Raw genomic sequence first — 57,671 nt, 5'->3', positions numbered from 1 at the left:
CCGACTGTTAAGCCTAAAAAGCGGAAAACTTCTCCCATTTCTTTAGAGTCACGAGTTGCTAAATAATCGTTAACAGTAACAACATGAACCCCTTTACCTGACAAAGCGTTTAAATAAACAGGCATTGTCTCTGTCAAAGTTTTACCTTCGCCGGTTTTCATTTCAGCAATATCACCCTTATGAATGACAAAGCCGCCTTGAATTTGGACACGATAGGCCAATAAGCCTAATACTCGATAAGCAGCTTCTCTTACAACAGCAAATGCCTCTACCTGAATATCATCTAAACTTTTTCCACTAGCTAATTTATCTTTTAAAATAGTAGTTTGGGCACGCAGTTCTTCATCAGTCATCGTGCGGTAATCTTCTTCTAAGTCGATTACCTGGTCAGCTAATTTTCCGGTTCTTCTCAATTCAGCATTATCATTTTCAATTAAATTTTTTAAAAAGTTGGCCATTAATATGCTCCTTTAATTCCCATAATCCTCATTTACCCATTCCATGAATAAATTTTCTCACTGTAACATTGTATCATTAAAAACTCGACTTTCAAACATTTTTATCTGCTAGTGTATTGTAAAAGTTTAATTCCTTCTGCTTTTTAACAATAAAAATGAAGAGCATTGATAAGCTCTTCATTTAACATTTGATATTCACTATATTCTAAGGATACAACTTAATCTTAATCCATTCTCGCTGTTTCAATTAATCCATATCGACCATCTTTACGGCGGTAAACGATATTAATTTCGTTTGTTTCTCCTTCTTTATATACGAAGAAGTCATGGCCTAGCATATTCATTTGTAAGACTGCTTCTTCTGAATCCATCGGTTTTAAAGCAATTCGCTTTGAACGAACTATTTGTAAATCGGGTTCGCTTTCATCTTCATGATTATTTACATTTGAAGCTTGTACCAAATCTGATGTAGTTATTCCTTCGAAGCCTTTTTCACGTGATTTGCGATTAATTTTAGTCTTATATTTCCGTACTTGTCGCTCTAATTTATCAACTACAAAATCAATACTCGCATATAAATCAGGTGTTGTCTCTTCAGCTCTGAGCACTAAGAAAGATAAAGGAATAGTTACTTCTGCCTTTGCTGTTTTATCAGGATAAACCCTCAAATTTACATAGGCAGTTGCATTCGGTACATCATTGAAAAAACGCTCAAGTTTTGAAACTTTCTTTTCGGCGTATTCTCGAATAGCTTGAGTAACCTCGATATTTTCTCCACGAACATTATAGTTAAACATAAATATCCCTCATTTCCTCTCTATTTGGTCTAAGGCTAATGAGCCATAAACCCAAAAGCTATTACTAGCTTAAAATTATTATAACACATGCCCACATCGATTGAAAGCGCTACACATTCTAAGCAAGTGATTGATTTCTTGCTAAAGTAATACTTTTTAAATCCATTTCTTCTTTAGCAATAGCTTCAAAATGTTGAACTATCTCTAATTTTGCTTGTATCATAGTTGCCCCTGTTGTATAAACATCATCAAAAATCATTAGACCTTTCTTTTCTTTTAATTTTTCTTTTTCTATATTTATCCAAGCAAATGGACGATTGAGTGTTAAACGATCTTTTCGACTTTTTGCTGCTTGTCTAATTTCATTTCCAATGTAATGGAAGGGACAACAATAAGGGATGTGGGCTATTTCTAATAAATATGCGGTCGGATGAAACAATCTCCTTTTCAAGCTTGATTCAGAGCTAGGTAAAATTAACCAAAGGTAGTTTGGATAGTGTTTATATGTTTTCTTTAAGACTTGCTTCATTACATTCGCCATCCGGCAATCTACATCATATTTATAACGAGTGATCCAATTTTTAAAACCAGCATTGTAGTCAAATAAGGCTTGGTTGTTTATTAGCTTTAGAGGATATTTTTGGCGCCAGCGATAACAATCTAGACAGTAATTCTCATCAGTATCTTTGATTCTATAAGTAGTTTGATAGTGGTTGCTACCATCTAATTTTCTTCCACAGGCTCTGCAACTTTCACTCTGATAATGATAAGGAACGAATGATTTTAAACAGTCTGAACACAATGGTTCAAATTCAATAGCTTGCCAGGAAAATAACTGTTGCCAACTTAAATCACGTTGGTAATTTTTCTGGCACATCAAACAGACCCTTTCATCAAGCATTTGCATTTAAAAGTCCTCTCTTGCTCGCTAACTGATTCATTCCCTTAATTTCTATAGCCGCTCTTTTCATTTCTTTTGTAATACCATAATGACCAAAAACAACTTTACCTGATGGATAAGCAGCCTTCCTTCCTACCCTGCCACTCATTTGAACTAAAGCTGATTTAGAAAAAAGAGGGTCCTCAGCACCAAGGATAAACACATGACAGTTTTCAAAAGTTACTCCCCTTTCAAGAATGGATGTAGAGATTAGTATGTCATAATGACCTTTGCGCATTTTTTCTACCTTTTGATGTCTTAGAGGATCTGTTGAATATACATAGGTAAGTCTAAGGCCTTTAAAAAGTTTCTCTAACCACTCAGATAATAGAATTGCCAACTTGATATTGGCTATAAAAATTAGTTTCCGACCTTCAAGCGCAATAAAATGTTTTAGGCTTAAGAGAAGTTTGGAATTCTTTTGTTGATTTACTAAGTTAGTTTTCCAATCTCCCAACCACAAAAATATGGGTTCAACCAAAGGAAAACCATGAAATCGCGCTGGTAAAATGGTCTGGTGAATCAAGCCTTTTTTGACCGCTTCCACAATTTTTTTATCCGGTGTTGCTGTCAGAAAGATTAATTTACCCTTCTTTTTAACTGCTCGATTTACCGCGAAATGTAAACTCTCATTATCAACATAGGGAAAGGCATCTACTTCATCCACTATTACTAGGTCAAAGGCTTGAAAAAACCTTAGCAACTGATGGGTAGTTGCTATTAAAATTTCACAGGGCTCATATTTTGTTTCACTCTTTCCATGAAGCAAAAGAACTTTGACCGAATTAAAAGCAGCTTTAATTCTTGGAAAAAGTTCAATGCACACGTCAACTCTTGGAGAGACTAAAGCTATCTTTCCATCCTTTCTTAATATTTCATCGATTATTGGAAAAAGCATTTCTGTTTTACCAGCTCCCGTTACAGCATGGATTAAATGTGGGTGACTACTATCATCCAATTGTTCCGCAACTTCTTGTGAAGCCTTATTTTGCTGTGGCGAAAGTTTCCCTTGCCAGGTGAGAAAGGATTTTTGATTTCTTATAGTTAAAGGTTGATTGTTTGGTAAATAATAAAGCAAATCGTTACTACAAATTCGTCCCATTTGAAGACACGAACAACAATATATAATCTTCTTTTTATTAAAATAAAACTTATAGTATTGTTGTTGATCTTGACAATTGCACCTGGAACAAAGGATGTGCTTTTGTTTTATTTGTATAGCAGGCATTGCGTGTAGATGATTAAATATCGTCTCTAATTTCCAGCTGGATTGAGAAAGAAATTTATCCCAGATTATTGTTACTTCTCTTTGAGTCATTAATTGACCAATAAAATACTCTTTCCACTCCATCAAAAAAATCTCCTTCCATGTCTTTTTATAAAGTACACAGAAGGAGAATAATTAGTGCTATTATTTACTTGTTTAATTAGGATCGTAATTAGGCATTATGGCCAAGCCAATACAACCTTTTCCGGTATGTGTTCCGATAACAGGGCCGATCGAGTTAATTTCTATATCAGAGATCGTTAACTCTTTTTCAATTAATTCTACAACCACACTACATTCGTCTTTAGCATTGGCATGTGTCATCATAAGCTGAATACCTTGGGGATATGATTCAATTGCTTCTTTAATTAGTTGAATCCATCTAGCATACACCTTTTTATTAGTACGGATTTTTTCAAAGAGAAGAATATTTCCTTCCTCATCAAAATGCAATAAAGGACGAATTTTAAGCAATTGGCCTAGTGTAGCAAAACCTGCATTTAAACGTCCACCTTTAACTAGGTTCTCTAACTCTTCGACCATCAAATAAGTTTGTGTATGATTTGCTTGCCAAGTTAGTTCAGCCACGATATCTTCTAATTCCTTATCCGCTTCGAGTCCTTTTAAGGCTTTCCTTGCCAAACCTTCAATGACTATGCATGAAGACTTAGAATCGATAATATAACTTTGAATACGATCTTGGTATTCAGTTAGTACCGATTGCGCTAAAGCTAAAGTTCCTGATATTTTTGAAGATAGATGGATAGCTATGACTGCTTGAAAACCTTCTTCAACAATCTGATCCATCAATTGGTAGTAGTCACCTGGATGTGGTTGAGAAGATTTAGGTAATCGATCACTTTTTTCCATATACTGATAAAACCGCGTCTGCTCATCAATATCAGATGAATCTTTAAAAACAGTCCCATCATCAAAAATAACACTAAGATCGACTTGAAAAACGTTTGATTGACTGGCTATTTCCTGGTTTAAATATGCTGTAGAATCTACTATAATTGCTGTTTTCATTTTTCACTACCATTCCCTGTCTGACTAATAATCAGTTGTTTTTTAAATATGTTACACTGTTTAAAGAATCTATATGTTATCTATTATCCTAACATAAATGAAAGGAAAGCTATATGTTTAATTATTTAAGTATCCAAAAAGAAATTGTACATGAAATTGAAATAAAAAAATCTCGTTTTATTTGTTTTCTGTTTCCAATCAAAAGTGAAGAAGAATTTAATCAACACTTGCTTAGTATACAAAAAAAGCATTATAAAGCAAATCACCACTGCTATGCTTTTAGTTTAGAGGCTGACTCAAGTATTCAACGCATGAGTGACGATGGCGAACCAAGTGGTACAGCAGGTCTACCAATGCTTGAAGTTCTTAAAAAAGAGGAATTAACTTTTGTCGCAGCCATTGTTGTTCGCTATTTTGGTGGAAACAAGTTAGGTGCAGGTGGTTTAATTCGCGCTTACACCCAAGTAGTTAGTGAAAGCTGCCAATTGGCCAATAAAATTAAAAATGTTAACCAGACCCTTCTTCAAATTGAAATGGATTATGCACAGCTTGATCGCTTTAATCATAATCTTGCTCAAATGCCTGGCTTACCTTCTGTTCTAACCATCGAATATCTCGAAAAAATTCAAATGACAATCGCTATTCATTCTGACTTCCTAAAGGAATTTGATAGCTATTTAGTCAATTTTTTAAGTGGACAAGTTAAAATAGACAGTTTAGGTAATCGAGATATAAATATACCTTTTAAAACTTAAAAAGATTCATTTGTTTGGAGACTCTTTTCCAATATGCACAGTAAAATAAACCATTGCTACAATCAATACCATTGTCATCACCCATATCAGCCACTTTAAATTAGGAAAGGCATGGAGGGCTAGGGTAATCAATGAAAAAACGGCAGATAAAGCCATCATCATTTTATTGATTGAACTTTCATTATAACCCCTTCGCAGTAACCGATGATGGATATGCTCTTTGTCTCCTTCAGTAACCGGGGTTCGTTGGTGTAAACGCCTCATGAAGGCAAAAACAGTATCAAAAAGTGGAACAGCAAATAAAAGTATTGGAAAAATAAAAGAGTAAAGACTGGCGTTTTTTAGATTAGTAACGGTTAAACTAGCGTACATAAATCCAATAAATAAAGCCCCAGTATCTCCCAACATAATTTTAGCAGGTGGCCAATTAAATATTAAAAAACCAGCAATTGCTGCAAATAAAAATAACAACTTTAATACAAAATCCAATTGAATGGTTAAAGAAAAACCTAAAGTTATTATAACCATTGAAAAAAGACTCACCAGGCTAACACTTGAAGCTAGGCCATCAATCCCATCTAATAAATTTAATGCATTAGTTACTAAATAAATCCATACTATGGTTAAGAGATATTTCAAACCATTAAAAAGTAATGGGTCTTCAAAATTAATGAGTTGAGATGAAAAAGAAATGTCACTATAAAAATAGACATAATGACAGGCGATTAAAATACCGATTGATTTTTTTAAAGCAGATAAATTTAACCTATCATCTAAAACGCCCGTTACAAGGATAATTAAGGAGGCTACAAAAAGACTCCCTTGCTTATCCCAAAGAGTAAAAGGATTTAATAAGTAATAGCTTAACCAATATGCCATAAATACAGCAATACCACCGTAAGCAGGTGGTGTTCTTTTGCTATTATTCTCTCTATTCTTAAAATCAAGGGGCTTTGTAAAATTAAGCAACTTTAATAAGGAATAGGAAAATGCTAATGACAATATGAAAGCAAGCACTACCCTCATTATTATTTCCAGTACAATGGACATTATTTCATCTCCTTAAATCAAGATTCCCTCCAAAACTGATCAAAGACAGTGACTGGCAGATGGCGTTTATGTTGGCTACTTAAGTACCATTTTTCAATTATTGCTGCTTCATGGTCTTTTACTTCACGTCCTGTCAAATAACGATCAATGGTTTGATAAGAAACACCCAACGCTTCTTCATCGGATAACATAGGACGGTCTTCTTCTAAATCGGCTGTCGGTATTTTTTGATAAAGGTCTGCCGGACAGTTTAGGGACTGTAGCAACTGCTTACCCTGATCTTTGGTTAAGCGCCACAAAGGCATTACATCCGCTGCCCCATCTCCATATTTAGTAAAGAATCCTGTGACACTCTCTGCTGCATGGTCACTTCCTACTACAACACCTGAAAACTGTCCTGCTACCGCATATTGCATCACCATACGCTGTCTCGCTTTAATATTTCCTTTATTAAAATCGCTAACTTCAATTTGTTCTTTTTTCAAAGCTTGAACAACTCCTAAAGTCGCCTCTTCAATATTTAGATTTAAAATTCGGTCTGGTGCAATAAAATCTAGAGCCTTTAGTGCATCTTCTTCATCATTTTGGACAGCATAAGGAAGTCGTATAGCAATAAATTGATACTGGTTATCGTTTGTTTCAGTTCGGATTTCTTCAATAGCCATTTGCGATAATTTCCCTGCTAAAGTGGAATCTTGTCCTCCACTAATACCTAATACCAATGACTTTAAACCTGCATTTTGATAGAGATAATCTTTCAAAAAGTTAATAGATCGCCGAATTTCAGCTTCTGGTTCAATCCTTGGTGAAACTTTTAAATTCCCTATGATTTCTTTTTGCAATTGTCTCATATTATTCTCCTTATCAGAATTGATCTGTTTGAAACGCCTCAACTCTTAAATCAACTTGGTCGCGAACCTCTTGTATACTATCCATTTTCAAATCGTATAATTTTTGCGATAAATCAACTGGATAAACTTGTGGATTTAAAATGCGCTTATGCTCTTCCCATAAGCAGTTAATCTTATCCTCTGAATAATCTTTAATAGTTAATATATCTGGTAAATCATATACTTGCTGACCCTCTTTGTATATATCTATTAAAAGTGGACGCGCTTCAAAGTCCTTAACAGTTTTATTGATATAGGTATGAACTGGATGGAACATGAAAAGTTCCTCTAAAAGATCGGGCCTTTCATCTATTAAAGCAATATAGTCACCTTCCACCTTGCCATCTTTTTTTCGAGTAATTCGCCAAACTTGTTTCAGACCGGGTGTAGTGATTTTTTCTGTATTGGAAGAAATTTTAATTGTCGGTACAATCTCACCTTTGTCATCTTCGATTCCAACTAATTTATAAACAGCACCTAGAGCAGGCTGGTCATAAGAAGTTATTATTTTAGTTCCAATACCCCAATCGTTGATTTTTGCACCCTGCATTCGTAAGTTTAAAATGGTTTTTTCATCCAAATCATTGGAAGCTATTATGCGCGCTTCGGTGAAACCTGCTTCGTCCAATTGCTCACGAATTTTTTTTGATTGGTAAGCCATATCTCCCGAATCAATTCGAACACCGATAAAATTGATTTTGTCACCCATTTCTTTAGCTACTTTTATAGCGATAGGTATGCCTGAACGTAATGTGTCATAAGTATCTACTAAGAAGACGACATCACGATGCGTTTCAGCATAAGCTCTAAAAGCTTGATACTCATCTCGGTAAGCTTGTACCAAAGAATGAGCGTGAGTACCAGAAACAGGAATACCAAATAATTTCCCAGCCCTAACGTTTGAAGTTGAATCAAAGCCTCCAATAAAGGCTGCACGCGTTCCCCAAATAGCCGCATCCATTTCTTGCGCTCTTCTAGCACCAAATTCAGAAATTTTATCCCCTTCACCCACTACCGAACGAATACGTGATGCCTTTGTGGCAATTAAAGTTTGGAAATTTATTATATTTAAAATAGCTGTTTCAACTAATTGGCACTGACCAAGTGGTCCTTCAACTTGCATCAAAGGTTCGGTTGCATAACAAAGCTCGCCTTCTTGCATAGACCTAACAGATAACTCTAGTTTCATATCTGCCAAGTATTGAATAAATGTTTCGGGGTATATTTCTAAGCTTCTTAGATAATCCAAGTCAGTCGCTGAGAAATGAAATTGATTCAAATAGTGAACAACTCTTTCTAAACCAGCAAAAATAGCGTAGCCATTGTTAAAAGGGTTTTTGCGAAAGTAGACTTCAAAAACAGCCAGTTTTCGATCAATCCCTTTTTCCCAATATGTTTTCAACATATTGATTTGATAAAGATCGGTGTGGGTCATTAAGCTGTCATCAGAATATTTATAGATCATTTTAATCTCCTCAACTGAATAATTTTATTTATTGTATCATACTATTGCCCTCAATGTTGATTCAAAAAGAGTGCATAAGTTATAAGCTCATTATAAAAAAGCCTTTAGTTGAATGCTCAACTAAAGGTTTTTACTAATTACTCTTCTATGGTATTTTCTTCAGAAGTTTGCATGGCCTCCAAAGGAACCTGAATATTAAAGCTTTGACCATACTGGTCAAAGTCAAAATTAGCCGAAATACTTATAAGCTCTGGTAAATTAGACCAGTCTGTTTGACTCACTGAATCGATAAAAACTTTAGGGTCTGTGTCAATCATAAAGGAAAAGTTCTTTATCAGCCCTGTCACACTCTCATATGTAACAGTCATTTGTGGATTCATATTAAAGAAATCTTCAAACATATCAGGATTCAAGAATTCCCCCAGAGATTCTTCATATTCTCGGTCGATGGGTTGTCCCAGATCTTCTGATTGCTCAATCGCTTTGTTAGCTGATTGCTTAACCAACTGTTTTAAATCGATTGCCTTATCTAAATCATTGTAAAAGCTAGCTCCATTAATATCTTTTTTCAACTTAAAAAGATAATCTTGACCTTTTTCTTCAAATTCAAAGTATTTATCAATAAATGTTTTGGCCTCTGAAGTCATTTCGCTTTCTACTAAGCCATTTGATACATTTTTAAAGGATGCTTGAAGACTATCTAAGATATCTTCTTCTGATACCGTCCATTCTGAAGTCTTCCACTCTTTAGATTGAGTGTTGTAAATATAATTAAATCCTTCTTTAGCATAGCTTTCAAAACCTACAGCCTCTGAACCTACAAATGGAGAAATTATTTTTGCTACCATTTGTAAAGCTATCGGTTGAGCATTTACTAATGCGTCAATTTCTAGGTTTCCAAAATCACTGGTCATATTTTGCGAGGAAATTTTCACACCTACTGTACCTTCCATATGAAAGGATTGGAATTCTTGTTGGTTTGCTTTTACCGCCACATCTTGCCAAGCATCTGAAACTGTTTCTTGAGCACTCACATAAGACTGAGGGATTAGCAGCAGATTAACCATTATCATTAAAAAAAGTGTTTTTACCTTATTACGTTTATTCATAATATCCTCCTTATAATTTACTAGCAAAAGCCTAACATAAACAATAAACAACATCTAGAAATAGCTTACTCATAAATATGAATTTTGGATTGAAAATCCTTCCATGAAGGTTGGCAGAGATCTTCTTGGTCTAAACCTCTTGAAGAAACCTTATCAAATAATATTTTTAATGTTTGAAACAACAATTTAAAATCAAAGGCTAATGAGTAATTTTTAATATAGAGCAGATCAAAGTTTAATTTATTATTAAAGTCTGTAGCATATTTTCCATAGACTTGAGCATAGCCAGTGATTCCTGCACGTACATGATGACGCAATTCATAATAAGCATTTTCTTGACTAAATTGATTAACAAAAAAAGGACGTTCAGGTCGCGGTCCAACGAGCGACATATCACCTTTTAACACATTGATTAATTGTGGAAGTTCATCAATCCGAGTAGTGCGAATAAACTTTCCTACCCTCGTCACTCGTGAATCATTAGAACTAGCTAATACGGGTCCAGATTTTTCTTCAGCCGTTTGAGTCATTGAACGAAATTTTAAAATGTTGAAAGGTTTAGATCCTTTTGTAATTCTAACTTGACGATAAAAAATTGGTCCCTTACTGTCTAGTTTTACAGCTATGGCTGTTATTAACATGATAGGCGAAGCTAAAATTAATAAAAGAAGAGAAGAAGCAATATCAATCGTCCTTTTGATAATAGCTTGTTCAAAAGCAATTGAAAAAGTAGATACTTCAATTAAACTTTCATCTTCAAAGCTCATTATATTTGGATTAACCATCATTAAATTTGCAAAGTTAGTCGATAAAAAGAGCTTTTTGTTATTCCGCATCAAATAATCGTATATTTTTAGTCGTTCTGTTTCTTCGATATAACCAGTAAGGTAAACAATATCGACCGCATCCGATAATTTAACCACACGCTGGTAATAATCTGACAAGACTACATGAGTTACCTCATGTCTACGATTGGTCATTCTATCAAAATTAACCACTGCATTTAACGCCTTTTTATTCTCCCCTACGACTAAAACTCGTTTACGGCCAGATAATCGATGATAAAGGATGTAAGCTACAGCATTAAATAAATATACCAATATTGTCCCTACGAAAAGGTTAAGTAAAATAACAGATCGCGGAAAAGTTAGCCAAGACCCAGCATAAGTAACGGCCATCATAAAAAAAGACAAAAATAATTGAGATAGCATGGTAAAGTAGAAAAGGTCCATTAAAGTTTTATTATAAAATATATAGGTACCAAAGAAGAAGTTGATCAAAATAAAACCTATTGCTATCCAGAAATAACTTGATTCAAAAGCTATAAAATTTCTATAGGGAATTTGGCCTGAAAATTTTAAATAAAAGGATAATAGAATTCCTAAAAGACATACCAGTGAACCCATTATAACTACAACAAAGCGTAATAAATTATTCCATTCTTTTCGATGGTTCATAATAAAACCTCTTTCTTTCCGTTGGTTCTTACTCATTATACCGACTTCTTTAAAAAATAACCATCAACATTTAGTCTGATTAATTTTTACGCTCTCATATATTTGTATTGAAATAACTTAAGCTCGTCCCATCTAATTTAAAGATAGAACGAGCTTAAGCTTCAAATAAAAAATTTACAATTAAAGTCTACTCAATGATAGTGAATTTTTCATTGAAAAGAGGTGAAACAGAACGGTTCTCGTGAATACGTTTAATTGCTTCAGCAATTAAGTGTGCAACAGACACAATTTCAATTTTATCAATTTTTTTGTCTTCAGGCAGTAGAATGGTGTCTGTAACAATTACCTTCTTAATAACAGATGTTTGCAATCTTTCTAAAGCTGGCCCAGAAAGAACCGGGTGAGTACAGGTGGCATAAACTTCTTTGGCTCCACGATCAATCAAAGCTTGAGCAGCGATTGTAATTGTTCCTGCCGTATCAATCATGTCATCAATTATCACTGCTGTTTTATCTTTAACATCTCCAACAATACTCATCACTTCTGCAACGTTAGGACGTGGGCGACGTTTATCAACAATAGCAATTGGTGCCTTTAAAAATTCTGCTAGTTTTCGTGCACGAGTTACGCCGCCATGGTCAGGTGATACAACAACAACATCATCGCCAAAAAGTTTGTTATCAATAAAGTAATTTGCCAGTAAAGGAGCACCTAATAAATGATCTACAGGTATATCGAAAAACCCTTGAATTTGGGCAGCGTGTAAATCCAATGCCACTACACGGTCTGCTCCTGCTTGCTCTAACATATTTGCTACCAATTTAGCTGTAATTGGTTCACGAGACTGTGCTTTACGGTCTTGACGTGCATAACCATAGTAAGGAAGCACTACATTGATTGTTTTTGCTGATGCGCGACGCAAAGCATCAATCGTAATTAATAATTCCATTAAATTATCATTAACTGGTGAGGAGGTCGATTGTACGATATATACATGTGCCCCCCTAGTCGATTCATCAATATTTACACGTATCTCTCCATCAGCAAACCTAGATAAAGAAATTTCACCTAATTCTACTCCAACAGCTTTTGCAATTGCTGCCGCTAACTTTTCGTTAGAACTTAATGCAAAGATCTTTAATTTTGGATCCTTATAGTGTTCACTTGCCAACCAAATCCCTCTTTCCTTAAATTTATTTATTGATGTATTTAGTCCAATAACCTAACTTATTAACCTGTTCGCTACGTGAAATAGCTAAGGCTTCCGCTTCAACATCCTTTATAATAGTTGAACCAGCAGCTATAAAGGCACGGTCCCCAATCTCAAGTGGAGAGACGATATTAGAGTTACTTCCAAGAAATACTTGATCGCCGACTTTCGAACGATATTTTCTTTTACCATCATAGTTACAAAAAATAACACCACAGCTTACATTGACATCTTTTCCTAATTCAGCATCACCGATATAGGCTAAGTGACCTGCTTTGGTATCTTTACCTAGTTGAGAATTTTTAACTTCAACAAAATTCCCAATACGGACGCCCTCTGCCAAATAGCTATTCGGTCTTAAATGCGCAAAAGGTCCTATTTTTGCTTTATCTTCAACCTTTGATTTCTCAATAACTGACTGAGTAATTATTACTGAGTCCCCTACTTGGCTATCTACAATCTCACTGTTGGCACCAATTCTTACTGATTTACCAATAAATGTTTCGCCCTTAAGCTGAACTCCCCCCTCAATCACCGTATCTTCACCAATTTTTACATCCGCTTCAACATAAGTCATTTCAGGATTAATAAAGCTCACGCCATTTCGCATATGATTTGTAATGATACGTCGGTTCATTAGCTGCTGAGCTTTAGAAAGCGCTACTCGATCATTCACTCCAATTGATTCTGCAAAATCATCCATATTAAAAGCATGAACTTTTTTTCCTTGTTTTTGAAGAATTTCAATAATATCTGGTAAATAATACTCGCCCTGGGCATTCCGATTGCTCACTGATTTCAAAGCTTTAAACATACTTAAATTATCAAAAATGTAGGTCCCTGTATTAATCTCATCTATAATAAGTTCTTTTGACGAAGCGTCTTTTTGCTCCACAATTTTAAGAACTTGGCCTTCATCATCACGAACAATTCGACCATAACCAGTAGGATCTGAGGTTCTTGCAGTCAAAACGGTTGCTTTTGAACCTGTGCTTTCATGATGCTCAAAGAGTTTAGTTAATGTTTCTCCTGACAATAAGGGTGTATCTCCACATATAACTAAGGTACTTCCTTTTTCATTTGCCAGAAGATTCTCAGCTTGGAGTACTGCATGACCTGTTCCTAATTGCTCGGATTGAAAAGCAAAATCAGTGAGGTTTTTTAATTCTTCTTTCACTAAATCTGCCCCATTACCAACAATAGTTACGATCTGCTCGGCACGACTTTCCAAGACTGATCGAACAACATGTTCTGCCATGGAAATTCCACTAATTTTATGGAGAACTTTAGGTAAGGCTGACTTCATGCGTGTACCTTTGCCAGCTGCTAAAATAACCGCCATTCTTTTCATTCACTCACACTCCTTCTATCTGCGACATTTACCCTTATATTATATCTATTTAAGGACCATATGGCTATGCAGTTTCCTAATTAAAAAAATTTCCTGCTTCAATTTCCAATTGATAATGACCTAACTCATTGTTATAACGTAATTGAGTTTCAAAAAGAGCGTGATAATTTGGAATACTCATTCGATTTTTTACCTTATTCTCTGCAAAAACGCATATTCCAGCTGCTTGCGAATCAAATTCTTCAATTAAATTTAAAAGCCCTGTTAATGTTCCGCCATTACGAAGAAAATCATCCACAATTAATACACGACTTTGCGATTGCAAAGCTGACTTCGAGAGCTCCATTTTCTTAACAGTCTGCGTAGAACCCGAAGTATAATTAATCGAAATAGTTGATCCTTCTCCAGAGGTAGATTCTCGACGTACCACAACATAAGGTTTGTTTAGATATAATGCTACTGCCGCTGCTAATCCTATCCCTTTAGCTTCTATGGTAAGAATGGTATCAATCTCTTTATCTGCATATTTAGCTGCAATAAGTTGAGCAATCGGATTTAAAACACTCGGATCTTGTAGTAGGTCATTCACGAAAATATAGTTTCCTGGGAGAATTCTCTTACCTTGAGAGAGTCGCTCTTTTACTTGACGCTGAATAATTTCAACTTCCTCTCCCGACAGATGTGGACGAAAAATAACACCTCCTGTTTTACCAGTCAATGTTTCAAGTTGCCCTAGTTGCATTTCATCAAAAACTCCTCTGACCATTCCCAAATCTTCACTAATTGATGATTTAGCACATTGAAATTTATGCGCAAAATCTTGTAAGTTTAAGAGTTGGTTGGGATTATTCATTAGTTGTTGGGTAATTGCTATTAAGCGCTGGTTTCGTTTATATTTTTTTATCATTTATAAAAAGCCTCCTTTTCCAAACATTAAGCAAACTTTATCATTATTTGTTCGAATTTTCAACAAAAAATCTCTATCGAAAAAGAGTTCTAACAGCTGTTAGAACTCTTAAAAATTATCAATGCTTATGTTTGCGTAAGTATCTTTGTAGGCTTTGAACAACAGCTACTAAAACGAATATCAAAATAAATATTAAAGTAATAGATGCTCCAGGAGGGGTGTCTAATCTGTAGGAAGCGAATAATCCCAAGTAAATTCCCACGATGTTTATCACAAAACCAATCGCTATTGCTTGTTCAAAGGACCTAGAAAGTCTAATAGCTGTTGAAGAAGGAATCACAATTAATGCTGATACTAATAAAACACCAACAATTGGCATCATAATGGAAATAGCAACCCCTGTTAAAATTGAAAAACAAGTTGAAATAAAACGAACCGGCAGTCCTGCTGTTTTAGCAGTAGCTTCATCAAAAGATATAATATAAAGTGGTTTTCTAAAAATTAGATATAAGCATAAAATCACCAGCGCTAGTCCAATTAATAAATAAACCTCTTGGTCTTGAATTAAGATAATCGATCCAAACAGATATTGGTCTACTTTAAATACACCACTATTGGAATTAAAGCTTAGAAGAAACAAGGCTAAAGCCATACCAGTGGACATCATTAAAGCCACAGATATTTCAGTGAAATGTCTATACACCGTTCTAAGATACTCAATTCCCAGTGAAGCAATCACAACAATCACTATGGTCGAGTATGTAGGTTGGATACCTAGTATAATTCCTAAAGCAACTCCAGCTAAAGAAATATGAGATAAGGTATCTGCCATTAAAGATTGCCTTCTGAGAATGAGGAAGAGACCTAAAATAGGTGTTATAAAGGACATGGCTAATCCTGCTATAAAGGCGCGTTGGATGAAGTCATACTGAAACATCTCCAAGGAGAACCCTCCTCTCTAATTAAGCGAATTTCACGATCATAGAAGCCTTCAATTTCATCATCAGCATGTGTCACCATCATGATGGATTTACCATGATGCTTGGTAAGATGTTGCAAAAGTTGATAGAACTTTCGGCGTGATTGGCTATCCATACCGTTTGTCGGTTCATCTAAAACATATAAATCTGGATCCAATGCAAAAACGCGCGCTAAAATAATCCGCTGTTTTTGGCCGCCTGAAAGTTGCCCGATTAATTTATCTCGCATATTCGCCATACCCACTGCTTCAAGGGCACGATCAACATGTTCATAATCTTCAGCATCTAAAGATTTAAACCATCTATTTTGACTGTAACGACCCGACTCTACAAAGCGCTGAACCGTGCTAGGGAAGCCTGAATTAAAGGCGGAAATGTTTTGTGCAACATAACCCAACGATAGCTTATCTCCTGCTTTATTTTTTTTGGCAATACTTATTTCTCCTGTTGCTGGCTTTAACAGACCGATAATATTTTTAACTAACGTTGACTTAGCCGCTCCATTTTCTCCCGTTAAAATAACAAATTCTCCGGATGCGATATCAAAAGTGATATTATTCAAAACTTTTTCTTCTTCATAATAAAAAGACAAGTTTTTAACGGATAACACCTTCATTTTTGGCCTCCTTACACTAGTTTCTAATTTTGAAGTAGTTGTTCAAGATTTTTACGCATTAATGTAAAATAGTTTTCCCCTGCTGCTGCCTCTTCCTCAGAAACTAATTCCAAAGTTCTTAAGGGCAGTAATTCTGCTTTAGTAGAGCTTGCTACTGTTTGAGCAATCTTAGAATCAATAGCAGGGTCAACATAGATTTTGTTCACTTGTTTTTCTGCTAATAGCTTTTGCATTTCAGCAATTTGTTTGGCTGAAGGTTCTTGATCTGAAGAAAGTCCTCCAATTGAAATTTGCTCTAAACCATAGGCCTGAGCTAAATAGCTAAAAGCTTTATGTTGAACCACGATGGTTTTATTTTCTAAATCTTTTAATTTAGTCTGAAATTCTGTATTTAATGCTTCAAGTTTTTCAACCAAAGCCTTACAGTTCTCTTCATAGACCTTCTGATTATCAGGATCTATTTCTATCATTGCCTCTTTAATGTTTTTGGCTTGTTGACTATAAACCATTGGGTCTAACCAGGTATGAGGGTCAAATTCATGAACGTGTCCTTCGTGACCATACTCTTCACCTTCATGATCGTGCTCTTCACCTTCATGATCGTGCTCTTCACCATCACCGGATAACAAATCAATGCCGTCGGTTGATTCTAAAACTTTGGTAGTATCTAAATCAACTAAAGACATTAAATCCTTTATAAAAAATTCCATTTCATCATCTTGATAAATAAATAGATCACTTTCTTGAACTTTAATTGCAGCTTGTGCACTTGCTTCATAAGCGTGAGCATCTTGATTGGCATCTAGTAGCATAGAAACCTCCATTTTATCTCCTGCTATTTCTGAAGCCAAAAAGTACACTGGATAAAAAGTGGCCATAACTTTTGGCCTATCTTGTGCAGAAACAATTTTAAAAGTTGTATGACCTACCATCGCTAGACTTAAAAAGATAGTAGCTATTATTTTCATTAGTTTATTCATATTATTTTACCCTCCGTTTAAATAGTAATAGTTACATATATCTTTATGTATAGTATCTTCCTACTAGAAGTTTGTCAAGGTAAATTTTAAGATATAATTCACTAAAAAAGCGGTAAGTCCTCTATTAAGAAGGCAAACCGCTAAATTGATATTACTCGTATTGATCTAAACTGTTAGTCATCCATTCTGGTAATGAATCTTTGACCTTGTCGGGAAATCGATGACTGATTGTTTCGAGCTCCAGACCAAATGTCTTGCGCATCAAAGCTGTTATCTCCTTAGGTAATAACTTTTTCCCTTGGTTCTCTGCAATCGTTATCTGCTTTAGTATTTCAATGTATGAATAAGCTAATGCTAGAGTAACAGTTGAGGCAGTAAAACCATTAACCATTCCTCCTGTAACTGATCCCACTCCTGGCACCCATTTAGCAGCTGACGAAGCTAGGTACTTACCCACCATACTCGCTAAACCTGTCCCTCCTACCCCAGCCATCATACTAACAATTTGTTTTTTATCGATAGACAAGCCGAATATACTAGTAATGTGAGCTAGCATTGTAATTTGGATAGGAACTAAAAGAGCTGAGTCAGCAATCGGTAAGGGGGTTAGACCAATTCCAAAAGTTGTTTTCATATACTTGTTTGCCCAACTTCTAGATTGAGCTATTTTTAAAGCCAAGTCTACTCGTTGGGCATTAATAAAAGCCTTCTCTACCTCTTCCGGAACAAACTCATAACTATGTTTAGTCAACTCTTCTAAGCCATAAGCTTTAATTTTTTGGCCACCTGCTAATTCAAAGTCTTTGGCTAAAACAGGAATAACCACTTGGACTTGAGGGACTGCTTTTTTAACAGAATCTTTAAAGCCTTTAATATCCTCACCAATTGCTTGTGTTAAGACCACAATAACCGGCAGTTCTTGAGCCAGCATTGCAATTAGGGTAATTTCTTGCGGTTCAATTCTTGCCATCGTCGCATTGATACAATAGTAAACCAAGTGAATAGGCTCTACCGCATCGCCTTTTTTAGCGTCTTTTACTAAATGAAGTAAGTGTTGGATACTTTCATCTTGCGACTTTGAATGTAACTCTAATCCTTTAGTATCATAGATAACTAGTGGTAAGCCTTTTTTAGTTATTTTCTGGACCTTTTGAGTCACTGGAAGACCTACTCCTGTTGAAGCAATATTTTCTCTAAAAAGAGCGTTCACAAGAGTGGATTTTCCCGATCCCGTTTTACCAGCGAGTAAAATGCGAATGGGCTCCATCTTTTCCACTTCCTGATCTGCTTGCCTTAATAGATCAAGTGCTAAGTTAAGATTTAAAGGACTAGTCTTAAATTTCTTCCATAAATCCATAATTCGCCTCCATCTATGCCTTAATTCCTACGCGAGCGATTAGATAAAATTATTAACCTTAAAATTTGTAAAGCCGTTGAAAAAGTAGCCGCTATATAAGTAAGGGCTGCTGCATTCAAAACTTTACGAGCAGCGGGCAACTCCCCTTGAGTGAAGATATCTAGCTGTTCCAAAGAAATTAAAGCCCGTTTACTTGCATCTAGTTCAACTGGTAAAGTTACTATTTGAAATAATAAAGCCGTTGATAGTGCAATGATACCAATTGTTACCAATCCCATCATTTGGAAAAGAAAACCCAAAATGATAATTGGCATACCAATCATTGAGCCAAATTGTGATACGGGAACTAAAGCTGATCTTAATTTTAGAAATTGGTAGTTCTTAGCATCTTGCACGGCATGACCACACTCGTGAGCTGCAACTGCTACCGCTGCTACAGAGCTGTTGCTATAAGTAGCTTCCGATAATCTTAAGATTTTCTCTTTGGGACTGTAGTGGTCTGTTAAGTTCCCAGCTACTCTTTCAACTCTCACATCTTGAATTTGATTTGCTTGCAGAATTAATTCCGCGGCTTCTTGTCCACTTATATTACGCTCACTCATTAATTCGCTGTATTTAGCAAAGGTTGATTTAACCTTCCATTGAGCATACATTACAATAGCCATACCTATTAGTATTAAAATATATGTTGAATCAAAATAAAAACCGTAGGGGTACATTGAATTCCTCCTTTAAAGTTCAAACACTATAAACAGTATTCTATCAAAACTTCCTTTGGTTTTCTATTTTAGTAACTTTTAGATGAAAATTTCCCAGTCCTGATACTTAAATTAAAAAACATTTAGAAATGTACTGACCCCTTAAACCCGAACAAGGATTTAGGGGGGGTTGTACGGCAAAATATAATTTTGAATTTATATTATAGTTAGTAAGAGAAATCGAAGAAGGATATGAAAGAAAATTTCTTTCAAGAAGGTCTGGAGTCAAAGCTTCAAACGTTTCTAATTGGATAAGACAAGATAAAATGTATGGAGAAAAAGGACTTAGAAAATCTGTGTCTAAAACTAAATACAGCGGAGAATTAAAAAAATCTGTAATAAAATATAGGCAATACAATGAACTATCCTATAGAGAAACAGCAGAGTACTTTAAAATTAATAATCCTTCAATAATTGCTAATTGGAAAAGAAAATATAAACAAGAAGGTTTTGAAAGATTCAATGCTAATGAAGGAAAACCTATAAAGAATGGGGATACGACTATGTCTAAAAACACCGATAAATCAAATGAAATTAAGAAGTTAAAAAAATCAAAGAGAAGAATTAATAGAGCTAGGGCAAAGAAATGAATATCTTGAAGCAGAAATACTCTATCTAAAAAAGTTAGATGACTTAATTCAAAAGAAAAAATCTCAAACAAAAAAAGACAAAAATAGTACTTGAAATAGGCTAGTTAAACCGGATATTAAGTTAAAAATATGGCTTGATATAGCAAAACTACCAAGAACGTCTTTCTACGAATGGAAAGAAAAGCGAGATAGAGTTAACCATAAAAGAGTATTAAGAATCATGAAAGTTAGTAAACTTCTATGTAAAAATTTCCACATAAGAACAATGAAATATAGCTCATATAGAGGAGAAATAGGTAGGATAGCAGATAACAAATTAAATAGAAACTTCAAAGTAGAAAAAGCTAATGAAGTATGGGTGAGTGATATAACAAAACTTAAAGTTAAATCTTCTGAAAACAGGTTATAACTATCACCAATAATGGATTTATTTAACTGTGAAATAATATCATATCATTTAAATATATCACCTACTGTATATTTTACCAATAAGTCCTTAGAAGATGCTGTAAAGAAACTTCCACAAGATCACCATTTAATAGTTCATACAGATCAAGGATTTCATTATCAACCTAAGTCATGGGTAAAAATCCTTGAAGATAACACTATAAAACAAAGTATGTCAAGACGAGCTAATTGTCTAGACAATTCGCCTATGGAAAACTTCTTTGGGCTTCTAAAACAAGAAATATTTTATGCGATTAAGTATGATAGTATAGATGAATTAGCTGAAGAAATAAAAAGATCTATTTATTGGTATAACCATCATAGGCTAAAAGAAAAATTAAACGGCCTTTCACCTATTGAATATAGGTTGCAGGCCGCATAATTAATTTTAATATTATTGTTCGTGTTTATGGGTTCACATCAAAATTCTAAATGCTTAATTATTTTTTATTTTAATTCAGGTAACATAGCATTCAAAGTAATTCCTACCAGTGCACTTAAGGCTGTTCCGGAAACAACAAATGAGCCTCCCAAATCTAAAACAGCTCCCCCCAATCCGATAACCAACATAGCTGAAGCAATAATTAAATTTCTAGATTGTGAAAAGTCAGTGTGATCTTTTATTAATACCTTCAGACCATTACTAGCAATCACACCATACAATAGAATCGACATTCCTCCCAATACTGCGGAAGGTATTGATGCCACTAAAGCATTAAATTTGCCAAAGAAAGATATCAAAATAGCTAGAAAAGCTGCATTTCTAATGACACTAACAGATGCAATTCTTGTTAAAGCAACCACACCAGAGTTTTCACCATAAGTTGTGTTTGCAGGACCACCAATTAAAGCTGAAACGAAAGTAGCTAACCCATCTCCTGCTAAAGTTCGGTGTAATCCTGGCTTTGATAAAAAATTACGATCACAAATTTCACTAAGAACCACATGATCACCTGTATGCTCAGCAATGGTAACCAAAGCAATTGGTAAAATCGCCCAGGCTTCTGGTCCAAAATAAAACTTATATTGTTGCCAATTTGCAACAGGTGTAGCAAATGGAAGGGATAAATCCGGCAAACGAATCCAACTAGCTTCTATTACGGGAGTATAATCAACGATTCCAACCATTAACGAAAGAAGATAGCCGCCAATAATAGCGATTAAGAATGGAATTACTTTAAAGAAGCCTTTACCAAATATCTGCATGTAAACTGAAATGAGTAGCGTTCCTACTGAAACGAAAATGTTTCGCCAATCCCCACCCGATACAAAGCCAGCATTATTTACTGCAGAAGAAGCTAATCCTAAACCGATAACAATAATCATCGGCCCAATAACAATCGGTGGTAATATTTTATTCAACCAATCGGTGCCGGTATACTTGATTACTCCAGCAATCACAACGTAAAATAAACCGACCATCATGATTCCAGTTTGCGCTGCAGAAACATCCCCACCTAGTTGTTCCATTGCTAAAGCCATGGCAGCAATATAAGCAAAAGAGGATCCCAAATAAACAGGCACCTCCCCTTTTGTTATAGTAAGGTAAATCAATGTTCCTATCCCACTTGCTAACAAAGCAGTTGAAACAGATAGCCCTAAAATTAAGGGAACTAAGATCGTTGCTCCAAACATAGCAAAAACATGTTGAAAACTTAATAATAATCCTTTGGTAAACTCCGGCTTTTCGTGAGGTTGCAGCAATAGCGTCATTTTATCTTTTGAATTTTCCATTTTAATCTCCTTATATGAAGGCATAAAAAAGAGCCCTTTATTTGAAAATAAGGACTTAAAATACTCAGTAGACTTTGGCATCCTCGCTGGAATGCATTAAAAGTCCTTACATTTCTAATCGATTTTATCATTGTTTGACCAAGTTGTCACACTCTTTTTAGGATTTAATTTAGTAATTTGTTATCAACTTGTTACCTAATATCCATATTTTTCTGATACACTGATGGAACGAAACAAAAAGGAATGATTTCATGAAAAAAATACTTAGCCTTATGATTGCATCTCTTTTATTATCTGCCTGTCAGATTTTCCAATACTTTCAAGAACCAACCGCTAATGAGAAAAATGAACAATCAGAATTGGCTGCTGTCTCCCAAGACCAAATAACTAGTCAAACAACTGAAAACCTTGAATCAGAAGATAGCCAAAAGGAGCAAACAGAAAAAAATAAACAGAGCAATACAGCCCCTCGCTTTTTAAAAGAGAAATTAAGCGTTTCTTCTGATTTCCCTAATTTGACACTTCCAGATGAAGTGCCTCAAGATATTAATCAAGCCATGGAAAGCTATTATCTAAATAATTTTACAAATCAAGAGCAACAAGTTAATAAAAATAAAGTAGCAAGTAAGGATTTGAATCAAATCCTTACACAAATTAATTCGGAGGAAGATTTAAGCCAACTAGATGTTTCTATTGATCAAAGCCAATTCCAAATCAATGGAGAAACAATCTTTATTCCTCGCATCATCGTACCCTTAACTTACCAAGAAGCCGAAAAGATTGCCAGTGATAACGATACACGTTTAATAAACCACGCTTTAACACAAGTAGGAAACCGATTAGTGCTATTAGCTTATTATCGTCCTCAAACAAAGGAACTTATTCCTATGCATCTAGTCAATTCAACACACTCACTCTTTTTCTATCAGCAATAAGCATAAGGTCCCAGCCATTTGTTAAATGGCTGGGACTTTATGCTTTATCCTTTTGCTTGCTTTTTTAGAATGTTTTGACGATAGCGCTCTACTAAACGATGACTGATAATGATTTTTTTATCTGCCAGTTGATCGATAATTTCTTGATCAGAAACATCTTGGCCATGCTTTGTTATAACATCTTGAATAAAAGCTTGAATATTTAGAGCAGACAACCCACTACGTCCGACTTTTGCTGAAACATTAATAAAATCCGAAAGTGGAGACACATTCTCTCCATAAGCGAGGTTCTTATTGATAATAATGCGACTGACAATAGACTCAGATAAGCGCAGCTGATGAGCAATGTCTTTAATTAATAAAGGCGTTGGGCTTTTGTCTTCTCCTTTGAGATATTGCAGCTGAGATTGAACGATAATCTTAGTCACTGCAATTAACAATTTCTCTCTAGAGCGAATACTTGATAACATTTGCTGGTAGAATTCCTTATGCGGTTGGATATATTCTTGAAGCTCAGTATTATTTTTAGCTTCCATTTCATCATAATAATCTTGATCAAAAATTAGCCGTGGATAATACTGACGGTTAATGTGAATTTGTATTTCTTCTCCCATGAGTTGCAGTTCAACATCTGGAATCAAATTAATTCGCTCAATTCGTTCATATAATGAAGATGGGCGTGTCCGCAATGTATGGTAATAATTAACAATTTGTTGGATTTCAGCTAGCGTTAAGTTTGTACGCTCCATAATCTCTGCATAATCTTCTTCTAATAATTCAGCAAAATAATTTTCTAATAAAAAATAGGCATGATTTGGCGAATGTTGGTCTTGGTCTGTTTGCAACATTAGACATTCTTTCAAATCATAAGCCCCAATCCCAGTCGGCTCTAATTGTTGAAAAAGAGTAATAGCATCTAAGGCAATCATAGGGTCTATTTGTAGTTTTTTTGCAAGTTCTCCATATTTATAAGGTAAATAGCCACGTTCATCTAAAAAGGGAACCATTTGCACCATAGCATCTCTAATCGGTGTTTGCCTATATAACATAATCTGCTCGAAAAGGAAGGTTTCTAATGTTTGAGGAGAGCTTGGACTTTGAATATCAATATCTGGATCAGCTGCAGGCCTTCTTTCTTGTAAAATCTGGGAAACCTTATGCTCAATAGGGTATTCAAACTCTATAAACGGATTATCCAAAAACTTTTCTTCAAAATAATAGGTTAGCTGTTCGCCATTTAAGTCTAAAATTTCTAAAAGTAATGGATTTTGTGTGACTTCTTCTTGTGTAAGCGATCGAAAAATTTTTACTTCTTCTGACATCTAATCACCTTCTTTCTGACTTTTATCATTCTCTCTCTATTATAGCTAATGCTTAGAATTTCGTCTAATCATAATTCTTGTACTAGCACAATTTAATGTGCTTAAATTATTTAAAAAGACTAAAATTTTAAAAATAATTTTGAAAACCTTTGTATCTGCTTTTTTTTAGTTTTATAATCAACTTAGAAGCCATTTGATAGCGTTTGATTTTGTCGACGCTTAAGATGAAAGGAGAAATTAAATTGTTAGAAAATCTACAACCTAATCGAGTCTTCCACTACTTTGAAGAGTTAACCAAAATACCTAGAGAATCTGGTAATGAACAAGCAGTTAGCGACTACCTGTATCATTTAGGAAAAGAATTGGGTTATGAAACTATTCAAGATGAAGCTAATAATATTATTATTAGAAAGCCAGCCCATCCCGACTATATGGATCATGAACCAATCATCATTCAAGGACATATGGATATGGTGGCTGAAAAGGCAGAAGGCATAAAACACGACTTTGCCAAAGACCCTATTCCATTGGCAATAGAAGGAGATTGGGTTAAAACCAAAGGGACAACCTTAGGAGCAGATGATGGAATTGCAGTAGCTATGGGTCTAGCAATCATTGAAGACAAAGAAGCTAAACACCCTGCTCTTGAATTGCTGGTTACTACGGATGAGGAAACCACCATGTCTGGTGCACGAGCTGTAAAAAAAGAAAATATTCGTGGCAAAAAATTAATTAACATTGATGCAGAAGAAGAAGGCATCTTACTGGCCGGTTGTTCTGGTGGCCATAACCTTATTGGTAAGCAAAAACTTAAATATCAAGCTCGCCAGTTAAAAAACACTTTTGAATTAACCATTAATAATATGTTAGGTGGACATTCAGGAATGGAAATCCACCAAAAAAGAGGAAACTCCATTAAATTTGCCTTACAGGCTATGAACTTAATTAAAGAGGTGTCCGACTATGAATTAGTGTCGATTGTCGGCGGATCAAAACATAACGCGATACCCCGCGATGCAAGAGTAGTATTTGCATCAGATGAAGAAGATTATTCCATTGATTTTACAAACTTAATCGCTAAATATCCTCTTGATAAAGACATGCAAGTAACCATTAAAAAAATTGATAATATAGATGAGGTCTTATCGGCACAAAGCCAAGAAAATATTGAGCAATTTATCGCTGAAGTCCCACACGGTGTCTATAGTATGATGGAAGAATATCCTGATATTGTTGAGTGTTCTAACAATCTCGCTATCTTTGATATTCAAGATCGTCAATTAAAAGTCACTATTTCCCTTAGAAGTTCGAATCCTGAATCTTTTGATAAACATACTGAAAATGTGACAAAAATCTATCAAAAAAATGGATTTGATGTGATTGAAGCAGATTATTATCAAGCTTGGGAATTTGCAAAAGAGTCTAGTCTTAGAGAGACTGCCCTAGAAGCATTTAAAGAGACTTTTAATAAAGAAATGAAAGTTGAGGTTGTCCATGCTGCTCTTGAACCGGCTGTTTTTACAGATACTTTCCCTGAAATGGAAATGATTGCAGTAGGCCCTACGATGAAAGACGTGCATAGCCCTAATGAAAGACTTTCGATTTCTTCAACTGAAAGAACCTTTAAATTTATCAACAAATTGCTTGAAAAGCTTTAGAGAAAAGCTTTAGAACAAAAAGAACGCTTTATGAAAATTCATAAAGCGTTCTTTTTTGTTAAATATCACCATTAAAGGTATCTGCTTCTTGGAAATCACCAGCATATTTATAGCCTCTAGCAAACCATTCTTGTCTTTGCTTAGATGTTCCATGAGTAAAGGAATCAGGAACTACATACCCCATCGTTTCTTTTTGTAAAGTATCATCCCCTACTGAAAAGGCTGCTTGAAGTGCTTCTTCAATGTCTCCTTCATCTAAGATACCTTGCTCATCAGCATAGCGTGCCCAAGCTCCTGCATAATAATCTGCTTGCAATTCTAAGCGAACCGTTAATTCATTCTTAACGCCTGGATTTTGTTGAGCCAGTTTCTGATAATCATCCATTGTCCCTAGCTGTTGTTGGACATGATGCCCCACTTCATGAGCCAGAACATAAGCCATCGCAAAGTCTCCTGGAGCGCCATATTTATTAGCTAATTCACGATAAAAACTAACATCTATATAGATAGCTTGGTCACCTGGACAGTAGAAGGGGCCTGCAGAACTTTGGCCAAATCCACATCCACCAGTATTTGTTCCTTCTGTGTAAAGGACTAATTTTGGTCTTTTATAAGTTAAATCGTATTCAGCGAACTTTTCAGTCCAAAAATCTTCGGTATTAGCTAATACTACTGAAAGAAACTCTCCTTCTTCATCAGTTATTTGATTGTTAGAGTCGGACTTTTCACTAGCATCTTCAAAAACGACACCTGAATCACCGTAGTTGCGATTCGTTGGTTGCCCGCCTCCTAACAAAGAAGATCCTCCTGTAAAAAAGGAAATAAGCAAGATTCCTATCAAAATCCATTTAAATTTCCCTTTTGACATCAATAACATCATTAGGAGATTACCACTCATACCACCCGAACGGCCTGAGCCCATTCCTCCGCCAAAAGAACTTCCGCCTTGGCTTCGACGGTCTTCAACATTTTTACTTCGTCTTAAATCTTCCCATCTCATTTTCGGCCTCCTTAATACTAGACGAATGGAGCTAACAATCTCAATAATGCGTCGATAATCCTTCCAGCAATCGAACGTCTTAGGTGCTTCATCCGAATTAATTCAGCCACACTCTGTGCCTGAATAAAGTCATCTTTAATCGCTTTTATTTCTGGATGATAGTATAGCAAGGTAGCCGTTTCAAAATGAAGATATAGTGAACGATAATCTAAATTAAGGGTACCGACTATCGCCACCCGATCATCTGAAACGAATGACTTAGCATGTAGAAAACCGGGAGTATATTCATAAATTTTTACTCCACCTTCTATCAAAGGACGATAGAAAGACCTAGTAATTCGATAAACTAATTTTTTATCAGGAATTCCTGGTGTCATCAAGCGCACGTCCACACCCCTTTTAGCTGCTAAAGTCATAGCCGTTTGTAACTCATAGGAAATAATTAAATAGGGAGTAAAAATATAAACATAACGCTCTGCGGTGTTGAGAATCTCACGATAGACATTTTCACCTATTACTTCACTATCTAAAGGTGTATCACTAAAGGGTTGGACATAGCCGCTGGACTCATTACCTTCGATAATACTTAAACTTTCATCTAAACTGGCTTGGTCAGTAAATTTTTTGTCATCTGAATCTTCAGTTACGTAGGCATTCCACATAGTTAAAAACATTTGTGAGATGTTCCATACAGCAGCACCTTTAATACGAATCATAGTGTCTTTCCAATAGCCAAATCGCTCCACCGCATTAATATACTCATCTGCAATGTTTAGACCCCCTGTATAAGCAATCTTATCATCGATAACAATATACTTGCGGTGATCTCGAGTATTGTAAACAAGAGAAACAATTGGCCGCACTGGGTTAAATTTAAGGGCCTTAATATTAAATGCCTCCATTTGTTCGACAAAGTCTTTAGGAAGTCTTAAAAGACAACCGAAATCATCATATATTAAACGTACTTCTACACCTTCTTGAGCTTTTCTTTTAAGCACGTCAAAGATTTGATCAAACATTTGACCTTGTTCAATAATGAAGAATTCAAGAAAAATATGTGAGTGTGCTGACTCTAGGTCTTGAATAAGTGGTTCCATCATTGATTCGCCATTCGCAAAATACTTAACGTCTACCCCCGCAGAAACAGGCATTTTTGCGTAATCATTGACATACTTTGCAATGCCTGCAATCCGTGGATTATCTTGTGCTAGCGACCCTAAGGCATTGGGCACCTTTTTTAAGTCCCTTAAATGATAGCGATTCTGACGATTAAGTCGTTCTGTCATATCTGCCAAAGGTCGTTTGTTACCAGCATAGAGATAAAACAAAGAGCCTATGATAGGTGAAACTGCTAATAACACAATCCATGATAAGCGATAAGCAGGACTTTCGTTCTTATCTAGCAAATAAATGATGATCCCAAAAGATACAATAGTCATAAAGAGGTTTAGCCAAACAGAATAGGCAACTAGATCTTTGACCAATACAACTATCCATATAATCTGGAGAATAGTTAAGGCTGCGATAATTAATAAACGAACAATTAGAGGCTTTGTCTCATTTGTTCTTTTCCCCATACCTTCTCCCCCTTTTAATTTTATAATTCAAAGTGTTTAAGATAAGCTTGAGCGATTTTTTCTGCTGAAAAACCAAAGTGTTCAATGGCTTGGTGGCCTGGAGCTGAGGTACCAAATTCATCAATACTAATGGTTAAGCCATCCATACCAATATATTTATGCCATCCAAAGCTAGATCCCATCTCTATAGAAGCTCGTTTGTCAAGCTGTTTAGGTAGTATCATTTCTTTATACTCGTCACTTTGTTGATCAAAAATATTTTGAGCAGGCATCGAAATAACATTTACATAAACTTCTTTTTCAGCCAATAGTGCTTGAGTTTCAATAGCTACTGAAACTTCAGATCCTGTAGCAATTAAAACACCTTGTGCGTCTTCCTTGGCAGGTGAGATGATATAAGCACCTTTACGAACACCTTCTTCTGCTAATTCATTAGAGTTGTTGATAACCGGTAAGTTTTGACGGCTAAGAACTAATAAAGTAGGTGTTGTTTGAGATTCCACGGCAATCTTCCAAGCCACCATTGTCTCGTTTGCATCTGCCGGTCGGATGACATTAAGATTTGGCATGGCACGAAAAGCTGCTAAATGTTCAATCGGTTCATGTGTTGGACCATCTTCACCTACAGCAACTGAATCATGTGTTAAAACATAAGTAACGGGTAATTGAGATAAAGCTGACAAACGAATGGCCGCTTTTAAGTAATCTGAGAATACAAAGAATGTCCCACCATAAATTTTATTTCCACCATGCAAAGCAGCTCCATTCATCATGGCAGCCATGGCAAATTCTCTAACACCAAACCAAATGTTTTGTCCTTGTCGACTTCCTGGCATAAAGTCTTCTGTCTCTTTAATCATGGTCTTGTTTGAACCAGAAAGGTCAGCAGAGCCTCCCCATAAATATGAAACTCTAGCTTTTAGGCCTTGAATGGCTGTTCCAGAAGAGCTTCTTGTCGCTTCAGCTTTAGCATTCACATCGAGAAATTTAAGGTCAGCTGCATAATCTTCAGGTAATTCATTTGCAAAAGCTGCTTTTAATTCTTTTGCTAATTCAGGATTAGCTTCTTGATATTGTTCAAATAAATTTTGCCATTCATCTTGAGCTTTTTTTCCACGTTCCACTATTTTTTCATTAAAAACAGATTTAGTCTCTTCGGGCACAGTAAAGGCTGGATAATCATATCCATATTTAGCTTTAGTTTGTGACCAAGCGTCTGCTCCCAATGGCGCTCCGTGAACTTTAGAAGTTCCCTCATTCGGTGATCCAAAACCAATCACTGTTTTTACTTCAATAATTGAAGGTTGGTCGCTTACTTCTTTAGCAACTTCGATTGCTTGAGAAATAGCCTCTAGGTCATTACCATCTTCTACTCTTTGATAATGCCAATTTTGACTCTCAAAACGTTTTTTAATATCTTCCACAAATGATAAGTCTAAGTCACCATCTAAAGAAATATCGTTTGAATCATAGAGAACCACTAATTTGCCTAATTTTTGACGGCCAGCATAAGAACAAGCTTCATAAGAAATACCTTCCATTAAGTCGCCATCACCCACTAATACATAGGTGTAATGATTAATAACTTGATGTTGGTCCGTATTATATAAAGCAGCCGTATGTTGTTCTGCCATAGCCATACCAACTGCTTGCGCAATTCCTTGACCAAGCGGTCCCGTAGTCGCTTCAACTCCATCAGTATGACGATATTCAGGATGCCCTGGTGTTATAGAACCTAATTGACGGAATTGTTTTAAATCTTCCATTGTAACTTTGAAGCCAGATAAATGTAATAGACTATATAGCATGGCTGAACCATGTCCAGCAGATAGCACAAAACGGTCTCTATTAATCCATTGACTATCTTTAGGATTAATATTCAAATGACTCGACCACAAAGCATAGGCCATTGGCGCTGCTCCAAGTGGTAATCCTGGATGTCCTGAGTTGGCCGCTTCTATTTGGTCAACACTTAAAGCACGAATCGTATTTACAGCAATTTGATCTTTTTTAGAAAACATATTGAACTCCCTTATACTTATTTTAAATTTATTATACCATCTTTCTGCTTAGTTTTTATATCCCGTCTTATTTTATTTTTTTTTACGATATTTAGCCATCAATTCAGCGAAGATATCTGCAGAAGCAGGTGGGCTATAGGTAATGGTATTAGCACCTCCAGAAACATTTAACATATTAGCCCCTGCATTTAATTTCCCAATATCATCATCATGCTCACTTGAAACAGTTGCCACTACAGGAACATCAACCACCTGGGCAATCTGACGGATTAGCTCATTTTCCATTGGTGAATTAACGACTACTCCAAAGACTCTCGCTTGCTCAGATTGAAAGGCTAGTTGAATACTGCGCTCGCCACTGGTCGTTCCTCCTCCTTCTCCGGTAAAAACTGGTACGGATGAGACATTAATCAATGACTGATTAATAGCCATTTGTGGTGTGAAAGGATAAACTGACATAACAGCATGGGCATTTGAGTTTCGAATAAGGGCCACATCTGGCGAAAATAATAAACTCTTCATTCGATGACCAAAAATCCGAATTCCAGAAGCTTAATAGATTTCGTCCGGCATCTCAACTAAGCGATGGCGTAATTTAGATGAAAATTCCGGAACTTGTTTTGATACTTGCGCCTCCAGCTCTTTGATGACAACCCGACTGTTATTTTCACTATCTATCTCTGTTTGAATGGATTCGTAAGAATAGCCTCGCCCTTTATAATGAGCCATGAAGTCCTCTTTATTAAACTTATCCTCTGCCATATAAAATCTCCAATTCCTTTTAATATCCTCTATTCTAAACAATCCTTAACTAAAAGCTAGAAAAAAGATAAAGAACCAAGCAAAAGCTCGGTTCGTTTTTTTACTTAATCATGGCAAAAAGACCATTCAATTGATAGTCACTGCCTTCTTTGCGCGCAGAGTGAAGCTCGGAAGATAGATAAGTAGAACGCCTATCTACCATTATTCTTTCTTGAGGGATCCCCAAATCTTGAATTAACTTCATGTTAGCATCAGTCATACTCAATTGATACTTGCCCTCTTTTTGACCTGGTTTTATATAAAAAGCATGATTATCCCACTCGGCAAAAGCTTGATAGACTTCCTCGCCCACTTCATAATGATCTTGGTCAATGGAAGGACCAATATAGACCCAAAGATCTTCTAATTTACAAGCAAATTTCTCTTGCATCTTTTTAACAGCCAATTGACTGATTTTTTGTACCGTGCTTCTCCAGCCTGAATGAACAATTGCAAAAGCTTTTTGGTTGGCATCAAAAATAATGACAGGAGTACAGTCCGCAAACTTTATCATTAAAACTTGCTGAGGTTGATTAGTTAACAAACCATCCGATTGAGGCACTATATGCCCAATTGCAAACGGATTGCTAATTTCTTCTTGAGGAAATGCAACCTTGGGACCATGAACTTGTTCTCCAGTATAGAAACTTTGGAAGTCAAAACCTCCTTTTTCAAGCGCTTTTGTAATTTGTTGGCTTACCGCTGCTTCACCTATTTTAGCGACTCTAAAATTATATTCTGCTCCTGCTAAAAATACTTGTAGACCCATTTTTTCGAATGGCTGAAAAAAATTATTCATTAATTTTTTCCTCCTGAACATTGATATCATAATGATTACGAATGACCTCTGCAAAACATTGTGTCATACTGGCAGTAAAGCCCCATAGATACTCTCCACTAGGTAAATTATAAAACGGAATTTTACGTTTTACCACTCTAAATTGATAAGATGCACCATGAGCCATTAAGTGGAAGGGGAAATCTTCCCCTACTTCCGTCAATACAGATGCATCGTAATAAGTTGGATTATTATTTAAGACATAGTCTAAGGGAAGGGTAAACAAATAAGCGACTTCTTTGGCATTCGGACTTATATTATCAAAAGTAATATCTTTAATCAAAGCTACATAAGAATGAATCATTGTTGCATCATGAATCAATCCATCTAACTCTCCAATAACTTCTATGTGTTTACGACTGATATTTAATTCTTCCATCGTTTCCCTAACTGCCGCTGCTTCAAAAGTTTCACCCACTTCCACCTTTCCTCCCGGAAAAGAAGTATCGCCCGGCTGAGAAATTAAGGAGCTTCTTACTTCATAAAGGAGGTGCCATTCATTTTCTCTTTGAATAAGAGGAATTAAAACAGCATAATGTGTCTTATCTTTAAATTGATTCGGCCGATAATTAGCAAGCGATTGTCTAATCTGTTCTTCTTCACGTTTCAACTTCTTCCCCCCTCTAAAGTATTTTCATAAATTATAGCACTTTTTATCTCGTTTTCGAAATAAAAGAGATGGGATAGTTCATTATATTCCAAAAAAAGATTGTCAGCACTATAAAATTTTGTTATTATTCTTATGTTGCACCCTGTGCAAAGAATAACTGTAGATTAGCAAATAATTTACGGCAGAAAGGAAGTATACACATGAAAGCAGGCATTCATCCAGAATATCATCCAGTTGTGTTTATGGATACTTCGACAGGTTATAAATTTTTATCAGGATCAACTAAGTCTTCTTCAGAGACAGTTGAATGGGAAGATGGAAACACTTACCCTTTAATCCGGATTGAAATTTCATCTGATTCACATCCATTCTATACTGGACGTCAGAAATTTACACAAGCCGATGGACGCGTCGACAAGTTCAACAAAAAGTTCGGATTTGTGGACAAAAACGCAAAAAAAGAAGACTAATTTTAAACAGCTCAAAAAGCCGACCCAGGTGCTTAAAAGCGCTCCGGTCGGTTTTTATTTGCATTTGTTTTTAGAGACTCATTGATGGCTTTCTATTGTTTTGAAAAGGCCTTGCATCTCTTTAAATAATTTAATAAGATTTATTATTATAATGATTTAAAATATTGTTATAGGAGGAATAATTAATAGTAGTATGGAATCAAATGGAAAGAATAAAAAAAGTTTTGTACAGCGTTCACTAGATTGGGTGGAAAAAGTCGGTAATAAGATGCCGCACCCAGTAGTAATTTTTATCATCTTGTCGGCTATCACTATTTTAATCTCTGACTTGGTTTACCGCTCAGGCGTTTCAGTAGAGTTCTTTGATGCGAAAGCAGATGAAACCAGTACTATAGCAGCCGTCTCACTCTTAAACAGTGATGGCTTACGCTATATATTTGAATCGGCGGTTTCAAACTTTACTAGCTTTGCTCCTTTAGGAACTGTTCTCGTCACCATGTTGGGTGTTGGAATTGCAGAATGGTCAGGCTTAATCGGCTCTGCCTTGACTAAGTTAATTATGAAGGTACCTAATTCACTCTTAACCATAGTGGTTGTTTTTGCCGGTATTATCTCAAATATTGCCTCTGATGCTGGTTACGTAGTGGTTGTGCCACTTGGCGCTATTATGTTTGCTGGTGCTAAGCGTCACCCAATTGCTGGTCTAGCTGCTGCCTTTGCTGGGGTATCGGGCGGATTTTCAGCCAACCTTATGTTTGGACCAACTGATGCCTTATTAGGAGGGATCACTAACGTCGCTTTAAATGCCAGTGGCATTGATTATGAAGTTTCCATTAGTGGTAACTGGTATTTCTTAATCGTCTCTACTGTTTTCTTAACCATTATTGGTACTTTAATAACCGAAAAAATTGTTGAACCACATCTTGGTTCATACCATGGCGACTTTGATAAACATGAAACTAGCGAGCTATCCCTTAAGGAAGAAAAAGGTCTAAAGAATGCCGGGATCGCATTGTTAGTTTCATTAGTCGCGGCTTTTCTACTAATGAACCCTTGGTTTGGTCCCTTCCAATCAATCGATCCTGAGACCGGTCTAAAGACTTTACAACCCTTTATGAATACCGGCTTAATATTTATGGTTTTCTTATTATTTGGTATACCAGGCTATGTATATGGTCGTACAACTGGCAAAATTCAAAATTCTAATGACTTCGTGGAATCAATGATTGAGGCTATGCGATCAATGGCAGGTTTCATCGTAATGGCTTTCTTTGCTTCCCAACTGATTGCTTACTTTACCGAGTCTAATTTGGGAATTATTTTAGCTTCAACAGGTGCAGATTTCTTAAAAAGTCAAAAGATTTCAGGAGTTCCTTTAATCCTTGCTTTTATTTTCTTTGCAGCTTTTATCAACTTGTTTATTGGTTCAGCTTCTGCCAAGTGGGCAATCTTAGCTCCTATCTTTGTTCCAATGTTTATTGCCATTAACTTGTCCCCAGAGATGACCCAAATGGCTTATCGTGTGGCTGATTCATCCACTAATATTATTTCACCATTGATGAACTATTTTGCAATGATTCTTGTGTTTATGCAACGATATGATAAGAAGAGTGGAATTGGGACCCTTATTTCAACTATGCTACCATACTCTATTGCTTTCTTAATCTTCTGGTCAATCTTATTAATTGTATGGTACAGTCTCAACCTTCCATTAGGACCTGGCGCACCCGTACAAGTTTCAATGATTCAACCTCTATTAGGGCTTTTATAAGATTTCATATAGTCAAAACAGGTGTTTCTTAATTGCTACAAAAACAATCCTACCTAATCAGCGTATAGGTGGGATTGTTTTTTGCTTGTTTTCTTATTCACATAATCTATCTATCTATTCATTTTTTTGATAAAATAATCATATTCTATTGTGCTTAGGAGAATTCCATGAAAAATCTTTATAAATTGATCTTTACTTTACTGCTTATTTCCATAAGTTTAATTTTAACTCATCCTTCCATATTAGCTAAACAAGAGTATACGATTGGAACTTCCGGTCAGACCAAACCACTCAACTATTTTGATGATAAGGGTCAATTAGTAGGAATTGAAATTGAAATCCTGCAAGAAATTGATCGACGTAATGAAGATATTGAGTTCAAATTTGAAATTACTGAGTTTTCTTCCCTCTTCGCAGGACTGGATTCTGGTCAGTTCGATCTAGTCGCCAATAATTTGGGTGAAAATCCCGAACGGCGTGAAAAATTTTTATTTTCCCTCTACCCATATGTCATCACTCACAATGTATTAATTACAGCTAATGATAGTAGGGAAGGCCTCACCATTGAACAAATGGCAGGCAAATCTTTTGGTGTCGTTCCTTCTTCCCCGCAATCTATCTACCTAGAAGCTTGGAATGAGACTCACCCTGATAAGGCAGTTGTTATCCAATATGCAGAGTCTGACCCAGCCTCTTTAATACGTGATGTTTATAACGGTCGAATCGACGCGACTATTTACGCCACAACCTATCTAAAGGATGTTGAGGATACTTACGGCATCCAATTAAAAATGCATCCGATAGCTAACGAAGAAGAAATTAGAATTCCTGGCTCTTATTTTATTTTCCGCAAAGATGAAGTTGAATTGCGGCAAGTGGTTGATCGAACCCTACAAGCTATGCGACAAGATGGTAGTCTGAGTGAAATTTCACTGAAATATTTAGGTCAAGATGATACTCTGCTAAATGAAACAATTATTCAGCGCAATCAGAGCTTTGAATCCCAAAGACTTAAAGAACAAACAAACAGTCAACTTATTTCATTAAATGCCATTAAAATCGCTTTCCCACGGATTCTTGAAAAACTTCCGATTACCTTATTAATTACTCTTATTGCTGGGATAATCGGCTTAATACTTGGATTTATTTTAGCTATCATCAAACTCAAAAAGATCAAAGGTCTAAGGGGGTTCGTCAATCTTTTTGTTTCTTTTATGCGTGGAACCCCCTTGCTTGTTCAGCTATTTCTTGCTTATTACGGCTTACCCATCTTTCTACAATGGCTTAATCGATCAATTGGTACTGATTGGGATGTGAATCAAGTCCCTGCCATTCTTTACGCTTTCTTAGCCATGGGACTAAATGAATCTGCCTATAACTCTGAAACGATTCGCTCAGCCATTCTTTCTGTCGATCATAAGGAGATTGAAGCTGCCTATTCTATTGGCTTAAATGCTAGTCAAACCATGTGGAGAATTATCTTACCTTCAGCTATGATTAATGCCATACCTAACCTAGGAAACAGTCTTATTCGCTTATTAAAAGGGACATCCCTAGCCTTTACCATTACGGTCGTTGATATGATGGGTCAAGCCAAAATAACTGCTGGCTCTAATTTACGCTTTTTTGAAGCTTATATTGCTATTTCATTGATATACTGGCTCTTATGCATTCTATTAGAATGGTTGATTAAAAAACTGGAAAGCTATTACCAAGTGGGCTGATTTTTAGAAAGGAACTTAAAATGTTAGAACTAAATCATTGGTCAAAGTCATTTCAAAATAAAAAAGCTATTCAAGATATCCATTTAAAAGTTGAGGCTGGACAAGTCCTGACTATTATCGGACCCTCTGGATCGGGTAAATCGACTCTACTACGAACAATTAACTTTATTGAACCTGCTGACGAGGGAACTATTCGTTTGGATCAGTTAACACTGAATGTTGAAACGGTCTCTCAAACTGATGTTCTTAACCTCCGTAGACAAACAGCTATGGTATTTCAAAATTATGCATTGTTTTCTAAAAAGACTGCGCTGGAGAATGTGATGGAACATCTTTTAATGGTGAAAAAACTTTCTAAATCTCAAGCAAAGGAAAGGGCCATCCCCTTCCTACATCAAGTTGGTATGGGGGACCATCTAGATGACTACCCTCACCAGCTATCAGGCGGACAACAGCAAAGAGTTGGAATTGCTAGGGCTTTAGCGATTGAGCCCAAAGTTATCCTATTAGATGAACCCACTTCTGCTTTGGACCCTGAACTGGTTGGAGGCGTTTTAGACCTTATTCAAAAAATTGCCCACCAGCATATGTCCTTAATCCTTGTAACTCACGAAATGAAATTTGCCCAACAAGTATCAGACCGAGTCGTATTTTTAGACAAAGGTATCCTTTTAGAAGAAGGAAGCAGCTACGATGTTTTTAATAATCCACGACATCAACGAACACAAGCTTTTATTGAAAGTATTTCCTAAATAAATAACGCTCTCTTTGATGGATTAATCCCCATCAAAGAGAGTGCTGTTTTAATTTCTTTTTTTAATTCTAAGATTAATGAGTAGCGCCACCAACAGCTTTGATATCTTCTTTTTCATTATACTCAACAATCGCTTCAATTGCTTTTTCAATTCCCTTAGCAATATCCTTCAATGACATTGAAGGAACGTTTGGCTTATCAACCACTTGTTGGGTCATAAAAGGAATATGCATAAAGCCTGCTTTAGTATTCGGCATCTCTTTTGCCGCAAAATAAAGTGACTGATACATAATATGATTACAAACGAAAGTCCCAGCAGTATTCGAAACGCTTGCGGGTAGACCGGCTTTACGAATAGCTTCTACCATTGCTTTAACCGGTAAGCTAGCAAAATACGCAGGTTCTCCGTCTTTTTGAATAGAAACGTCAATCGGTTGATTGCCTTCATTATCTGGGATACGCGCATCATCTTGGTTAATGGCCACACGCTCAGGTGTTAACTCCGCACGCCCCCCTGCTTGACCGATGTTTAAAATAACATCCGGTTTTACTTCCAAGGCTTTTTCACGAACAACTTCCGCTGATTTATGAAAAACAGTCGGTATTTCTAATTTTATGATTTCTGCTCCTGCAATCTCATCAGGCAACATTCTTACTGCTTCAATGGCTGGATTTACGTCTTCGCCACCAAAGGGATCAAAGCCTGTTACTAAAATTTTCATCAAATTCCTCCCTATTCACTTCTATTTTACAATTAAAAAGCAAAGAAATACATTAATACAATATGGACTACAATCATTACCACTGCAACTGGAATCTGCTGTTTAATGACGCCATACTCATTCTTCATTTGTAATAGAGCTGCTGGCAAAGCATTAAAATTTCCAGCCATCGGCGTTATCAAAGTTCCACAATAACCAGCAGTCATGGCTAAGGCTCCTGCCACAAAAGGATCTGCCCCTAAGGCAAATACAAAAGGTATTCCTATTCCTGCAGTAATAACGGTGAAGGCTGCGAAAGCATTGCCCATAATGGCAGTGAAGATTACCATTCCCATTACGTAAGCAACCACTCCAAAGAAACGGCTATCAGCAGGAACGACGCCACCAATCAAACTGGCAATGACATCACCAACACCTGCCGCTGTAAAGACTGCTCCTAAAGCGGCTAGTAGCTGAGGTAAAATACCTGTAGTAGAAACTTGTTGTACCATTCGACTATTTTCATCAAGAAACTCATAGGGTTTAGCTTTTGAAACGATGAACACTATAACGGTGGCTAAAACTGCACCCATTGCGATCCCGACTACATTAAAGCTTTGAATCGTAAATCCAATAATTAAAGCCACTATCCCAAGTGTTAATACAGGGATAAAGATTTTATTACCGACTCTTTCAGAACGAGCTTCTGCTTTATCTTCATCAACTATTGGTAAAGTTCCCACTTTAACTTGTTTAAAGAGTGATAAAGCACCCATGACACAGATGATAATTCCGATAATCATAGGGGGGATAAATTGTCCACCTAAAAAAGTGAGACCAGATAAACCCCAAAACATGGCTGTTCCAACTCGATTAGGATTCGTTTCGTCTGTAAAAGCTCGCCATGCCGTGTGGAGAAGTTGCAAACCAATAAGAATAAAAGTGATTTCCAAAAGCATTGGCACATAAGGTTCAAGTGCGGCATTTAAGCTTTCAAGGAAAGTTATCGCTAGAAACCCAGCATAATTACTTAAGAGCTGCATTATTTAACCTCCCCTTTATGATGACGTCTAATTTTGACATCCAATAATAAGTTGTAAACGACCACTACAATTAAAGCAATGATAGCAATTGGCATTGAAGCAACGGCTACATTAGCCGTCGTTCCTTCATAACCTAACTCTTTTAAAGTCCCAGCAATCAAGAGGACTCCAGCTGAACCTATGAAAGTATTTTGTCCAAAAAAGTTTCCGAAGTTCTCATTAGCCGCCGCACGCCCTTTAATCAATTCGGTTTCTTCTTCATTAAGATCGTCGCCTACTTTTAACTTAGTTGCTGCTTCACCCATTGGGTAGATTAATGGACGCACAAATTGTGGGTGTCCTCCCAAACGAATTGATAAAAATCCTGCAATTATACGAATCAACATATAAAGAGAGTATAGCCAACCAGTGGTTAACCCCTTTAGTTTTCCAATCAGTTTAACAGCTTGCTGTTTCAAACCATAAGCTTCTGATAATCCAATCATTGGTAAAGATAAAAAGAATAAAGATACAACTCGCTGTTTAGTATAAGTTTCTCCCAAAATTGTGAAAAATTCAGCCAGGGAAATCCCTGAAACTAAAGCTGTAGCTAATCCTGCCAGTATAACAGTTGCTAAGGTATCTAGCTTAAAATAAAAACCAAGAACGATAATAATAATTCCAATTAATTTAATCCATTCCATAAGTAACCTCCTTTTTTATGTTAGATTCTAATAGTACCATAGAGCTAACTCTATAACAAGTTCGTTTTATTGTTATAATCTTTTGCTAATATGGATAGTTTATTTATTGAAAAAGAAGGCTTCAAAACGAGCCTTCTTTTTTTATTTTAACTCTGCTTGTTGGATCTGCGCTTTGAGGTTTTGATCTTGGGAATAGTCTAAAGTGGTTTTTGTTTTATTGACTAGTTTGACTGGAATGGTTTCTGTCTGTAATTCGTGGCCATTATAATTAGCCTTTAAGCTCACTTCAAAAATTTGACCAACAAAGCCTGACAATTGAATCTGATTCTGTGAATACTCCTGACCATCAATATTAAATGAAATTACTTGAAAAGGTAGATCAGGTCTTACTCCTAATAGAGCTTTATCCACCATTAAAGTGTTTGTCACTGGTACTAAGGACAGCTTATGTCGGAGTGTTTCTAATTGACTATAATCTAAATCAAACCAAACCTCTTCGGTTTTTCCTTGATAAGTATATTGAATCATCACATTTTGTATTCGAGGCTCAATTAAAATGCCTCCTTTTGAGTTAATAGACTGAGTAGTTTGGTCTTCACTCAATATTTTTAGGTCACGATATTCATTAGAAAGAGAGAGTTGGACTGGTAAGGGATAAAGATTAATCGCATATTTAGGAAATATCAACAGGAAGCTTCCCGTTTTTTCTGTTTTCGCCAACTTACTTCCTTGCCATTCAATACCTGTTGATAAATTACCATTTAGCAATAATTGTGGAAAATCAATATCAGCTTCTTGATAATGTTCAATTGTTCGTTTGACATCTAAATCTGTCCAGGGCGCTTCAGTAATAGGTGTTTTTACTACCGCTGCTGCCTTTAAATAATCTTTCTTTTTAATAGCCTTAGTGAATTGCTCTTCAACTGCTGCTTTAGAAAAATTTAAGCGATAAATCATGACAAAACTAATTACTCCTAAAAAAATCAGGCTAAAACCAACAAACTTTTTCCAATCAAAGCCTTCTCGCTTAGTTAGTACCCTGTGGTCTTTATGATCTAATTGTGTAGTCTCAGATTTATTATCCACCTGGTCTGTTGACAAGTTTCTTTCATCTTGTCCATGATATAAATCCATTCTACTTTGGGACAGAACAGAATCTTTTGGACTCTTTTCATTTTCTAATAGATTTACTCTTCCATCAAAGGATGCACTATCATTTTCTTTATATAAATGATCATTGTTTAACGGCAAGCCACACTCTGAGCAATATTTAGCATCTGGCAGATTTTCATAACCACAATTCAAACATTTCATAAGTATTCTCCTTCTTAATATATTCAACCAAATCTATAAGAAATATATATTTTTCTCAAAAAAGAACCCCTCACTTAGTAAGGGTATTTCTTATTTATTTACTTGAAAGTTTGGATAACTGTGCAAAAAAGTCTTGATTATTATCTGTCTGACGCATTAATTGTATTAATTGTTCGGTATATTCTAAACCGTTAGAAGTCATTAAATTGCGCAAGTCCCAGATTTGACTTAAATAGTTTTCCTCAATTAATAATTCTTCTTTACGGGTAGAAGATTTTTTAATATCAATAGCTGGGAAGATACGTCTTTGGCCTAATTCTCTGGACAAATGAAGTTCCATATTGCCCGTGCCTTTAAACTCTTCATAAATAATGTCATCCATTCTTGATCCAGTATCTACTAGAGCAGTAGCTAAAATCGTTAAAGACCCGCCATTTTCAATGTTTCTAGCTGAACCAAAGAACCGCTTAGGAAAATAAAAAGCTGCAGGATCGAACCCTCCGCTCAATGTTCTTCCACTCGGTCGCACCACCAAATTATAAGCTCGTGCTAACCGTGTGATTGAATCCAAAAGGACAACAACATCTTGTCCATCTTCCACCAAGCGACGTGCATGAGAAAGTAGTAAATCTGCCAAACGCACATGGTTTTGCGGTCTTTCATCAAAAGTTGATGAGACAACCTCTGCCTTGACTGAACGCTCAATATCAGTTACCTCCTCAGGACGCTCATCAATTAAGAGAATAAAGAGTTTACTATCAGGATAATTACTGGCAATCCCTCGCGCTATCTCTTTTATAATAGTTGTTTTACCAGCCTTAGGTGGTGCGACAATCAATCCCCTTTGACCGAACCCAATTGGTGCAATCACATCAATCAGGCGGTTTGATAAAACATTTTGTTTATATTCCAATTTTATCTGCCGGTCTGGATAAATGGGTGTTAGACTGGCAAAAGCATCTCGATTAAGCGTTTCTTCAGGATCTCTCCCATTGACGCTCGATATCTGCATCAAACCATAATAACGTTCTGAGTCCTTAGGCGGTCGAGCAGGTCCTCCTACTCGATCACCATTTCTCAAGGAAAACCGGCGGATTTGTGAATCTGAAATATAAACATCTTCCCTACTAGGAGAGAAATTAATCGGACGAATAAAGGCTAGGCCTTCATCATTAGGAATATCTAAGATACCTTCCACTTGGAAAAAACCTTGCTTTTCCTTTTGTGTTCGCATCACAGCTAAAGCTAATTCTTTTTTAGACAGTTGACTAAAATCAGGGATTTTTAATTCCCTAGCATAAGCATATAAGTCTTTTACTTCTTTATTTAATAAATTCTCTAAGGAAAATGCATCACTCACTGGGTACTTCCTTTCTATTCATCCTCAACCATTTGGATATCAGCTCCGACTTCTTGCAGTTTTTCAACAATATTTGAATAACCTCTTAAGATATTATCAACACCTGTAATCTCTGTTTGACCCTCTGCCATTAAACCAGCAATAACTAAACAGGCTCCTGCTCTTAAGTCACTGGCACGAACTGGAGCACCAGTCAATTTAGCCGGGCCCTCCACACGAATAATATCGCCATCCACCTTAATATTAGCTCCCATACGATTTAATTCAGGAATATGCTTAACTCTTTGAGGGTATATGGTATCCGTAATCGTTCCCTTTCCATTTGCTTTAATTAATACAGAAGTTAATGGCTGCTGTAGATCCGTTGCAAATCCTGGATAAGGTTGGGTTTTTAATGAAACCATTTTTAAATCATCCGAGCGATGAACGAGAATACTATCTTCTCCAATTTCCATCTTAGCACCCATCTCATTTAGTTTGGCGATAAAACTTTCAATATGCTCAAAAATTACATTATTAATTTTAATTTCATTTCCCATTGCTACTGCAACTGAAATATAGGTTCCTGCCTCAATTCGATCGGGAATAATTGTATGAGTGGTTCCTTTTAGACGGTCGACACCTTCGATTCGTATAACTGAAGTTCCAGCTCCACGAATTTTTGCCCCCATTTTATTTAATAGAGTCACTAAATCAATAATTTCTGGTTCACGTGCGGCATTCTCAATAATCGTCTTCCCCTCAGCTCTAACTGAGGCTAAAATAGTGTTGATAGTTGCTCCAACTGAAACCACGTCCATATAGATTCGGTTTCCATTAAGCCCTTCGGGAGTTGAGAGGGTAATTACCCCGTATTCATCCTCAACCACCGCACCCAAAGCTCGGAAGGCTTTTACGTGCTGATCAATTGGACGAGGTCCTAAAAAACAACCTCCGGGTAACCCTATTACGCCCTCCCCAAATTTTGATAAGGTTGCTCCCATAAAGTAATAAGAAGCTCGCAAACTCTGAATTTTACCTGTTGGCATAGGGATTGACTGCATATGAGAAGGGTCAATTTTTAATATATTATTTTCAAAAGAAGTCTTGACGTGGAACTCATCCAAAATTTCAAGTAGAGAGTGGACATCTTGAATATCTGGCACTCCTTCTAAGATAACCTCCGAATCGGCTAAAATGGCTGCTGGAATTAAGGCAACGGTAGAATTTTTTGCTCCATTAATATTAATTTCACCATTTAGTGCTTTGCCTCCACGGATGATCAATTTTTTCATAGATAATGACTCCTTTTTATCAAGATTAGTCGTTATTTCGACATTTTCGTATAATTTTTTTCTAATTCTTTTTCAATAGCGGCTTGAATACTAGCTAAGCCTTGCCACTGCTGAGGATCTCTTAACCCTGCAGCATTTATCATATTAATAATTTGCTGATGAACTTCCTTAGCTTCAATTTTTAGACGATGTTTTAACCAAGCATCATCTACATAGATTAATTCATGGGCCACAATATTTCTCGCATATTTTTCAATATGTCGTATTTGAACAGCTAACTTTAAAATTTTCGGGTCTTTTACATAGTCTTCTACTAACTTTAATAAGTGACTAGAAGAAACATAGTGCGAATAATTAAAATGTTTCCCATAGTAGCGTTCCCAAGTTCTATTAATTTTGCCATTTTTATCAGCTTCGATTAAAGACTGGTTCCACTGTAAACCGCGATAAATAGGGATCCCTTCATCAGTTTCTTTCATTACCTCAACCAAATAACGTTCAAGATCGGGGAATACCGTGTTTTCTAAAGTTAGCCTTAATACATCTACCAATAAAGGTGTAATTGCTCTTAAATAATCATCATATTCTTTAATTTCCAATTTAATGGCTAAGCCTTGAATATAAGAATAGACACGACGCTCTAAAAGACTAGGCTTTGTAAGATAGTCCATTTCAACTTGCCCAGATAATTCTTCGATCGTTTTCAAATCTGTATGAATATAAGCATGACCTAATTGCAAGAGTTTAGATAATTCTTGACTTTCCCAAGAAGAATTGTCTTCTAAAAATTTGAGCATTGTTTGATAATGCTGATGATAAAGTAACTGTTTCAGCAAAGCAAATTGAGTCTGATTATTGTGAATACTATTATGTGACAATGAATCCACATCCTAATTTCTTATAATATAGGCGTATTTTATCATATTGAAGCTTAAATTTCGAACGAAGCAGCAAATTGTCATCAAATCGTGATAGCATTAAAATAGATTTTTTAACTTAGCTAACTACAATTATCTTATCTGGAATAAAAAGGAGACCCATTCAAATGAACCGGTCTCTCTAACTTTTTTATTTTTAGTCTTCTTCTAATTCTTCTAAATCATCGTCCTCTTCGTCAAAATCTTCATCTTCATCGAGGTCGATTTCTTCGTCACCTAATTCAGATAAATCCGTTGCATACTCATTCAGCTCTTCATCTTCATCTGGCTCATCTTCCTCAACGTCAGCAACTAGGATTTCGATTGGTTCATCTTCTTCGTCCTCTTCGTCTTCTTCATCTTCGTCTTCATCATAAACATACCCATCATCGCTATCTTCAGGGTCATCATCATTGTAATCAATCATATCTTCTTCATTGTCAGCGAAAGCATTCACTTTTCCTGACTTCTTCTTACGGCGTTTTGAAGCTTCTTCTTCAGAAGAAGTAATGATTTCCTCATCAATTTCATCCACTGCATACCATGATCTTAATCCCCAACGGTTGTCACCTACTGAGATAAAACGCCCATCAATATTTAAATCTGTATAAAAGCGAATCATTTTGGCTTCAATAAACTCATCTGAAACTTTTAGATAGCTTTGTATATCTAAAAGCAGTTGAGTAAAATCAATAGCCTCACCATTTTCTTCTAAAATAGCATATGCCACTTCAATTAACGATAATTCTTCCTTTATTTGGCCTTCAAATTTCTTTAATTCCATTTTTATCCTCCTTAAAATTCTCACTAGGAATTGCTAATTTATGATGTAAATTTCAATTGATAGAAATATTCACCTAGTGATTGATCGTTCGTATGCATTTGATAGTGAATTTGTATCATTTGACCGTCAGCTGTCTTACTATAGTCAATTCTATGCGTTTTGATTTCTAATAATAAGATACCTTGATCACTTTCATATAGAGTGGTGGTTGCGTGATTTATATTAAAAACTAAAGTCTGCTTTCCTTGATCTACCTTCACTTTGTTAATCTTTTGTTTTGAATCATCCAGTTGCCATTTTACTTCAATTTTTCTTTCTAATTGATCATGATAAATTAGTTTTTGATAGGTAGAAAGAATATAAGTATGACCTTGACAGGAGTGCTCCCATCGGTCTGAATGTTTCGTTTGTGCATAATTTATTTTTTGCTCGACATAAACATCGACTGCTTGTTTTTCCATCTTTCTCCTCTCATCCTTATGTCGTCTCTGATACACCAGGACGGACTCGAACCATCATCTTTCGCTTAGGAGGCGAGTGCTCTATCCAGCTGAGCTACTGGTGCTTAATTGATTAATAAGTAGTTTTACTTTAAAGCTTTCATGTTATTATAAAACAAAATTTGCTATAATCAAAGTGTTAATAGCCTTTACAATTTAACAATTTGAGGAGTATTCGTCAATGACTGATTCAAATCTATTATCTATTCTATCACAACATAAATGGTTAGTTTTTCAAGAACAAGAAAACCCACTGAAAGATCAAAGAGATGTAGCCTTAGCTTATCAAGATAGTTTTCTTAGATATCTCCTACAAAAAAATGACCTTCAAAAAAAAGATAAAGCTTATGGTATTTTTCATTTTTATCCTATTTTTAAACCGAGTGTCTTCTTAGGAGCTAAAGATAAACTTTTAAAAAACTTACCCAAGGGTGTTAGCTATTTAAAAGAAGCAGGCTATCAAGTATCTGTAAGACCACATGGTGGATTGGGAGTGGTTGAAGATGCAGGCATCCTAAATTTTGCAATTGTAACAGACAATCGTTCAATCAACTTATCAATTGACCAAGCTTTTAGCTTTTCCATTGCAGTAATTCAAGCGACTTTAAATCATTACGGTTTAACAGTAGAGGCTTATGAAATTGCTGATTCTTACTGTCCAGGTAAATATGATGTGGTCATTAACCAAAAAAAGGTAGGCGGAATTGCACAGCGTCGCTATAAAGATGCTGTTACTACTGCTGCTTATATTGGTATCAATGGTAACCAATTTGCTCGTGGCCAACTAATGAAGCAATTTTACTCACTTAGTCAATCCGATCAACGCTTTCCTACTATTGAACCTCGTTCTATGTCAACGCTATCTGAAATTCTTGGCCAAGATCTTTCCTTATCTGATTATCAAAAACATTTTATAAACTACCTCTCTCAAAAAACAGCGATTGATCAAGGAAATTATAAAGACCCTGAATTAATTTCTATCTATCAACCGCTATTTGAAAAAGCCTATCAACGTAGTCAAAAAATTCAACCACTTACATAGAAAAGTCTAAAGGAGTGAAATAGGTGTCTGAATTCCAAAATATTATTGCCAATCAAAAACTTGAGCGTGAAAAAGTTTTCCGTGATCCTGTTCATGATTATATTCATATTCGTGACCGTATCATCATTGATTTAATTGACACCAGAGAGTTTCAACGCTTGCGCCGCATCAAACAATTAGGAACTTCTTCTTATACTTTTCACGGTGCAGAACACTCTCGTTTTAACCATTCGCTAGGTGTTTACGAAATTACCCGTCGCATTATCAGCCAATTTGACCGTAATTATCGCTCTAAAACGGATGGCGATGGGTTATGGAATAATGATGAACGAATGGTTGCTATTTGCGCAGCCCTTTTACATGATATTGGACATGGTCCTTTCTCACATACTTTTGAAGCTATTTTTAATACTGACCATGAGGCCTTAACTCAATTAATTATCACTTCTAAGCAAACGGAAGTTAACCAAGTTTTAAGAAGATTAGGTGATGACTTCCCTGAAAAGGTAGCGTCCGTCATCAATAAAACCTATCCTAATCAACAAGTTGTTCAATTAATCTCCAGTCAAATTGATGCCGACCGTATGGATTATTTAAGAAGAGATGCCTTTTATGCAGGGGTATCCTATGGTGAATTTGACTTAACTCGCATTTCGCGTGTCATCCGACCGTTTGATAAAAGAATCGTTTTTGATTTTTCTGGTATGCATGCGGTAGAAGATTATATTATGAGTCGCTATCAAATGTATATGCAAGTTTATTTCCACCCAGTTTCTAGAGGAATGGAACAAGTCCTCAAGGGACTTTTAGCTCGTGCTAAAGATTGTTATCTTGAACGTGACAACTGTCAAAAAATTGAGGCTCCTATCCACTTACTCGAACCTTTTTTAAAAAACAATTGGACCCTTGATGATTATCTCAAGTTAGATGATCATATAATGAACGCTTATTTTATCCAATGGGCAGATGAAAAAGATCCCATTCTTGCTGATTTGGCCTACCGTTTTATTAATCGTAAGCCTTTTAAATCAGTCATTACAAATGACAATGAAAGAGAAGAGCTACGTACTGCCATCTTCAATGAATTAAGTAAAGTCGGATTTGACCCTAACTATTATATTAATGAAGATTCCAGCTTTGACCTTCCTTACGATTATTATCGACCTTATCACTCAAGTCAAAAAGTACAAATTGACTTAGTCACTAAAACCAATCAAGTTGTCGAACTTTCTCAAGTTTCAAGTTTAGTTCATTCCTTAACAGGTCAAGTCAGAGGAGACCATCGTATTTTCTTTCCTAGAGAGTTTATTGCTGATTTATACAATTTGCCTCAAGAAAGTCTCACTGATAGTCAAAAGAAAATTTTAGATGCTTATACCAATGAACGCCACGATGTTACCCACAATATTCAAGAACGCTTATTCTAGAAAGGAAATCTATGAAAAAAGAAAAATCATGTGGAGCAGTTATCTACTATAAAGATAATCAAGACTTTCTTTTTCTCCTCATCCAACATGAAAATGGTGGCCACTGGGCATTTCCTAAAGGACATATTGAAAAAGGTGAAACGGAAGAAGAAACAGCCCTTCGAGAAATTAAAGAGGAAACAGGTCTCGAAGTTGAATTGAATAATCAATTCAGAGAGACTACTCTCTTTTCTCCTAAAAAAGATGTTATGAAAGAAGTCGTCTATTTTATAGCAAAGACAAACTCAAATAAAGTCACTCGTCAATTAGAAGAAGTGAGTCAATTCATATGGCTTCCTTACCAAGAAGCTCTAGATAAAATTACTTATTCGAATGATAAAGACTTATTAGTCAAAGCTCAGAACTTTCTTCATTAAGAAAACCCATTAACCTATGAAGCGGTGAGATAAACACTGCTCATAGTTAATGGGTTAATCTTTTTTCATTTTAAATCTTTTCTTGGTCTTCTGACTTATTGAGAGTTTCATAGCTTTCGTCTGACTTTACCTCTTCTTCCAGAACGAGATCCCCTTCTAGATCTGTGTTAACAGCAACAACTTCTTCTGCTTCATCAGAAGGCTCAACTACTTCATAAGTTTCAACTTCCTCAAATTGGTTGGGCTCTGTTACCTCAAAATCCATTGGCTCGGCAACTTCAACTTCCTTTGTTTGTCTTGGGTCAATGTCTTTTGCTTCCTCTTTTACAAAGTCGGCTTTATGAGTGTCTTTTTCTTTTGATACCGACTCTTGATGAAGGACTTCACCTGTCCTAGGATCAAAATCCGACCTCGGAGCCACTTTATCAGTGACCTCAGGCTCAATAGTAGCTTGCGGTTTTTGACGCTTGTTCATTAGATAGTGATAGCCAAAATAAACAAACAAACATAAAACAGATAAGATAAGTATTCCTGCAAGAACCTTATCCCAATCGACTTGCATCCAACCATTGAATAAAGCAACAGCAATTATCACTAAGGCTGAAGCCCCAATATGACTCGCTAACTTTTGACCAAAAGTTAGTGATTTTGTGTAATAGATTAGGAACAATAGACCTAAAATAATTCCTAAAATTACAATGGATAAGAAAGTATAAATTTGAGGTCCTCCCAAACTGGTTAATAATCCATAAGTTAGTAAAGTAACTAATAAACCATATTGCACAAATGATCCGGCACGCTTGAACATTGAAATTCCTCCTCTATGTCTGTACTGATGGTTCAATTATACCATATTTGAGACAATAAGCCGTCTGAACGAATTGTATTTTTATACAGTCGAAAAACAATGCTCAACATGTCGTATCACTATTATTACCAAGCAGGTTGATCCGAACCCTTTGAAACTTCTTCTATTTTTTTAGCTGTTTGTTCACTTTGATAAAGTTCTACAATTTTTAAAAATAGTGGGTTTTTACTATCTTCCTTACGACTAGCAATAATATTTTTATATGAATCTGGTAGCTTTTCAATATCCGCCGCATCGTTAAAAATAACGAGATCTTCTTCGAGTTCTGCATCATTGGCAAAATTATTATTAATAACCGCAGCCGCTACATCGGGTAAAGCCGACACTAATTGTGCAGCATCTAATTCTTCAAACTTTAAATTCAATTCATTTTTGGTGATATCACTTACTTCAGCTAACACACCCGCTTCATCATCCACTTCAATCACACCTGCTTGTTCAAGTGCTAGTAAAGCACGCCCCCCATTTGTCGCATCATTTGGAATAGCAATCTTATCTCCTTCTTTTAATTGATCGAGAGAATCAATTTTTTCAGAGTAAACTTTCAAAGGTGCAACATATGTATAACCTATCGATACTAAATCTCCGTCATTAGCTTGGTTCCAATCATTTAAAAACTCAACATGCTGGAAGGCGTTTAAATCAATCGACCCATCAGACAAAGATATATTTGGCTGAACATAGTCATTGAATAGAACCAGTTTGATTTTTATTCCTTCCTCCTCTTCTGCAATATCAGCAACACTTTGCCAAACATCTTCTTCATATTCTGAAGCGACACCCACTGAAACACTCTGACCTGAAAAATCTTCTTTATCTTCAGCGAAGACATTATTGAGAGTAACCCCCCCTAATAAAGAACCCACTAATAATACTTTTAAAAATTTTTTCATCATAATTCTCCTTTTCTAATACTTTCTTTTATGTTTTTCTGCCTTTCGAATCAACCAATTAAATAGCAATTGACTGATCAAAACAATTAATAAAATCAATAAGGTTGCTACTATGACAACGTCAAAACGACTTCTTTGATAGCCTCTAGCGATCGCAACGGTTCCTAAACCACCTCCAGCTACTACACCCGCCATAGCTGTCAAGCCAATAACATTAATAACAGTCGAAGCAGATACTCTTAATAAAGATCCTAAGCCCTCTCGAATATAGACACGCCATATGATGTCCCACGGTGAAGACCCCATGGCCTGAGCCGCTTCAACAATCCCTTCATCTACCTCTAACAAAGCAATCTCCACCTGCCTAGCAAAGAAGGGAATCGTTCCTACAATGATAGGAATGGCAGCCGCCGTCGGGCCAATGGAAGTATTTACAAGCATACGTGTAAAAGGGACTAATAAAGCCAAAAGAATAATAAAAGGAATGGATCTAAAAATATTAATAAAACTGTCTAAGACTTGATAAATCCATTGGTTTTTTAAAATACCTTTTGGTCCTGTTACAACAATAACTACGCCAAGCATTAAACCTAATAAACCTGCAAAAAGGATGGTCAGTATCAGCATATATAAGGTTTCGATAGTTGCAACAATAAATTCGTCGAGAATGGGCCAAGCATTGGGTAACCATTTTTCTAAAAAAGATGATAAATTGGGGAATTGGTCATTAATAAAGGAATATACATTTACTTCTAATTCATCCACTTAACACCCTCCCTATCGGTTAAAATCTCGACATTTACTTTATGTTTTTCCAGAAAGACTAAAGCTCGTTCCCAATCTTGCGACTTTGATTCAACCGTGACAACAAGATTACCTACAAATGATCCTCTTAAAGCTTCAATATTACCATATAAAATATTACAATGTACCTGATAGTCTCTGGCTAACTGTGCAATAAAGGGCTCCGTCACCTCTTGACCGACAAAGGATAAGCGAGCGATGAAATAATCTTCTGAAGAGTTAGCTCCTCGCATTTCTTTAAGCACTAATTCATAGTCCCAATCAAAGTGGGTAGCCATATTTATAAACTCTTGCGTCAATGGGTTTTGAGGTTGGGTAAACATTTCGACAATGCCATTCTCTTCAATCACTTGCCCTTCAGCCATTACAGCCACTCGATGACAGAGGTTTTTAACAACATTCATATCGTGAGTAATCATTATAATCGATAAGCCCAATTCTTGATTTAACTGCCTTAGCAAATCAAGAATAGAATGTGTGGTTTTAGGATCCAAAGCAGAGGTTGCCTCGTCACACAATAAAATTGAAGGGTCTGTAGCTAAGGCTCTAGCAATCGCTACTCTTTGCTTCTGCCCACCTGATAACTGTTCAGGATAGGCTTGAGCTTTATCTAATATGCCAACCATTTCTAACAAAGCAGACACTTTCGCTTCTTTTTCAGCAGTAGATAATTTTAAATCTTTAAGTGGGAAAGCAACATTCTCTGCCACCGTTCTTGAATTCATCAAATTAAAGTGCTGAAAGATCATCCCTATCTTCTTGCGAGATTTTCTCAATTCAGACGCTGACAGTTGCATCAAATCAACTCCATTTATTATCACTTGCCCGCTAGAAGGTCTTTGTAAAAGATTGATTGTTCGAACTAAAGTGGATTTGCCGGCACCAGAATAACCCACAATGCCAAAGATTTCCCCCGCTTGTATCTGTAAGCTTACACCTGAAACCGCTTGGATTTTTTTATTTTCTTTTTCAAAAGTGACAGATACATTTTTTAATTCAATCAAGTATTCACTCCTTTCAATAAAACACAAAAAACTCTCCTCCAATAAAGGACGAGAGTTAATACTTCGTGGTACCACCTTAATTTGTAACCTCATCACTAAGGTTACCTCTGCCAGTACGCAAGTGAGTATCACTTGTTATACTGAGGCTTACTAACGGTTGCAGCCGTTTATCCTTATTGCTATGCATTCAGGATAACCACTCCATGGCCATTTTCAATCGCTTCCTACTGCTTGATTTCACCCTACTCAAGCTCTCTTTAAAATAGTCTGACGATCTACTTTCCACATCTACGTGTTTCATTCGATTTGTTAGAAGTATTCTAATCAAAAAAAACAATCCTGTCAACCATTAATCTACAAAAAATTTTTATTGAAGGATAACTACCTTAGCAATAAGCATATAGCTAGTTATATTTAAGGAATCGCTAGATTAAATCCCTCACTCTTTTCTCATCAAAAATATTATTTTCTAATTTTTAATAATCCATTCCATCTTCTAGCATTACATTAAAGCCTTGTTTACTAACAACTTGCATTAACTGGGCTCTTTTCTTTTCGCCAATAGCAATTTTATTTTTAACTTGATTAGTAAAGCTATCCACTCTTTGATTGCTATTTCTAGTGTCATAGTATTGTGTCATTTCCTTGTCATAGTCTGCCAACATTTGAAGATAATCTGGATTTGCGCGATAATAATTTTCAGATAATTTAAATTCGATTGGCATTCGTGGTTTCAATGGGGGTTGATCGTCCGGATAGCCATATCCAACCCCTACTAAAGGAAAAGTCAAGTCAGGTAGTTTTAATAGTTCAATGACTCTAGCTGAATCGTTTAAAATCGATCCAAAATAAACCGTTCCTAATCCTAAAGATTCAGCAGCGATCACTAAGCTTTGAGCTTGAATATAAACATCAGCCACTCCCTGAAAGAAATAATCCATTGAGCGATATTTTTCTCCTTGATAGCCTTTAGCCTTAGCTATTTCAGCATTGCGATGCCAATCCACAAGAAAAATCAATAGTTCAGGCACCTCGGCAAGATAGGCTTGTTTTGCAACCTTGGCTAATTCTTCGCGTAAAATACGATCAGTAATACGGACAACTGAAACGGCCTGCAACCCATTAGAAGTCGGACTGGCATTCATAGTTTCCATTAGTTGCTGACGAGTTTCCACTGCAACTGGGCGATCTTTATAAAAGCGAATACTACGGTGATTTTGAATCTGTCTGAGTGTTTCTTCCATAAAAAGGTCTCCTTTTAATTTGATGTCTCTAATTTAGCATTTACTGATTTTAATTTCTATTAATGAAAGGTAGGATATTTTTGAAAAAACATTTTCCTTTTATCATTGTTGGCGGTGGTATTGTTGGATCGACAGCTGCCTATTATCTGACTCGTTCTGGCTATCCAGTAATTCTTCTCGATAAAGAAGTTGGTCAAGCCAGCCAGGCGGCGGCTGGAATTATTTGTCCTTGGTTTTCCAAAAGAAGAAATAAAAAATGGTATCACCTTGTCGTTCATGGTGCAGAATTCTACCGTCAATTTATTCAAGATTTAACTGAAGACGGATTTGATGCTTCCAGTCTTTTTAAGGAAACTGGGACTTTGATTCTACGTAAAAATGAAAAAGACTTACACAGAGATCTTGAAAACGCAGATTCAAAAAGAGAGCAATCTCCTTCTATCGGAAAAGTTTCAACACTAACACAAGAAGCAATTCATGATTTGTTTCCTCTTATTGATAGCCCTTGGCCTGGCTCTTTAATTAAAGGGGGTGGCCGAGTAGATGGGCAGGCATTGGTTGCTTTATTACATAAAGCGATTCTAACAAAAGGGGGGAAAATAGTTAAAAAAGAAGTTCAGTTGCTTAAAGAAGGAAAGAGCTTTTTGATTCAGTCTGATCAAGACTCATTTACTGCAGATCAGGTCCTTTTGGCAGCAGGACCCGCTGTCAAAGAACTTCTAAGCTCCTTGCGGTTTGATTGTAACTTGCGCCCTCAAAAAGGCCAGCTATTTTCTATCTACCACCCACAATGGGTCGATAACAACTGGCCTGTTATTATGTCACCGGGTGGCATTGATATCCTTCCCTTTGATAATGGTGAGATAGTAATTGGCGCAAGTCATGAAGATGACCAAGCAAAAGACTTAACCATTAATCCCCTGGTTATCAAAGAGCTAAAAACAAAGGCTGAGCAAATTTTTCCGGATGTTTTTAACTATCCTCTTTATCGAGTAAAAGTAGGTACTCGAGCCTTCACTGACAATGGCGATATCTTAATCGGATCCATCCCTGATTTATCCAATCTATGGACAATTTCTGGCTTAGGGTCTTCCGGCTTAACAAGTGGACCCTATCTAGCTTATCAATGGGTCCATAAAATCATCAATAATTATTGGGATCTTCCCGAAGAAATTATTTCCAGTCACCAACTTGTTCATAAAATATAGCAAATGAAAAATTTCAACATTGATTTATTTCGAATTCATGGTACTCTATAAGTATTAAATGAATTGTTACGGAGGAATTAATTTTTATGTGGAAAGAATTTAAAGGTTTTATTGCAAATAAAAATGTTGTTACTATGGCAACTGGGATTATTTTAGGGTCAGCTTTTACAGCAATTGTTACTTCTTTAGTCGATAATATTTTTATGCCACTCATTATAGCCATTACAGGTCAAGCAGATGTTTCAGGTCTTGTTCTGACAGTTGGTAAGACTGAAATTGTTTATGGAGCATTTATCCAAGCAATTATTAATTTTCTTTTAATTGGTAGCTTCTTATTTATCACACTTAAAGCTTTAGAAAAAGCACAAAATAAAAAAATTATTTCTCCAGAAGAAGAGCCAGCAAGCCCTTCAGAAGTCGAACTATTACAAGATATACTCTCAGAATTAAAAAGTAAATAATTAATTAGTTTTAATACCCAGACAAGCCCAGCTTTTCTGGGATTTCCCTTTTCTTGTGCACATTGCCTATCGTATAATCCACAAATTTCAGTTAAGCTAGAATTATTATGTAAGAAAGAAGGATTAAAATGGTTGAAATAAACTTAAAGTCGATTAATAAAAGATATGAAGGCGCAAAAACCAATTCAGTAACTGATTTTAATTTAGATATAGCTGATCAAGAGTTCATCGTCTTTGTTGGACCTTCCGGCTGTGGAAAATCAACCACCTTAAGAATGATTGCTGGTTTAGAAGAAATAACAGCAGGCGAACTGATTATAGATGGTAAATTGATGAACGACGTAGCACCTAAGGATCGAAACATCGCTATGGTCTTTCAAAATTATGCCCTTTACCCGCACATGACTGTCTACGACAACATGGCTTTTGGTTTAAAGCTGCGTAAGTATGATAAAAGTGAAATTACTCGACGTGTCAATCATGCCGCTGACTTACTCGGCTTAACTGAATTTTTAAACCGCAAACCAGCCGCTCTGTCCGGTGGTCAAAGACAAAGAGTCGCTTTAGGTCGAGCGATTGTTCGTGATGCCAAAGTCTTTTTAATGGATGAGCCTTTATCAAATCTTGACGCTAAATTGCGCGTACAAATGCGGGCAGAAATTGCCAAACTGCATCAGCAATTAAAAACAACTACTATCTATGTAACCCATGACCAAACTGAAGCTATGACAATGGCCAGTCGAATCGTTATTATGAAAGACGGCTATATTCAACAAATAGGTAGCCCTCAGGAAGTTTATAATAAACCCAATAATGTTTTTGTGGCAAGCTTTATCGGCTCACCAGCTATGAACTTCTTTACTGTTACTATTGAAAGTAATACCTTAACCAATAATCAAGGTATTAACTTGCCATTAAGCCCTCATCACAAAAAGTTGTTATCAGATAAGGGTTATTTAGGAAAAGAAATTATTCTTGGCATTCGTCCGGAAGATATTCACGCGGAAACAAGCATTGTTGCGAAATCTAAAGACTCGCTTGTTAATGCTAAGATTTCTGTCGCAGAGTTGCTGGGGTCCGAATCCATGCTGTATCTAACGATTGGATCAGATGAGTTCATTGCTAGAGTAAACGCACAAGAAGTATATACTCCAGGAGAATCCATTGAATTAGCCTTCGATATGGAAAAAATTCATTTCTTCGATAAAGAAAGCGAAAAAGTTATTCGCTAAATTAAGTATAATCTTTAAACCGTTTATTTACGAGGAGGTCTTACAATGAAAGCAAAAGGAGTCATTCAAATTCCTCACTCTCTTCTTGATTTAGAAGGCTCTCATAAAGAAGGTTATTGTCTGTTTCATATCTTTTTTGAGCATTTGCAAACAGACTTTGATCAATCCTTGTGGTTATCTACTCTCAGATCAAGCAGTCAAAACATTATTGATTATATAAAACGAAATTCACATCACTTTGTTTATGTCATCCACAATTCTTTTTGGGCTAACCAAGGATCCCAAATGATGGAAGGAATTCTAAAAATGCTTAATGATGATTTTGGACAATCAGCGCTTGTCATCATAGGGTCTCCTTATACTGGTATAGAAAGTGTTGAAGATCAAATTTCTTTTGACGTGGCTCAGATAGAAAGTCATCAGAGGTTACTTAAGAAAAACACCATTAATCGCATGAGCCATTTGCTTTTACAACAAGTTGGTAAGAACTTACAAGAAAGTCATCTCGCCCAATTTGCTAACTATGGTCAAACGATTTCAGATGATCAAGATCGTGCGTTGATACGCCAACTCTTTCTAAATGGGGGGAATATTAGTAAAACCGCCCAGGATTTGTACTTACATCGCAACACGCTTAATTATCGAATTGACCGTTTAAATAAGTCAAGCGGCTTGAATTTACGCTTAATATCAGACTTGACTCTCTTATATTTACTGATTTGCTAATTTGAATAACCGATTATTTTAAACACATTACACATGAAAAGCCCAGTTACTGGAAGTAATTGGGCTCAGACTGTAGACAAAGTCCTTTAAATCACCAACCTATGGTGATTTAGAGGGCTTTTTGATATATAATAAAAAGAAA

Annotated in this window: 56 protein-coding genes, 1 tRNA gene, 1 pseudogene and 1 other annotated feature (1 of these 59 running past the window's edge); of the genes and pseudogenes, 16 read left to right on the top strand and 42 right to left on the bottom strand. The window is 36.0% G+C overall.

The features are described from left to right. The 5 genes from secA to ACQV2G_RS02660 all read right to left on the bottom strand — a co-directional run. A protein-coding gene (secA, locus tag ACQV2G_RS02680) for a preprotein translocase subunit SecA (protein WP_428874176.1) crosses the window boundary here: on the bottom strand, positions 1-458 show its beginning. It extends 1,999 nt beyond the left edge of the window; 458 of the gene's 2,457 nt are visible here — the first part of the coding sequence; its start codon is at positions 456-458; the stop codon falls past the left edge of the window. 224 nt (positions 459-682) lie between these two features. Beyond that, a complete protein-coding gene (gene hpf / locus ACQV2G_RS02675; protein WP_428874175.1) occupies positions 683-1,255 on the bottom strand; it encodes a ribosome hibernation-promoting factor, HPF/YfiA family in 573 nt (190 codons plus the stop codon). A gap of 118 nt (positions 1,256-1,373) precedes the next feature. Further along, positions 1,374-2,132, bottom strand: a complete 759-nt coding sequence (locus ACQV2G_RS02670; RefSeq protein ID WP_428876085.1) for a ComF family protein — start codon at positions 2,130-2,132, stop codon at positions 1,374-1,376. 16 nt (positions 2,133-2,148) lie between these two features. Next, complete coding sequence (locus ACQV2G_RS02665) at positions 2,149-3,546, bottom strand: DEAD/DEAH box helicase (protein WP_428876084.1); 1,398 nt, start codon at positions 3,544-3,546, stop codon at positions 2,149-2,151. 72 nt (positions 3,547-3,618) lie between these two features. Beyond that, on the bottom strand, positions 3,619-4,491 hold the full coding sequence (locus ACQV2G_RS02660) for a DegV family protein (RefSeq protein WP_428874172.1): 873 nt from the start codon (positions 4,489-4,491) through the stop codon (positions 3,619-3,621). A gap of 113 nt (positions 4,492-4,604) precedes the next feature. On the opposite strand from ACQV2G_RS02660, the gene ACQV2G_RS02655 reads away from it, so the two are divergent. Further along, positions 4,605-5,246 carry a YigZ family protein gene (locus ACQV2G_RS02655; RefSeq protein WP_428874171.1) on the top strand — a complete coding sequence of 214 codons (642 nt, stop codon included), beginning with the start codon at positions 4,605-4,607 and terminating at the stop codon, positions 5,244-5,246. A 6-nt stretch (positions 5,247-5,252) separates the two neighbouring features. On the opposite strand, the gene ACQV2G_RS02650 is transcribed toward ACQV2G_RS02655, so the two are convergent. The 13 genes from ACQV2G_RS02650 to ACQV2G_RS02590 all read right to left on the bottom strand — a co-directional run bounded on the left by ACQV2G_RS02650 (position 5,253) and on the right by ACQV2G_RS02590 (position 19,337). Beyond that, the gene (locus ACQV2G_RS02650) at positions 5,253-6,296 is read right to left on the bottom strand and encodes an MraY family glycosyltransferase (protein ID WP_428874170.1); all 1,044 of its coding nucleotides are present in this window, start codon (positions 6,294-6,296) and stop codon (positions 5,253-5,255) included. A 17-nt stretch (positions 6,297-6,313) separates the two neighbouring features. Further along, positions 6,314-7,147 carry an ammonia-dependent NAD(+) synthetase gene (nadE, locus tag ACQV2G_RS02645; RefSeq protein ID WP_428874169.1) on the bottom strand — a complete coding sequence of 278 codons (834 nt, stop codon included), beginning with the start codon at positions 7,145-7,147 and terminating at the stop codon, positions 6,314-6,316. 13 nt (positions 7,148-7,160) lie between these two features. Next, positions 7,161-8,651 carry a nicotinate phosphoribosyltransferase gene (locus tag ACQV2G_RS02640; protein ID WP_428876083.1) on the bottom strand — a complete coding sequence of 497 codons (1,491 nt, stop codon included), beginning with the start codon at positions 8,649-8,651 and terminating at the stop codon, positions 7,161-7,163. Positions 8,652-8,788: 137 nt separating this feature from the next. Further along, positions 8,789-9,760: a hypothetical protein gene (locus ACQV2G_RS02635; protein WP_428876082.1), complete on the bottom strand. Its 972-nt coding sequence runs from the start codon at positions 9,758-9,760 to the stop codon at positions 8,789-8,791. Between the two features lie 65 nt (positions 9,761-9,825). After that, a complete protein-coding gene (locus tag ACQV2G_RS02630; RefSeq protein ID WP_428874195.1) occupies positions 9,826-11,217 on the bottom strand; it encodes a sugar transferase in 1,392 nt (463 codons plus the stop codon). A 187-nt stretch (positions 11,218-11,404) separates the two neighbouring features. Then, a complete protein-coding gene (locus ACQV2G_RS02625; RefSeq protein WP_428874165.1) occupies positions 11,405-12,388 on the bottom strand; it encodes a ribose-phosphate diphosphokinase in 984 nt (327 codons plus the stop codon). Positions 12,389-12,410: 22 nt separating this feature from the next. After that, a complete protein-coding gene (glmU, locus tag ACQV2G_RS02620; RefSeq protein ID WP_428874164.1) occupies positions 12,411-13,778 on the bottom strand; it encodes a bifunctional UDP-N-acetylglucosamine diphosphorylase/glucosamine-1-phosphate N-acetyltransferase GlmU in 1,368 nt (455 codons plus the stop codon). 76 nt (positions 13,779-13,854) lie between these two features. Next, positions 13,855-14,685, bottom strand: a complete 831-nt coding sequence (gene purR, locus ACQV2G_RS02615) for a pur operon repressor (protein ID WP_428874163.1) — start codon at positions 14,683-14,685, stop codon at positions 13,855-13,857. Between the two features lie 118 nt (positions 14,686-14,803). After that, positions 14,804-15,628, bottom strand: a complete 825-nt coding sequence (locus ACQV2G_RS02610) for a metal ABC transporter permease (protein ID WP_428873159.1) — start codon at positions 15,626-15,628, stop codon at positions 14,804-14,806. Continuing rightward, entirely contained in the window at positions 15,586-16,281 is a 696-nt protein-coding gene (locus tag ACQV2G_RS02605; protein ID WP_428876081.1) for a metal ABC transporter ATP-binding protein, read from the bottom strand. The genes ACQV2G_RS02610 and ACQV2G_RS02605 overlap by 43 nt, the downstream gene beginning before the upstream one ends. Before the next feature lie 23 nt (positions 16,282-16,304). After that, positions 16,305-17,261: a metal ABC transporter solute-binding protein, Zn/Mn family gene (locus tag ACQV2G_RS02600; RefSeq protein ID WP_428876080.1), complete on the bottom strand. Its 957-nt coding sequence runs from the start codon at positions 17,259-17,261 to the stop codon at positions 16,305-16,307. 151 nt (positions 17,262-17,412) lie between these two features. Then, positions 17,413-18,618 carry a YcjF family protein gene (locus ACQV2G_RS02595; RefSeq protein WP_428876079.1) on the bottom strand — a complete coding sequence of 402 codons (1,206 nt, stop codon included), beginning with the start codon at positions 18,616-18,618 and terminating at the stop codon, positions 17,413-17,415. A 20-nt stretch (positions 18,619-18,638) separates the two neighbouring features. Continuing rightward, positions 18,639-19,337 carry a zinc metallopeptidase gene (locus tag ACQV2G_RS02590; protein ID WP_428876078.1) on the bottom strand — a complete coding sequence of 233 codons (699 nt, stop codon included), beginning with the start codon at positions 19,335-19,337 and terminating at the stop codon, positions 18,639-18,641. 305 nt (positions 19,338-19,642) lie between these two features. Here ACQV2G_RS02590 and ACQV2G_RS02585 point away from each other — a divergent pair, with 305 nt between their 5' ends. Both ACQV2G_RS02585 and ACQV2G_RS02580 read left to right on the top strand, forming a co-directional pair. After that, positions 19,643-19,966, top strand: coding sequence for a helix-turn-helix domain-containing protein (locus tag ACQV2G_RS02585; protein ID WP_428876076.1), 324 nt, complete (start codon positions 19,643-19,645; stop codon positions 19,964-19,966). A 421-nt stretch (positions 19,967-20,387) separates the two neighbouring features. Beyond that, the gene (locus ACQV2G_RS02580; protein ID WP_428875430.1) at positions 20,388-20,795 is read left to right on the top strand and encodes a transposase; all 408 of its coding nucleotides are present in this window, start codon (positions 20,388-20,390) and stop codon (positions 20,793-20,795) included. A gap of 65 nt (positions 20,796-20,860) precedes the next feature. Here the strand turns inward: ACQV2G_RS02580 and ACQV2G_RS02575 are convergent, their stop codons facing one another. Continuing rightward, positions 20,861-22,171: a uracil-xanthine permease family protein gene (locus tag ACQV2G_RS02575; protein WP_428876074.1), complete on the bottom strand. Its 1,311-nt coding sequence runs from the start codon at positions 22,169-22,171 to the stop codon at positions 20,861-20,863. 227 nt (positions 22,172-22,398) lie between these two features. Here ACQV2G_RS02575 and ACQV2G_RS02570 point away from each other — a divergent pair, with 227 nt between their 5' ends. Then, entirely contained in the window at positions 22,399-23,082 is a 684-nt protein-coding gene (locus ACQV2G_RS02570; protein ID WP_428875428.1) for a hypothetical protein, read from the top strand. Between the two features lie 44 nt (positions 23,083-23,126). Here the strand turns inward: ACQV2G_RS02570 and ACQV2G_RS02565 are convergent, their stop codons facing one another. Continuing rightward, positions 23,127-24,404, bottom strand: coding sequence for an RNA polymerase subunit sigma-54 (locus ACQV2G_RS02565; protein ID WP_428875246.1), 1,278 nt, complete (start codon positions 24,402-24,404; stop codon positions 23,127-23,129). Positions 24,405-24,646: 242 nt separating this feature from the next. Here ACQV2G_RS02565 and pepD point away from each other — a divergent pair, with 242 nt between their 5' ends. Then, complete coding sequence (gene pepD, locus ACQV2G_RS02560; RefSeq protein ID WP_428876073.1) at positions 24,647-26,062, top strand: beta-Ala-His dipeptidase; 1,416 nt, start codon at positions 24,647-24,649, stop codon at positions 26,060-26,062. 58 nt (positions 26,063-26,120) lie between these two features. Here pepD and ypfJ read toward each other — a convergent pair whose 3' ends face one another. The 7 genes from ypfJ to ACQV2G_RS02525 all read right to left on the bottom strand — a co-directional run bounded on the left by ypfJ (position 26,121) and on the right by ACQV2G_RS02525 (position 32,909). Beyond that, positions 26,121-27,062: a KPN_02809 family neutral zinc metallopeptidase gene (gene ypfJ / locus ACQV2G_RS02555; protein WP_428873149.1), complete on the bottom strand. Its 942-nt coding sequence runs from the start codon at positions 27,060-27,062 to the stop codon at positions 26,121-26,123. 17 nt (positions 27,063-27,079) lie between these two features. Then, positions 27,080-28,639: a cardiolipin synthase gene (gene cls, locus ACQV2G_RS02550; protein WP_428876072.1), complete on the bottom strand. Its 1,560-nt coding sequence runs from the start codon at positions 28,637-28,639 to the stop codon at positions 27,080-27,082. A 20-nt stretch (positions 28,640-28,659) separates the two neighbouring features. Further along, positions 28,660-30,660 carry a transketolase gene (gene tkt / locus ACQV2G_RS02545; protein WP_428873147.1) on the bottom strand — a complete coding sequence of 667 codons (2,001 nt, stop codon included), beginning with the start codon at positions 30,658-30,660 and terminating at the stop codon, positions 28,660-28,662. Positions 30,661-30,732: 72 nt separating this feature from the next. Further along, positions 30,733-31,182, bottom strand: a complete 450-nt coding sequence (locus ACQV2G_RS02540) for a hypothetical protein (RefSeq protein ID WP_428876071.1) — start codon at positions 31,180-31,182, stop codon at positions 30,733-30,735. 30 nt (positions 31,183-31,212) lie between these two features. Then, complete coding sequence (locus ACQV2G_RS02535; protein ID WP_428875241.1) at positions 31,213-31,422, bottom strand: hypothetical protein; 210 nt, start codon at positions 31,420-31,422, stop codon at positions 31,213-31,215. 100 nt (positions 31,423-31,522) lie between these two features. Beyond that, on the bottom strand, positions 31,523-32,260 hold the full coding sequence (gene pgeF / locus ACQV2G_RS02530) for a peptidoglycan editing factor PgeF (RefSeq protein WP_428876069.1): 738 nt from the start codon (positions 32,258-32,260) through the stop codon (positions 31,523-31,525). After that, positions 32,253-32,909 (bottom strand): NUDIX hydrolase, encoded by a 657-nt coding sequence (locus ACQV2G_RS02525; RefSeq protein ID WP_428875239.1) that lies wholly within the window; start codon positions 32,907-32,909, stop codon positions 32,253-32,255. Before ACQV2G_RS02525 ends, pgeF begins: the two co-directional genes overlap by 8 nt. Positions 32,910-33,109: 200 nt before the next feature. Between ACQV2G_RS02525 and ACQV2G_RS02520 the strand changes: the two genes are divergently transcribed. The 4 genes from ACQV2G_RS02520 (at position 33,110) to ACQV2G_RS02505 (ending at position 37,626) form a co-directional block, all read left to right on the top strand. Beyond that, the gene (locus ACQV2G_RS02520) at positions 33,110-33,379 is read left to right on the top strand and encodes a type B 50S ribosomal protein L31 (protein WP_428873142.1); all 270 of its coding nucleotides are present in this window, start codon (positions 33,110-33,112) and stop codon (positions 33,377-33,379) included. A 193-nt stretch (positions 33,380-33,572) separates the two neighbouring features. Further along, on the top strand, positions 33,573-35,150 hold the full coding sequence (locus tag ACQV2G_RS02515; protein ID WP_428876067.1) for an AbgT family transporter: 1,578 nt from the start codon (positions 33,573-33,575) through the stop codon (positions 35,148-35,150). 167 nt (positions 35,151-35,317) lie between these two features. Next, positions 35,318-36,874, top strand: a complete 1,557-nt coding sequence (locus ACQV2G_RS02510; protein WP_428873140.1) for an ABC transporter substrate-binding protein/permease — start codon at positions 35,318-35,320, stop codon at positions 36,872-36,874. Between the two features lie 20 nt (positions 36,875-36,894). Next, positions 36,895-37,626 carry an amino acid ABC transporter ATP-binding protein gene (locus ACQV2G_RS02505; RefSeq protein WP_428876065.1) on the top strand — a complete coding sequence of 244 codons (732 nt, stop codon included), beginning with the start codon at positions 36,895-36,897 and terminating at the stop codon, positions 37,624-37,626. Between the two features lie 76 nt (positions 37,627-37,702). On the opposite strand, the gene pcp is transcribed toward ACQV2G_RS02505, so the two are convergent. From pcp to ACQV2G_RS02455, 10 genes and pseudogenes are all read right to left on the bottom strand, one after another. Next, positions 37,703-38,350, bottom strand: a complete 648-nt coding sequence (gene pcp, locus ACQV2G_RS02500) for a pyroglutamyl-peptidase I (RefSeq protein WP_428873138.1) — start codon at positions 38,348-38,350, stop codon at positions 37,703-37,705. 32 nt (positions 38,351-38,382) lie between these two features. Beyond that, positions 38,383-39,288, bottom strand: a complete 906-nt coding sequence (locus ACQV2G_RS02495) for a DUF979 domain-containing protein (protein ID WP_428873165.1) — start codon at positions 39,286-39,288, stop codon at positions 38,383-38,385. An 83-nt stretch (positions 39,289-39,371) separates the two neighbouring features. Further along, positions 39,372-40,055, bottom strand: a complete 684-nt coding sequence (locus ACQV2G_RS02490; RefSeq protein ID WP_428873137.1) for a DUF969 domain-containing protein — start codon at positions 40,053-40,055, stop codon at positions 39,372-39,374. A 141-nt stretch (positions 40,056-40,196) separates the two neighbouring features. Next, positions 40,197-41,369 (bottom strand): zinc-ribbon domain-containing protein, encoded by a 1,173-nt coding sequence (locus tag ACQV2G_RS02485; RefSeq protein ID WP_428876063.1) that lies wholly within the window; start codon positions 41,367-41,369, stop codon positions 40,197-40,199. Positions 41,370-41,463: 94 nt separating this feature from the next. Next, the gene (gene rho / locus ACQV2G_RS02480; RefSeq protein ID WP_428873135.1) at positions 41,464-42,729 is read right to left on the bottom strand and encodes a transcription termination factor Rho; all 1,266 of its coding nucleotides are present in this window, start codon (positions 42,727-42,729) and stop codon (positions 41,464-41,466) included. A 14-nt stretch (positions 42,730-42,743) separates the two neighbouring features. Then, positions 42,744-44,003, bottom strand: coding sequence for a UDP-N-acetylglucosamine 1-carboxyvinyltransferase (locus tag ACQV2G_RS02475; RefSeq protein WP_428873134.1), 1,260 nt, complete (start codon positions 44,001-44,003; stop codon positions 42,744-42,746). 32 nt (positions 44,004-44,035) lie between these two features. Next, positions 44,036-44,881 (bottom strand): hypothetical protein, encoded by an 846-nt coding sequence (locus ACQV2G_RS02470; RefSeq protein WP_428876062.1) that lies wholly within the window; start codon positions 44,879-44,881, stop codon positions 44,036-44,038. Between the two features lie 559 nt (positions 44,882-45,440). Then, positions 45,441-45,704 (bottom strand): annotated as a pseudogene (rpoE, locus tag ACQV2G_RS02465) (DNA-directed RNA polymerase subunit delta); the annotation flags it as partial. A gap of 38 nt (positions 45,705-45,742) precedes the next feature. Beyond that, complete coding sequence (locus tag ACQV2G_RS02460; RefSeq protein ID WP_428876060.1) at positions 45,743-46,165, bottom strand: DUF1934 domain-containing protein; 423 nt, start codon at positions 46,163-46,165, stop codon at positions 45,743-45,745. 31 nt (positions 46,166-46,196) lie between these two features. Continuing rightward, positions 46,197-46,269: transfer RNA gene (locus ACQV2G_RS02455), tRNA-Arg, on the bottom strand. A 116-nt stretch (positions 46,270-46,385) separates the two neighbouring features. Between ACQV2G_RS02455 and ACQV2G_RS02450 the strand changes: the two genes are divergently transcribed. The 3 genes from ACQV2G_RS02450 to ACQV2G_RS02440 are packed head-to-tail and all read left to right on the top strand — an operon-like array spanning position 46,386 to position 49,089. After that, a complete protein-coding gene (locus ACQV2G_RS02450) occupies positions 46,386-47,246 on the top strand; it encodes a lipoate--protein ligase family protein (RefSeq protein ID WP_428876058.1) in 861 nt (286 codons plus the stop codon). Between the two features lie 23 nt (positions 47,247-47,269). Continuing rightward, positions 47,270-48,673 carry an HD domain-containing protein gene (locus ACQV2G_RS02445; protein WP_428873130.1) on the top strand — a complete coding sequence of 468 codons (1,404 nt, stop codon included), beginning with the start codon at positions 47,270-47,272 and terminating at the stop codon, positions 48,671-48,673. Positions 48,674-48,684: 11 nt separating this feature from the next. Further along, positions 48,685-49,089, top strand: a complete 405-nt coding sequence (locus ACQV2G_RS02440; RefSeq protein WP_428873129.1) for a bis(5'-nucleosyl)-tetraphosphatase — start codon at positions 48,685-48,687, stop codon at positions 49,087-49,089. 70 nt (positions 49,090-49,159) lie between these two features. Here ACQV2G_RS02440 and ACQV2G_RS02435 read toward each other — a convergent pair whose 3' ends face one another. The 5 genes from ACQV2G_RS02435 to ACQV2G_RS02415 all read right to left on the bottom strand — a co-directional run bounded on the left by ACQV2G_RS02435 (position 49,160) and on the right by ACQV2G_RS02415 (position 53,902). Beyond that, positions 49,160-49,897: a DUF3021 family protein gene (locus tag ACQV2G_RS02435; protein WP_428873128.1), complete on the bottom strand. Its 738-nt coding sequence runs from the start codon at positions 49,895-49,897 to the stop codon at positions 49,160-49,162. A 125-nt stretch (positions 49,898-50,022) separates the two neighbouring features. Beyond that, positions 50,023-50,850 carry a MetQ/NlpA family ABC transporter substrate-binding protein gene (locus ACQV2G_RS02430; RefSeq protein WP_428873127.1) on the bottom strand — a complete coding sequence of 276 codons (828 nt, stop codon included), beginning with the start codon at positions 50,848-50,850 and terminating at the stop codon, positions 50,023-50,025. 15 nt (positions 50,851-50,865) lie between these two features. Then, complete coding sequence (locus ACQV2G_RS02425; RefSeq protein WP_428873164.1) at positions 50,866-51,582, bottom strand: methionine ABC transporter permease; 717 nt, start codon at positions 51,580-51,582, stop codon at positions 50,866-50,868. Between the two features lie 20 nt (positions 51,583-51,602). Then, on the bottom strand, positions 51,603-52,658 hold the full coding sequence (locus ACQV2G_RS02420; RefSeq protein WP_428873126.1) for a methionine ABC transporter ATP-binding protein: 1,056 nt from the start codon (positions 52,656-52,658) through the stop codon (positions 51,603-51,605). Between the two features lie 41 nt (positions 52,659-52,699). Beyond that, positions 52,700-52,958, bottom strand: a binding site (T-box leader). A 176-nt stretch (positions 52,959-53,134) separates the two neighbouring features. Then, positions 53,135-53,902, bottom strand: a complete 768-nt coding sequence (locus ACQV2G_RS02415) for an NADPH-dependent oxidoreductase (protein ID WP_428873125.1) — start codon at positions 53,900-53,902, stop codon at positions 53,135-53,137. 80 nt (positions 53,903-53,982) lie between these two features. On the opposite strand from ACQV2G_RS02415, the gene ACQV2G_RS02410 reads away from it, so the two are divergent. The 4 genes from ACQV2G_RS02410 (at position 53,983) to ACQV2G_RS02395 (ending at position 57,529) form a co-directional block, all read left to right on the top strand. Further along, entirely contained in the window at positions 53,983-55,110 is a 1,128-nt protein-coding gene (locus ACQV2G_RS02410) for an NAD(P)/FAD-dependent oxidoreductase (protein WP_428876056.1), read from the top strand. Between the two features lie 86 nt (positions 55,111-55,196). Then, positions 55,197-55,571, top strand: coding sequence for a large conductance mechanosensitive channel protein MscL (gene mscL, locus ACQV2G_RS02405; protein ID WP_428873123.1), 375 nt, complete (start codon positions 55,197-55,199; stop codon positions 55,569-55,571). A gap of 128 nt (positions 55,572-55,699) precedes the next feature. Further along, positions 55,700-56,803, top strand: a complete 1,104-nt coding sequence (locus ACQV2G_RS02400) for an ABC transporter ATP-binding protein (RefSeq protein ID WP_428876054.1) — start codon at positions 55,700-55,702, stop codon at positions 56,801-56,803. 45 nt (positions 56,804-56,848) lie between these two features. Continuing rightward, positions 56,849-57,529, top strand: a complete 681-nt coding sequence (locus tag ACQV2G_RS02395) for a PucR family transcriptional regulator (protein ID WP_428876052.1) — start codon at positions 56,849-56,851, stop codon at positions 57,527-57,529. The last annotated feature ends 142 nt before the right edge of the window (positions 57,530-57,671 follow it).

The sequence above is a fragment of the Facklamia sp. P12955 genome, from assembly GCF_050409565.1.
Taxonomy (GTDB): Bacteria; Bacillota; Bacilli; order Lactobacillales; family Aerococcaceae; genus Facklamia.
Note: the sequence above shows the minus strand (reverse complement) of the source record. Positions and strands in the feature narration are given on the sequence as shown.

What these genes read in the sequence shown, in the direction of transcription:
- hpf (WP_428874175.1), bottom strand. Translation starts at nt 1,255, where the DNA reads ATGTTTAACTATAATGTTCGTGGAGAAAATATCGAGGTTACTCAAGCT.
- ACQV2G_RS02670 (WP_428876085.1), bottom strand. Translation starts at nt 2,132, where the DNA reads ATGTGCCAGAAAAATTACCAACGTGATTTAAGTTGGCAACAGTTATTT.
- ACQV2G_RS02665 (WP_428876084.1), bottom strand. Translation starts at nt 3,546, where the DNA reads ATGGAGTGGAAAGAGTATTTTATTGGTCAATTAATGACTCAAAGAGAA.
- ACQV2G_RS02660 (WP_428874172.1), bottom strand. Translation starts at nt 4,491, where the DNA reads ATGAAAACAGCAATTATAGTAGATTCTACAGCATATTTAAACCAGGAA.
- ACQV2G_RS02655 (WP_428874171.1), top strand. Translation starts at nt 4,605, where the DNA reads ATGTTTAATTATTTAAGTATCCAAAAAGAAATTGTACATGAAATTGAA.
- ACQV2G_RS02650 (WP_428874170.1), bottom strand. Translation starts at nt 6,296, where the DNA reads ATGTCCATTGTACTGGAAATAATAATGAGGGTAGTGCTTGCTTTCATA.
- nadE (WP_428874169.1), bottom strand. Translation starts at nt 7,147, where the DNA reads ATGAGACAATTGCAAAAAGAAATCATAGGGAATTTAAAAGTTTCACCA.
- ACQV2G_RS02640 (WP_428876083.1), bottom strand. Translation starts at nt 8,651, where the DNA reads ATGATCTATAAATATTCTGATGACAGCTTAATGACCCACACCGATCTT.
- ACQV2G_RS02635 (WP_428876082.1), bottom strand. Translation starts at nt 9,760, where the DNA reads ATGAATAAACGTAATAAGGTAAAAACACTTTTTTTAATGATAATGGTT.
- ACQV2G_RS02630 (WP_428874195.1), bottom strand. Translation starts at nt 11,217, where the DNA reads ATGAACCATCGAAAAGAATGGAATAATTTATTACGCTTTGTTGTAGTT.
- glmU (WP_428874164.1), bottom strand. Translation starts at nt 13,778, where the DNA reads ATGAAAAGAATGGCGGTTATTTTAGCAGCTGGCAAAGGTACACGCATG.
- purR (WP_428874163.1), bottom strand. Translation starts at nt 14,685, where the DNA reads ATGATAAAAAAATATAAACGAAACCAGCGCTTAATAGCAATTACCCAA.
- ACQV2G_RS02605 (WP_428876081.1), bottom strand. Translation starts at nt 16,281, where the DNA reads ATGAAGGTGTTATCCGTTAAAAACTTGTCTTTTTATTATGAAGAAGAA.
- ACQV2G_RS02600 (WP_428876080.1), bottom strand. Translation starts at nt 17,261, where the DNA reads ATGAATAAACTAATGAAAATAATAGCTACTATCTTTTTAAGTCTAGCG.
- ACQV2G_RS02595 (WP_428876079.1), bottom strand. Translation starts at nt 18,618, where the DNA reads ATGGATTTATGGAAGAAATTTAAGACTAGTCCTTTAAATCTTAACTTA.
- ACQV2G_RS02590 (WP_428876078.1), bottom strand. Translation starts at nt 19,337, where the DNA reads ATGTACCCCTACGGTTTTTATTTTGATTCAACATATATTTTAATACTA.
- ACQV2G_RS02585 (WP_428876076.1), top strand. Translation starts at nt 19,643, where the DNA reads ATGTATGGAGAAAAAGGACTTAGAAAATCTGTGTCTAAAACTAAATAC.
- ACQV2G_RS02580 (WP_428875430.1), top strand. Translation starts at nt 20,388, where the DNA reads ATGGATTTATTTAACTGTGAAATAATATCATATCATTTAAATATATCA.
- ACQV2G_RS02575 (WP_428876074.1), bottom strand. Translation starts at nt 22,171, where the DNA reads ATGCCTTCATATAAGGAGATTAAAATGGAAAATTCAAAAGATAAAATG.
- ACQV2G_RS02570 (WP_428875428.1), top strand. Translation starts at nt 22,399, where the DNA reads ATGAAAAAAATACTTAGCCTTATGATTGCATCTCTTTTATTATCTGCC.
- ACQV2G_RS02565 (WP_428875246.1), bottom strand. Translation starts at nt 24,404, where the DNA reads ATGTCAGAAGAAGTAAAAATTTTTCGATCGCTTACACAAGAAGAAGTC.
- ypfJ (WP_428873149.1), bottom strand. Translation starts at nt 27,062, where the DNA reads ATGAGATGGGAAGATTTAAGACGAAGTAAAAATGTTGAAGACCGTCGA.
- cls (WP_428876072.1), bottom strand. Translation starts at nt 28,639, where the DNA reads ATGGGGAAAAGAACAAATGAGACAAAGCCTCTAATTGTTCGTTTATTA.
- tkt (WP_428873147.1), bottom strand. Translation starts at nt 30,660, where the DNA reads ATGTTTTCTAAAAAAGATCAAATTGCTGTAAATACGATTCGTGCTTTA.
- ACQV2G_RS02540 (WP_428876071.1), bottom strand. Translation starts at nt 31,182, where the DNA reads ATGAAGAGTTTATTATTTTCGCCAGATGTGGCCCTTATTCGAAACTCA.
- ACQV2G_RS02535 (WP_428875241.1), bottom strand. Translation starts at nt 31,422, where the DNA reads ATGGCAGAGGATAAGTTTAATAAAGAGGACTTCATGGCTCATTATAAA.
- pgeF (WP_428876069.1), bottom strand. Translation starts at nt 32,260, where the DNA reads ATGAATAATTTTTTTCAGCCATTCGAAAAAATGGGTCTACAAGTATTT.
- ACQV2G_RS02520 (WP_428873142.1), top strand. Translation starts at nt 33,110, where the DNA reads ATGAAAGCAGGCATTCATCCAGAATATCATCCAGTTGTGTTTATGGAT.
- ACQV2G_RS02515 (WP_428876067.1), top strand. Translation starts at nt 33,573, where the DNA reads ATGGAATCAAATGGAAAGAATAAAAAAAGTTTTGTACAGCGTTCACTA.
- ACQV2G_RS02510 (WP_428873140.1), top strand. Translation starts at nt 35,318, where the DNA reads ATGAAAAATCTTTATAAATTGATCTTTACTTTACTGCTTATTTCCATA.
- ACQV2G_RS02505 (WP_428876065.1), top strand. Translation starts at nt 36,895, where the DNA reads ATGTTAGAACTAAATCATTGGTCAAAGTCATTTCAAAATAAAAAAGCT.
- pcp (WP_428873138.1), bottom strand. Translation starts at nt 38,350, where the DNA reads ATGAAAATTTTAGTAACAGGCTTTGATCCCTTTGGTGGCGAAGACGTA.
- ACQV2G_RS02495 (WP_428873165.1), bottom strand. Translation starts at nt 39,288, where the DNA reads ATGCTTTTGGAAATCACTTTTATTCTTATTGGTTTGCAACTTCTCCAC.
- ACQV2G_RS02490 (WP_428873137.1), bottom strand. Translation starts at nt 40,055, where the DNA reads ATGGAATGGATTAAATTAATTGGAATTATTATTATCGTTCTTGGTTTT.
- ACQV2G_RS02485 (WP_428876063.1), bottom strand. Translation starts at nt 41,369, where the DNA reads ATGAAATGTTTGAATTGTGGTTATGAAAATCTGCCAGATGCTAAATAT.
- ACQV2G_RS02475 (WP_428873134.1), bottom strand. Translation starts at nt 44,003, where the DNA reads ATGAAAAAATTGATCATCCGTGGAGGCAAAGCACTAAATGGTGAAATT.
- ACQV2G_RS02460 (WP_428876060.1), bottom strand. Translation starts at nt 46,165, where the DNA reads ATGGAAAAACAAGCAGTCGATGTTTATGTCGAGCAAAAAATAAATTAT.
- ACQV2G_RS02450 (WP_428876058.1), top strand. Translation starts at nt 46,386, where the DNA reads ATGACTGATTCAAATCTATTATCTATTCTATCACAACATAAATGGTTA.
- ACQV2G_RS02440 (WP_428873129.1), top strand. Translation starts at nt 48,685, where the DNA reads ATGAAAAAAGAAAAATCATGTGGAGCAGTTATCTACTATAAAGATAAT.
- ACQV2G_RS02435 (WP_428873128.1), bottom strand. Translation starts at nt 49,897, where the DNA reads ATGTTCAAGCGTGCCGGATCATTTGTGCAATATGGTTTATTAGTTACT.
- ACQV2G_RS02430 (WP_428873127.1), bottom strand. Translation starts at nt 50,850, where the DNA reads ATGAAAAAATTTTTAAAAGTATTATTAGTGGGTTCTTTATTAGGGGGG.
- ACQV2G_RS02415 (WP_428873125.1), bottom strand. Translation starts at nt 53,902, where the DNA reads ATGGAAGAAACACTCAGACAGATTCAAAATCACCGTAGTATTCGCTTT.
- mscL (WP_428873123.1), top strand. Translation starts at nt 55,197, where the DNA reads ATGTGGAAAGAATTTAAAGGTTTTATTGCAAATAAAAATGTTGTTACT.
- ACQV2G_RS02400 (WP_428876054.1), top strand. Translation starts at nt 55,700, where the DNA reads ATGGTTGAAATAAACTTAAAGTCGATTAATAAAAGATATGAAGGCGCA.
- ACQV2G_RS02395 (WP_428876052.1), top strand. Translation starts at nt 56,849, where the DNA reads ATGAAAGCAAAAGGAGTCATTCAAATTCCTCACTCTCTTCTTGATTTA.